This window comes from Microbacterium trichothecenolyticum, from assembly GCF_030818955.1.
Taxonomy (GTDB): Bacteria; Actinomycetota; Actinomycetes; order Actinomycetales; family Microbacteriaceae; genus Microbacterium; species Microbacterium trichothecenolyticum_B.
The window spans coordinates 2,338,909-2,395,339 of the sequence record NZ_JAUTBF010000001.1; the positions used below are offsets into that span (position 1 = coordinate 2,338,909).

55 protein-coding genes (2 of these 55 running past the window's edge) are annotated in these 56,431 nt (G+C 70.0%); 32 read left to right on the forward strand and 23 right to left on the reverse strand.

From position 1 onward, the window contains the following. The 6 genes from QE412_RS11045 to nhaA all read left to right on the forward strand — a co-directional run. Nucleotides 1-1,054: the 3' portion of a sugar ABC transporter substrate-binding protein gene (locus QE412_RS11045; protein ID WP_307483490.1), read on the forward strand. 239 nt of this gene lie to the left of the window's left edge; only the last 1,054 of its 1,293 coding nucleotides appear in the window; the start codon falls outside the window, past its left edge; its stop codon occupies nt 1,052-1,054. Nucleotides 1,055-1,117: 63 nt separating this feature from the next. Continuing rightward, complete coding sequence (locus QE412_RS11050) at nt 1,118-2,059, forward strand: carbohydrate ABC transporter permease (protein ID WP_307483493.1); 942 nt, start codon at nt 1,118-1,120, stop codon at nt 2,057-2,059. Between the two features lies 1 nt (nt 2,060). Further along, nucleotides 2,061-3,014 (forward strand): carbohydrate ABC transporter permease, encoded by a 954-nt coding sequence (locus QE412_RS11055; protein ID WP_307483496.1) that lies wholly within the window; start codon nt 2,061-2,063, stop codon nt 3,012-3,014. Then, entirely contained in the window at nt 3,011-3,949 is a 939-nt protein-coding gene (locus QE412_RS11060) for a PfkB family carbohydrate kinase (RefSeq protein WP_307483498.1), read from the forward strand. The genes QE412_RS11055 and QE412_RS11060 overlap by 4 nt, the downstream gene beginning before the upstream one ends. A 1-nt stretch (nt 3,950) precedes the next feature. Further along, nucleotides 3,951-4,922, forward strand: a complete 972-nt coding sequence (locus tag QE412_RS11065; protein ID WP_307483500.1) for a glycoside hydrolase family 68 protein — start codon at nt 3,951-3,953, stop codon at nt 4,920-4,922. Nucleotides 4,923-5,085: 163 nt separating this feature from the next. Further along, nucleotides 5,086-6,417: a Na+/H+ antiporter NhaA gene (gene nhaA / locus QE412_RS11070; protein WP_307483503.1), complete on the forward strand. Its 1,332-nt coding sequence runs from the start codon at nt 5,086-5,088 to the stop codon at nt 6,415-6,417. A 51-nt stretch (nt 6,418-6,468) separates the two neighbouring features. Here the strand turns inward: nhaA and QE412_RS11075 are convergent, their stop codons facing one another. Both QE412_RS11075 and QE412_RS11080 read right to left on the reverse strand, forming a co-directional pair. Beyond that, nucleotides 6,469-6,810: a DUF7882 family protein gene (locus tag QE412_RS11075; RefSeq protein ID WP_307483506.1), complete on the reverse strand. Its 342-nt coding sequence runs from the start codon at nt 6,808-6,810 to the stop codon at nt 6,469-6,471. A 24-nt stretch (nt 6,811-6,834) separates the two neighbouring features. Next, nucleotides 6,835-7,002 (reverse strand): hypothetical protein, encoded by a 168-nt coding sequence (locus QE412_RS11080; protein WP_307483508.1) that lies wholly within the window; start codon nt 7,000-7,002, stop codon nt 6,835-6,837. Between the two features lie 193 nt (nt 7,003-7,195). Here QE412_RS11080 and QE412_RS11085 point away from each other — a divergent pair, with 193 nt between their 5' ends. Beyond that, nucleotides 7,196-7,678, forward strand: coding sequence for a MarR family winged helix-turn-helix transcriptional regulator (locus tag QE412_RS11085; protein ID WP_307483511.1), 483 nt, complete (start codon nt 7,196-7,198; stop codon nt 7,676-7,678). Here QE412_RS11085 and QE412_RS11090 read toward each other — a convergent pair whose 3' ends face one another. From QE412_RS11090 to QE412_RS11115, 6 genes are all read right to left on the reverse strand, one after another. Continuing rightward, nucleotides 7,679-8,038 carry a hypothetical protein gene (locus QE412_RS11090; RefSeq protein WP_307483514.1) on the reverse strand — a complete coding sequence of 120 codons (360 nt, stop codon included), beginning with the start codon at nt 8,036-8,038 and terminating at the stop codon, nt 7,679-7,681. 126 nt (nt 8,039-8,164) lie between these two features. Next, the gene (locus QE412_RS11095; RefSeq protein ID WP_307483515.1) at nt 8,165-9,178 is read right to left on the reverse strand and encodes a LacI family DNA-binding transcriptional regulator; all 1,014 of its coding nucleotides are present in this window, start codon (nt 9,176-9,178) and stop codon (nt 8,165-8,167) included. Nucleotides 9,179-9,209: 31 nt separating this feature from the next. Then, entirely contained in the window at nt 9,210-10,664 is a 1,455-nt protein-coding gene (locus QE412_RS11100; protein WP_307483518.1) for a glycoside hydrolase family 1 protein, read from the reverse strand. Between the two features lie 29 nt (nt 10,665-10,693). Further along, on the reverse strand, nt 10,694-11,593 hold the full coding sequence (locus QE412_RS11105; protein WP_307483520.1) for a carbohydrate ABC transporter permease: 900 nt from the start codon (nt 11,591-11,593) through the stop codon (nt 10,694-10,696). Beyond that, entirely contained in the window at nt 11,590-12,666 is a 1,077-nt protein-coding gene (locus tag QE412_RS11110) for a carbohydrate ABC transporter permease (protein WP_373426547.1), read from the reverse strand. The genes QE412_RS11105 and QE412_RS11110 overlap by 4 nt, the downstream gene beginning before the upstream one ends. A 60-nt stretch (nt 12,667-12,726) precedes the next feature. Continuing rightward, on the reverse strand, nt 12,727-14,004 hold the full coding sequence (locus tag QE412_RS11115; RefSeq protein WP_307483523.1) for an ABC transporter substrate-binding protein: 1,278 nt from the start codon (nt 14,002-14,004) through the stop codon (nt 12,727-12,729). A gap of 207 nt (nt 14,005-14,211) precedes the next feature. Here QE412_RS11115 and purS point away from each other — a divergent pair, with 207 nt between their 5' ends. Genes purS through QE412_RS11130 form a run of 3 tightly spaced genes read left to right on the forward strand, consistent with a single transcriptional unit; the run spans nt 14,212 to nt 15,889 of the window. Then, nucleotides 14,212-14,460 carry a phosphoribosylformylglycinamidine synthase subunit PurS gene (purS, locus tag QE412_RS11120; protein WP_307483526.1) on the forward strand — a complete coding sequence of 83 codons (249 nt, stop codon included), beginning with the start codon at nt 14,212-14,214 and terminating at the stop codon, nt 14,458-14,460. Then, the gene (purQ, locus tag QE412_RS11125) at nt 14,457-15,164 is read left to right on the forward strand and encodes a phosphoribosylformylglycinamidine synthase subunit PurQ (RefSeq protein ID WP_307483528.1); all 708 of its coding nucleotides are present in this window, start codon (nt 14,457-14,459) and stop codon (nt 15,162-15,164) included. The genes purS and purQ overlap by 4 nt, the downstream gene beginning before the upstream one ends. 11 nt (nt 15,165-15,175) lie before the next feature. Next, nucleotides 15,176-15,889, forward strand: a complete 714-nt coding sequence (locus QE412_RS11130; protein WP_307483530.1) for a GntR family transcriptional regulator — start codon at nt 15,176-15,178, stop codon at nt 15,887-15,889. Nucleotides 15,890-15,951: 62 nt separating this feature from the next. Here QE412_RS11130 and QE412_RS11135 read toward each other — a convergent pair whose 3' ends face one another. Next, nucleotides 15,952-17,136, reverse strand: coding sequence for a helix-turn-helix transcriptional regulator (locus tag QE412_RS11135; protein WP_307483532.1), 1,185 nt, complete (start codon nt 17,134-17,136; stop codon nt 15,952-15,954). 972 nt (nt 17,137-18,108) lie between these two features. On the opposite strand from QE412_RS11135, the gene QE412_RS11140 reads away from it, so the two are divergent. From QE412_RS11140 to QE412_RS11150, 3 genes are read left to right on the forward strand one after another with little or no spacing between them, the layout of a single operon-like run. After that, nucleotides 18,109-18,261: a hypothetical protein gene (locus tag QE412_RS11140; protein WP_307483535.1), complete on the forward strand. Its 153-nt coding sequence runs from the start codon at nt 18,109-18,111 to the stop codon at nt 18,259-18,261. Beyond that, nucleotides 18,261-19,736, forward strand: a complete 1,476-nt coding sequence (locus QE412_RS11145) for an NAD(P)-binding domain-containing protein (protein ID WP_307483538.1) — start codon at nt 18,261-18,263, stop codon at nt 19,734-19,736. The genes QE412_RS11140 and QE412_RS11145 overlap by 1 nt, the downstream gene beginning before the upstream one ends. After that, entirely contained in the window at nt 19,733-20,662 is a 930-nt protein-coding gene (locus QE412_RS11150) for a 2-hydroxyacid dehydrogenase (protein ID WP_307483539.1), read from the forward strand. The genes QE412_RS11145 and QE412_RS11150 overlap by 4 nt, the downstream gene beginning before the upstream one ends. A gap of 7 nt (nt 20,663-20,669) precedes the next feature. Here the strand turns inward: QE412_RS11150 and QE412_RS11155 are convergent, their stop codons facing one another. Continuing rightward, nucleotides 20,670-22,157 carry a lipopolysaccharide biosynthesis protein gene (locus QE412_RS11155; protein ID WP_307483540.1) on the reverse strand — a complete coding sequence of 496 codons (1,488 nt, stop codon included), beginning with the start codon at nt 22,155-22,157 and terminating at the stop codon, nt 20,670-20,672. A 180-nt stretch (nt 22,158-22,337) separates the two neighbouring features. On the opposite strand from QE412_RS11155, the gene QE412_RS11160 reads away from it, so the two are divergent. After that, a complete protein-coding gene (locus QE412_RS11160; RefSeq protein WP_307483541.1) occupies nt 22,338-23,690 on the forward strand; it encodes an O-antigen ligase family protein in 1,353 nt (450 codons plus the stop codon). Here QE412_RS11160 and QE412_RS11165 read toward each other — a convergent pair. Then, nucleotides 23,653-24,732, reverse strand: a complete 1,080-nt coding sequence (locus tag QE412_RS11165; RefSeq protein WP_307483543.1) for a glycosyltransferase family 2 protein — start codon at nt 24,730-24,732, stop codon at nt 23,653-23,655. The two genes, QE412_RS11160 and QE412_RS11165, sit on opposite strands and share 38 nt — an antisense overlap. Then, nucleotides 24,729-25,955, reverse strand: coding sequence for a glycosyltransferase family 4 protein (locus QE412_RS11170; protein WP_307483547.1), 1,227 nt, complete (start codon nt 25,953-25,955; stop codon nt 24,729-24,731). Before QE412_RS11170 ends, QE412_RS11165 begins: the two co-directional genes overlap by 4 nt. A 283-nt stretch (nt 25,956-26,238) precedes the next feature. On the opposite strand from QE412_RS11170, the gene QE412_RS11175 reads away from it, so the two are divergent. Then, the gene (locus QE412_RS11175; protein WP_307483551.1) at nt 26,239-27,342 is read left to right on the forward strand and encodes a glycosyltransferase family 4 protein; all 1,104 of its coding nucleotides are present in this window, start codon (nt 26,239-26,241) and stop codon (nt 27,340-27,342) included. A gap of 220 nt (nt 27,343-27,562) precedes the next feature. Continuing rightward, on the forward strand, nt 27,563-28,675 hold the full coding sequence (locus tag QE412_RS11180) for an acyltransferase family protein (RefSeq protein ID WP_307483554.1): 1,113 nt from the start codon (nt 27,563-27,565) through the stop codon (nt 28,673-28,675). Between the two features lie 10 nt (nt 28,676-28,685). Here the strand turns inward: QE412_RS11180 and QE412_RS11185 are convergent, their stop codons facing one another. From QE412_RS11185 to QE412_RS11205, 5 genes are all read right to left on the reverse strand, one after another. Further along, nucleotides 28,686-29,897, reverse strand: coding sequence for an ROK family protein (locus QE412_RS11185; RefSeq protein ID WP_307483556.1), 1,212 nt, complete (start codon nt 29,895-29,897; stop codon nt 28,686-28,688). Between the two features lie 111 nt (nt 29,898-30,008). Then, on the reverse strand, nt 30,009-31,229 hold the full coding sequence (mmsB, locus tag QE412_RS11190; RefSeq protein WP_307483558.1) for a multiple monosaccharide ABC transporter permease: 1,221 nt from the start codon (nt 31,227-31,229) through the stop codon (nt 30,009-30,011). Nucleotides 31,230-31,234: 5 nt separating this feature from the next. Then, entirely contained in the window at nt 31,235-32,764 is a 1,530-nt protein-coding gene (gene mmsA / locus QE412_RS11195) for a multiple monosaccharide ABC transporter ATP-binding protein (RefSeq protein ID WP_307483561.1), read from the reverse strand. A 67-nt stretch (nt 32,765-32,831) separates the two neighbouring features. Beyond that, nucleotides 32,832-33,950 (reverse strand): multiple monosaccharide ABC transporter substrate-binding protein, encoded by a 1,119-nt coding sequence (chvE, locus tag QE412_RS11200; protein ID WP_307483563.1) that lies wholly within the window; start codon nt 33,948-33,950, stop codon nt 32,832-32,834. 216 nt (nt 33,951-34,166) lie between these two features. After that, nucleotides 34,167-34,736 carry a nucleotidyltransferase family protein gene (locus QE412_RS11205; protein ID WP_307483566.1) on the reverse strand — a complete coding sequence of 190 codons (570 nt, stop codon included), beginning with the start codon at nt 34,734-34,736 and terminating at the stop codon, nt 34,167-34,169. A gap of 51 nt (nt 34,737-34,787) precedes the next feature. On the opposite strand from QE412_RS11205, the gene QE412_RS11210 reads away from it, so the two are divergent. The 4 genes from QE412_RS11210 to QE412_RS11225 are packed head-to-tail and all read left to right on the forward strand — an operon-like array spanning nt 34,788 to nt 38,621. Beyond that, complete coding sequence (locus QE412_RS11210) at nt 34,788-35,753, forward strand: XdhC family protein (protein ID WP_307483569.1); 966 nt, start codon at nt 34,788-34,790, stop codon at nt 35,751-35,753. After that, nucleotides 35,750-37,048: an amidohydrolase family protein gene (locus QE412_RS11215; protein ID WP_307483572.1), complete on the forward strand. Its 1,299-nt coding sequence runs from the start codon at nt 35,750-35,752 to the stop codon at nt 37,046-37,048. The genes QE412_RS11210 and QE412_RS11215 overlap by 4 nt, the downstream gene beginning before the upstream one ends. After that, nucleotides 37,045-37,677 carry an XRE family transcriptional regulator gene (locus QE412_RS11220; protein ID WP_307483574.1) on the forward strand — a complete coding sequence of 211 codons (633 nt, stop codon included), beginning with the start codon at nt 37,045-37,047 and terminating at the stop codon, nt 37,675-37,677. Before QE412_RS11215 ends, QE412_RS11220 begins: the two co-directional genes overlap by 4 nt. Next, nucleotides 37,674-38,621: a PDR/VanB family oxidoreductase gene (locus QE412_RS11225; protein ID WP_307483575.1), complete on the forward strand. Its 948-nt coding sequence runs from the start codon at nt 37,674-37,676 to the stop codon at nt 38,619-38,621. Before QE412_RS11220 ends, QE412_RS11225 begins: the two co-directional genes overlap by 4 nt. 29 nt (nt 38,622-38,650) lie before the next feature. Here QE412_RS11225 and QE412_RS11230 read toward each other — a convergent pair whose 3' ends face one another. Beyond that, the gene (locus QE412_RS11230) at nt 38,651-39,925 is read right to left on the reverse strand and encodes an MFS transporter (protein ID WP_307483578.1); all 1,275 of its coding nucleotides are present in this window, start codon (nt 39,923-39,925) and stop codon (nt 38,651-38,653) included. Between the two features lie 258 nt (nt 39,926-40,183). Here QE412_RS11230 and QE412_RS11235 point away from each other — a divergent pair, with 258 nt between their 5' ends. From QE412_RS11235 to QE412_RS11260, 6 genes are all read left to right on the forward strand, one after another. Continuing rightward, on the forward strand, nt 40,184-41,434 hold the full coding sequence (locus QE412_RS11235) for an amidohydrolase family protein (protein ID WP_307483580.1): 1,251 nt from the start codon (nt 40,184-40,186) through the stop codon (nt 41,432-41,434). Between the two features lie 24 nt (nt 41,435-41,458). Further along, nucleotides 41,459-42,235 (forward strand): ABC transporter ATP-binding protein, encoded by a 777-nt coding sequence (locus QE412_RS11240; protein WP_307483583.1) that lies wholly within the window; start codon nt 41,459-41,461, stop codon nt 42,233-42,235. Then, complete coding sequence (locus QE412_RS11245) at nt 42,232-43,119, forward strand: ABC transporter permease (RefSeq protein ID WP_307483586.1); 888 nt, start codon at nt 42,232-42,234, stop codon at nt 43,117-43,119. The genes QE412_RS11240 and QE412_RS11245 overlap by 4 nt, the downstream gene beginning before the upstream one ends. Nucleotides 43,120-43,240: 121 nt before the next feature. Beyond that, nucleotides 43,241-44,419, forward strand: coding sequence for an ABC transporter substrate-binding protein (locus QE412_RS11250; protein ID WP_307483589.1), 1,179 nt, complete (start codon nt 43,241-43,243; stop codon nt 44,417-44,419). A 140-nt stretch (nt 44,420-44,559) separates the two neighbouring features. Continuing rightward, nucleotides 44,560-45,888 (forward strand): FAD-binding oxidoreductase, encoded by a 1,329-nt coding sequence (locus tag QE412_RS11255; protein WP_307483591.1) that lies wholly within the window; start codon nt 44,560-44,562, stop codon nt 45,886-45,888. Further along, complete coding sequence (locus QE412_RS11260) at nt 45,885-46,664, forward strand: creatininase family protein (protein WP_307483594.1); 780 nt, start codon at nt 45,885-45,887, stop codon at nt 46,662-46,664. The genes QE412_RS11255 and QE412_RS11260 overlap by 4 nt, the downstream gene beginning before the upstream one ends. Nucleotides 46,665-47,205: 541 nt before the next feature. Here the strand turns inward: QE412_RS11260 and QE412_RS11265 are convergent. Then, a complete protein-coding gene (locus QE412_RS11265) occupies nt 47,206-48,582 on the reverse strand; it encodes an amidohydrolase family protein (protein WP_307483597.1) in 1,377 nt (458 codons plus the stop codon). Between the two features lie 124 nt (nt 48,583-48,706). Beyond that, a complete protein-coding gene (locus tag QE412_RS11270) occupies nt 48,707-49,705 on the reverse strand; it encodes an alpha/beta hydrolase (protein ID WP_307483600.1) in 999 nt (332 codons plus the stop codon). Between the two features lie 161 nt (nt 49,706-49,866). Here QE412_RS11270 and QE412_RS11275 point away from each other — a divergent pair, with 161 nt between their 5' ends. Further along, a complete protein-coding gene (locus tag QE412_RS11275; protein ID WP_307483602.1) occupies nt 49,867-50,364 on the forward strand; it encodes a pyridoxamine 5'-phosphate oxidase family protein in 498 nt (165 codons plus the stop codon). A gap of 199 nt (nt 50,365-50,563) precedes the next feature. Further along, nucleotides 50,564-51,271, forward strand: a complete 708-nt coding sequence (locus tag QE412_RS11280; protein WP_307483604.1) for an SDR family NAD(P)-dependent oxidoreductase — start codon at nt 50,564-50,566, stop codon at nt 51,269-51,271. Nucleotides 51,272-51,306: 35 nt separating this feature from the next. Here the strand turns inward: QE412_RS11280 and QE412_RS11285 are convergent, their stop codons facing one another. From QE412_RS11285 to cynS, 3 genes are all read right to left on the reverse strand, one after another. Continuing rightward, a complete protein-coding gene (locus QE412_RS11285; protein WP_307483606.1) occupies nt 51,307-51,546 on the reverse strand; it encodes a hypothetical protein in 240 nt (79 codons plus the stop codon). Nucleotides 51,547-51,691: 145 nt separating this feature from the next. Then, nucleotides 51,692-52,519, reverse strand: a complete 828-nt coding sequence (locus tag QE412_RS11290; protein WP_307483609.1) for a formate/nitrite transporter family protein — start codon at nt 52,517-52,519, stop codon at nt 51,692-51,694. A 19-nt stretch (nt 52,520-52,538) separates the two neighbouring features. Then, nucleotides 52,539-52,991 carry a cyanase gene (gene cynS, locus QE412_RS11295; protein WP_307483613.1) on the reverse strand — a complete coding sequence of 151 codons (453 nt, stop codon included), beginning with the start codon at nt 52,989-52,991 and terminating at the stop codon, nt 52,539-52,541. A gap of 194 nt (nt 52,992-53,185) precedes the next feature. Between cynS and QE412_RS11300 the strand changes: the two genes are divergently transcribed. The 4 genes from QE412_RS11300 to QE412_RS11315 form a co-directional block, all read left to right on the forward strand. Next, a complete protein-coding gene (locus QE412_RS11300) occupies nt 53,186-53,929 on the forward strand; it encodes an AraC family transcriptional regulator (RefSeq protein ID WP_307483616.1) in 744 nt (247 codons plus the stop codon). 170 nt (nt 53,930-54,099) lie between these two features. After that, nucleotides 54,100-55,173, forward strand: a complete 1,074-nt coding sequence (locus QE412_RS11305) for an amino acid ABC transporter permease (RefSeq protein WP_307483618.1) — start codon at nt 54,100-54,102, stop codon at nt 55,171-55,173. Continuing rightward, nucleotides 55,170-55,952 carry an amino acid ABC transporter ATP-binding protein gene (locus tag QE412_RS11310; protein WP_307483620.1) on the forward strand — a complete coding sequence of 261 codons (783 nt, stop codon included), beginning with the start codon at nt 55,170-55,172 and terminating at the stop codon, nt 55,950-55,952. The genes QE412_RS11305 and QE412_RS11310 overlap by 4 nt, the downstream gene beginning before the upstream one ends. 115 nt (nt 55,953-56,067) lie before the next feature. Next, a protein-coding gene (locus QE412_RS11315) for an ABC transporter substrate-binding protein (protein WP_307483622.1) crosses the window boundary here: on the forward strand, nt 56,068-56,431 show its 5' end (the start). 617 nt of this gene lie beyond the right edge of the window; only the first 364 of its 981 coding nucleotides appear in the window; it begins with the start codon at nt 56,068-56,070; its stop codon lies off the right edge, out of view.

Here is a 56,431-nt window from a genome sequence, read left to right on the forward strand (position 1 = left end):
GTACAACGACGCGATCGTCGCGGCGGCGGCCTCGGGCGACCTGCCGTGCCTGCTCGACCTCGACGGTCCGATCATGCCCAACTGGGCGTGGGCGAACTACCTGCAGCCGCTGAACATCTCCAGCGACATCACCGACAAGCTGCTTCCCACGGCGGTCGGAAAGTACAACGGTGAGATCTACTCGGCCGGGTACTGGGATGCCGCTCTCGGCATCTTCGCGCGCAAGTCGGTGCTCGATGCCAATGGCATCCGCATCCCCTCCATCGAGCAGCCGTGGACCGAGACCGAGTTCGACCAGGCGCTGGCCACCCTGAAGGCCGCCGGGTACGAGACGCCGATCGACATCGGCGCCGAAGACAAGGGTGAGTGGTGGCCCTACGCCTACTCGCCGTTCCTGCAGAGCTTCGGCGGCGACCTCATCGACCGCGACACCATGCTGTCTGCCGACGGCGCGCTGAACGGCCCGGATGCCGTGAAGTGGGGCACCTGGTTCCAGGACCTCTTCAAGAAGGGTTACGCCAACAGCGGCGGCACCGTGGGCAACCAGGAGTTCGTCGACGGCGATGTCGCCCTCAGCTACACGGGTGTGTGGAACGGTCTCGCCGCGGTGGATGCCGTGGGCGACGACCTGCTGATCCTGCCGCCGCCGGACCTCGGCAACGGCCCCAAGATCGGTGGCGGTTCGTGGCAGTGGGGCATCTCGTCGTCGTGCGCCGACGCCGACGGCGCTCGCCAGTACCTGGAGTTCAGCTTCGACGACAAGTACATCACCCAGTTCGCCGACGAGCAGCTCGTGATCCCGGCCACCGAGGCCGCGACCGAGGCGTCGAAGTACTTCAACTCCACCGACGGCGCCCTGGCCCCCTTCGCGGAGTTCTCGAAGGAGTACGCGGTGCTGCGCCCCGAGACCCCCGCCTACGCGGTGATCTCGACCACGTTCGAGACGGCGGCCAAAGACATCATGAACGGCGCCGACGTGCAGTCGGCTCTGGATGCCGCGGTCACCGAGATCGACACCAACATCTCCTCCAACGACGGCTACGGCGCGAACTGACGCCCGCGCCCAGCGGTGGGGGTCCAGCCGGACCCCCACCGCGCCCCGCGAAAGAAGAACCTGATGACCGTGTCACCTCCGGTCGCCGCGGCGAAGCAGCCGCGCCGATCCCTCAGCCGCTTCCGCTCCGCACGCGGACGCGAGACGTGGGCGGGCCTGGCGATGATGGCCCCCGCAGCCCTCCTGCTCCTGCTCTTCCTCATCGTCCCCGTGCTGCTGGCCTTCACGCTGTCGTTCACGAACGCCCGCCTGATCTCGCCCAACCCGCCGCGCTTCGTCGGACTCGACAACTTCCTGCGTGCCTTCACCGCCGACCCGGTCTTCCTGCAGTCGGCGCTGAACACCTTCCTCTTCGCCCTCGTCGTCGTTCCCGTGCAGGCCGGTCTCGGCCTGTTCCTGGCGGTGCTGGTCAACCAGCGCCTGCGCGGGACGACGTTCTTCCGCGTCGTCTTCTTCATCCCCGTCGTCACCTCGATCGTCGTGGTGTCGATCCTGTGGCGCTTCATGTACCAGAGCGACGGCCTCATCAACTCGATGATCGACACGCTCACCTTCGGGGCCCTGCAGGGCGCCGACTGGCTGAACGACCCGAGCACGGCGCTGCCCGCCATCATCGTGCTCTCGATCTGGCAGGCCGTCGGCTTCCACATGATCATCTGGCTCGCGGGACTGCAGACCATCCCCGAAGAGCTCTACGAAGCCGCCCGCATGGACGGCGCCAGCCGCTGGCGCCAGTTCACCAACGTCACCTGGCCCGGCCTTCGCCCCACCATGGTGTTCGTCCTCGTCACGATCACCATCGCCGCGCTCGGCCTGTTCGTGCAGGTCGACGTGATGACGCAGGGCGGTCCCCTCAACTCGACGTCGACCGTCGTGTTCCACGCGGTGCGCAAGGGCTACGAGCAGCAGGAGATCGGCTATGCCGCCTCGATCTCGCTGCTGTTCTTCGTGGCCGTGCTCATCATCGCGCTCATCCAGCGTCGGTTGACCCGAGAGAAGAACTGACATGACCAGCACCCTCGAGCGCCCCGAGCGCGCGACGCGTTCCTCGCGTCCCTCCTCGCCCGCCCGTCAGCGCACCCGCTCATCGGAGGGCCGCAGGGGCCGCATCCTCACGTACGTGTCGATGTCGATCCTCGCCGTGTTCTTCCTCTTCCCGCTCGTGTTCATGTTCGTCTCGAGCCTGAAGCCCGACGCCCAGATCCTGCGCGACATCAACTCCCCCGCCGCGTTCCTGCCAACCGGCGAGATCAGCCTCGACAACTACTTCGGGGTGTTCGACCGCGTCCCGGTCGCGCAGTTCCTGTTCAACTCGATCCTGGTGACGGTGCTCACCGTCGGACTCGGCCTGATCGTCAACTCCCTCGCCGGGTTCGCCCTGTCGCGGCTGCGCTGGAAGGGTCGCGTGGTGGTGCTGGCGCTCATCATCGCGACGCTCATCGTGCCGTTCGAGACGATCGCGGTGCCGATGGTCTACTGGGTCAATCAGCTCCCCACCCTCGTCATGGAGGGCGGCGTGCTGAAGTACGACTTCGGCTGGCTGAACACCTATCAGGTGCAGATCGTGCCGTTCATCGCGAACGCCTTCTCGATCTTCCTGTTCGCGCAGTACTTCTCCACCATCCCGGCGTCGCTCGACGAGGCCGCACGCATCGACGGCGCGAGCTGGTTCACCATCTACCGCCGCATCATCGTGCCGCTGTCGGGTCCCGCGTTCGCGACGGTGGCGATCCTGACCTTCCTGCCGGCGTGGAACCAGTACCTGTGGCCTCTCATGGTGGTGCAGAAAGAGGAGCTGCGCCCCGTCATGGTCGGCATGCAGTACTTCTTCCAGCTCAACACCGCGTGGGGCGAGGTGATGGCCTACACCTCGCTCATCACCCTTCCCGTGCTCATCGTCTTCCTCATCTTCCAGCGGGCGTTCGTCAGCAGCATCGCCGCATCGGGGGTCAAGGGATGAGTCCAGAACTCGATGTCGTCGTGCTCGGCGAAGCACTCATCGACATCGTCACCACTTCCGCCGGGGCGGCCGAGCGCCCCGGCGGAAGCCCGGCCAACGTCACGGTCGCCCTCGGGCGGCTGGGGCGGCGGACGGCCCTCGTGGCCCGCGTCGCCGACGACGAGCGCGGCCGCGTGCTGAACGACTGGCTCTCGGCATCCGGAGTCACCCTTCACCCGGCGGGATCGCCGGAGCACACGGCCACGGCGAACGCGATGATCGACGCCGTCGGCAACGCCACGTACGAGTTCGACATCGACTGGGTGCTGCCCGTCCCGGTCGAGGTGCCGGCCGCGCGCGTCTTCCACACCGGATCGGTCGCCGCGACCCTGGCCCCCGGCGCCGACGAGGTGCGTGCGACCGCCGAGCGCGCCCGGGCGACGGCCCTGGTGAGCTACGACCCGAACATCCGGCCGGCCCTCACCGGCGGCGTCGATGACGCGCGCCAGCGCGTCGAGGCCCTCGTCGCCCTGAGCGACGTGGTCAAGGCCAGCGCCGAAGACGCCGAGTGGCTCTACCCCGGCGTGCCGGCCCTCGAGGTGGCGCGCGCCTGGGTCGCCCTCGGCGCGGGACTCGCCGTCATCACCGACGGGGATGCCGGTTCGCTCGGCGTCACCGCCCACGGCAGCGTCGAGATCCCCGCGGTCCCGACGCGCGTGGTCGACACGGTCGGGGCGGGCGACACCTTCATGGGGACGCTGCTCGACGGCATCCTGAACCTTCCCGGCGACGTCGATGAGCTGCGCACCGCCGTGCGCGCCCTCGACGACGCCGCCCTTGCTCCCCTGCTCCGCCGCGCCGCGGCCGCCGCCGCCATCACGGTCGGACGCGAGGGCATGGACCCCCCGACCCGAGAAGACCTGCAGCACACCGCTGCGCTGAAAGAGAGTGCCTGACGTGTTCGACCTCGCCGATTCCTACGTGTGGGATTTCTGGTTCGCCGACGACGGCGACGCCTATCACCTGTTCTTCCTGTACGCCTCGCGCGCACTGCACGATCCGGAAGACCGCCACTACCGCGCCTCGGTGGGCCACGCCGTCTCGACCGACCTGGTGTCGTGGGAGCGCGTCGCCGACGCCCTCGTTCGCGGCGGGGCCGACGACTTCGACGCCCTCGCCACCTGGACCGGCTCGACCGTGCGCCGCGAAGACGGCACCTGGTTTCTCTTCTACACGGGCTCCCGCCTGGGCGACGACGGCCGCAACGTACAGCGCGTCGGCTACGGGACCAGCGACGACCTCTCCACCTGGCACAAGAACCCGGCGGGTGCGGTGCTCGAAGCAGACGGCACGATCTACGAGCGTCTCGACACCAGCGACTGGCACGACGAGGCCTTCCGCGACCCGTGGGTGTTCGCCGACCCCGCGGGCGACGGCTGGCACATGTACGTCACGGCGCGCGCGACGGAGGGTCCGTTCAACGGCCGCGGCGTCGTCGCGCACGCGACCTCGCGCGACCTCGAGACCTGGGAGCTGCAGGCCCCGGTCAGCGAGCCCACCGACGAGGGCTTCGGTCAGCTCGAGGTGACGCAGGTCGAGGAGGTCGACGGCCGCCCGGTTCTGCTGTTCTCGTGCATGCCCGCCCAGGCGATGGATGCCGTGCGCGCACGCCACCCGCGCGGGGCGGTGTGGGCGGTGGCCGCCGACAGCGTGCTCGGGCCGTTCGACATCGCGGCCGCCACACCGATCACCGACGACGACCTGTATGTCGGTCGCCTCATCCGCGACCGCGCGGGCGCGTGGCAGCTCCTGGCCTTCCGCAACGTCGGCCCCGACGGCCGCTTCGTGGGCGGTGTCACCGACCCGATGCCGGTCGGCTGGGACGGTGACCGCCTCGTCGTGAAGCAGTCGGCGGCACTGTCGGCCTGAACCGGCTCCACGTGGAACGCGCGCGTCCTCCCCGGGGCGTGCGCGTTCCACGTGGCACGCACGGCCCTCCCCTCGACGGCCGCACGGCCCGCCCGGTAAGATCGGCAGCGGTGTGTCGGGAAGCCTGGTCGACGATCCGTCGATCGATCACCCAGGAGCCGTCATGACTCACGACATCGTCCGCACACCGAGCTGGCCCGGCTCCGCCGAGGTGCAGCGCGTCACCGCCCTGCTGCGCCGTGAGTCCGTCGGGGGCCTGCTGCTCGTCGTGGCGGCCATCGCCGCGATCGTCTGGGCGAACTCGCCGGCGTCGGCGGCCTACTTCGCCCTACGCGATCTGCGCTTCGGCTACGAACCGTGGCATCTCGAACTCAGCGTGGGCGCGTGGGCGGCCGACGGCCTGCTCGCCGTGTTCTTCTTCCTCGTGGGCCTCGAACTCAAACGCGAGATCGTCGCCGGGAGCCTGCGTCGACGGAGCACGGCCGTCGTGCCCGTCACGGCGGCGTTCGCCGGTGTGGCCGTGCCGGCACTCGTCTATGTCGCCGTCGTGCACGCGCAGCCGAGCCTGCTCGCCGGCTGGGCCATCCCCACCGCGACCGACATCGCGTTCGCCGTCGCGGTGCTCGCGCTGGTCGGCTCGCACCTGCCCGGCCCGCTGCGTATCTTCCTGCTCACCCTCGCCGTCGTCGACGACCTCATCGCCATCGCGATCATCGCGATCTTCTACACCAGCGACATCTCGGTTCTGCCCCTGGCCGTCTTCGCGGTCCTCGTGGCGATCTACGGCGCGATCGCGCACCGGGGGCGAGCATGGTTCGCGCGCCACGCCTGCGGTGCCTGGGTCGTCCTCCTGCCGATCGGCTTCGCCGCGTGGGCGTTCCTGCACGCGTCGGGCGTGCACGCCACCATCGCGGGCGTCGCCCTGGCGTTCACCGTGCCCGTCGCCGCCTCACGCCGGCAGCCGCAAGCTCGCGGGATGGATCTCGCGGAGCAGTTCGAGCACCGCTTCCGCCCCCTTTCGGCGGGCGTCGCCGTGCCGATCTTCGCCTTCTTCGCCGCGGGCGTCTCGGTGGGCGGGGGCGACGGACTCCTGCGGGCTGCGACCGACCCCGTGACCATCGGCATCGTCGCGGGACTCGTGCTCGGCAAGCCCCTCGGCATCCTGCTCGGCGTTCGCCTGCTGACGCTGGTCACGCGGGTGCGACTCGACCCCGCGCTGCGATGGATCGATCTGGCGGGAGTGGGACTTCTCGCCGGTATCGGCTTCACGGTGTCGCTCCTGATCGCCGAGCTCAGCTTCCCCGGGGGCTCGGCGCACACCGACGACGCGAAGATCGCCATCATGGCGGCGTCGCTGCTGGCATCCGTGCTGGCGTCGTGCGTGCTTCTCGTGCGCAATCGCCGGTATAAGCGGCTCGCCCTCGACGAAGAGGTGGATGCCGACGGCGACGACGTTCCGGACGTCTACCAGCAGCCCCCCGGGCCGGGACTGTGACGACGAGTGCCCCGCACCGGGAGAGGTACGGGGCACTCGCGAACGTGCGGGTCAGGCGGCGGCGGCGAGCTGCACGCGGTGCCCGGCTTCCTGCTGTTGCCAAGTGGCCGCGTTGAGCGTCAGACCCGACGACAGCGCGGCCTGGTCGGCCAGCTGCCGCAGGTAGCCCCCCGACAGCCGCTCGGCCTCTGCGCTCGCGTAGTGGAAACGCAGCGAGATCGAGGGCTGGATCCACAGCGTCGTACGGGCGTGTTCGGCCTCGGTGTCGGTCCAGGTGATGGTGAACGATTCGCTGCGGCGGAGCTTGGTCGACAGAACCACCTGCAGGTACTGCAGCAGGCGGTCGTCGATGTCGATCGGCTTCGGGTCGGAACCGTAGAAGAGCTTGCCCATGAGGAGTCCTGTGCGGGGTGAGGGTCAGAAGACGAGGGGGCCGACGAGACCGACGCCGGCGGCCGAGACGACGACAGCGGCGGCAACGACGATGTGGCGCACCCGGCGCACGGCGACATCGGCGGGCGACGGCACGAAGGTCGAGCGGCGGGCAGATGCGATGGGCGTGCCTGTGAACATGATGCTGGTCATGACGTTCTTCCTTCCGTCGGATTCCCGCGACGCTCAGTCCCGGTGATCATCAACATAGCATGTAATCAACACCGTTAGGTAATCTTGTTGAGAGTCACGTACGCTGATATTCACGGTGGGTGATGATCAGTCTGGCAACTTTAGGAGGTTAGGTATAGTGATCCGGGACATACGGAATGTGGGGAGCAGGTCGATGACCGCAGAACCGGGCGACACCTCGCCTCTGATGACAGCGCTGATGCTGTACTCCCGGGAGCGCGAAGCGGCTGCGGCGCAGGCGCGCAAGCAGCTCGGCGTGAACGAGCTCGACGCGAGGGCCCTCGCCTTCGTCGGAGCCCACCCCGGCGTGCGCCCCTCAGCGCTGGCCGCGCACCTCGGCGTCACCTCCGCCGGCGTCACGACCATGGTGGAGCGCCTCGTGCGGCGCGGCATCCTGCGTCGCGAAGCGGACGAGACCGACCGACGCGTCAACCACATCTACGTCGCTGTCGACCTCGAGAACGAACCCTGGTCGCAGCTCGCGCACTTCGACAACACCTGCCGCCGGATCATCGCCACGCTCGATCCGAGGGTCGAGGCCGACCTCGCGTCGTTCCTGACCCACACGGCCCTCGCCGCACGCGAGCAGGCCGGACTCGCCGACCGGGCGACGACCGGAGACGCCTCGGCGGCCTGATCAGTCCTCGGCGTCGGCCGCGAGTCGCGCCACGTGCTCGACGGACTTGCGCTGCAAGAACGCGCACAGATCCGCCGCCTGCGTGATCTCACGGCACAGATCGTAGACGGCGTCGGGAGAGAGTTCCGTCACCTCCGGCTGCGCCTCGAACGTCACACGCCAATCCGGCTCGCCCACCGCGACCGGAGCCAGATACACCGACGTCGTCGCATTGGCCAACGGGAAGATGACGAGGCCGCCGTCGACGCCATCGACCGGCTCCTGGTCGGCGACGTACGCGCTCGCGCCCCCGCCGGTGACACCGGTGGCGGCGAACTCCGCGAGCCATGCCTGCAACGTGTCTTTACTGCGAAACGGCACCGTGCGCACCCCTTGGTATCTTGGTGGCCCCTGTTCCCACCAGGAAGATCGTACGACAGGTTGGACGCAGGCCATCAATAGGGTGCCGCAGCGTCCGCCGCCCTCGATCGCCGCGCTCGGGCTGTCTCATGCCGAGCGGCGTTCCACCACTTCTGTGGGCAGGATCGTCGCGTGAACGGCCGGTCGGCCGGCAAGGATGTCCAGCAGAACGGATGCCATGTGTCGCCCCTGCGACAGCGAGGGCTGCCGAACGGTGGTCAACGCCGGGTGCAGGGCCGTCGAGACCGCGGAGTCGTCGAAGCCGATGATGGCGATGTCGCGTCCCGCCTCGAGCCCGCGCTCGCGCAGCGCGGTGTAGGCGCCGCGAGCCATGAGGTCGCTCGCGACGAAGAGCGCATCGGGCAGCGGACCCGCCGCGAGGATTCGATTCATCGCCAGCGCCCCGCCCATCTCGGTGAAATCGCCGTCTTCGACCGCCGCCGGCTCGAGCCCCGCGTCGGCGAGCGCTTCGCGGAAACCCCGCAGACGGTCGATGGCCGCCGGCATGTCGAGCGGACCCGAGATCGTGCCGATCCGACGGTGGCCGCGCCCGAGCAGATAGCCGGTGGCGACCCGCCCGCCCTCGACGTTGTCGACATCGACGTAGTAGTCGTCGGGCCGCACACGAGACGGGCGGCCGCCGTAGACGACGGGCACGACGTCGGCGAGGCGTTCGAGAAAGGTGTCGCTGGTGTGGTGCGAGGCCACGATCGCACCGTCGACACTGCCGCCGCGCAGGTAGGCGAGCGCCTTGGCGCTGGCGTCGTCGCTGGCGATCAGCATGTTCATGACGTAGTCCGACGCGCTGATGACCTCGCCGATGCCCGCCACGATGGAGGCGAAGAACGGGTCGCCGAAGAAGCGGTCGGTCTGCTCCGGGATGACGAGGGCGATCGACCGCGTCTGTCGGCTGGCGAGGGAGCGCGCCGCGCGATTGGGAACGTACTGCAGTTCATCGATCGCGCGGCGCACGGCCTCGAGGGCGGAGGGCGAGACGGCGGTGGAGCCGTTGACGACGCGCGACACCGTCGAGCGCGACACCCCGGCTCGCGCCGCGACCTCTTCGATGGTGGCGGTGCCCCGCACGGGTGCGAGTTCCATCGCGCTCCCTCCTCCGGGCCCTCGCGCGAATTCACACCGCGGGTGCGGTGGCCAGAGAGCGCTCGGCGATGATGCGAGCGTACTGCCGGCCGGAGTCCTTCACGGTCCGTTCCTGGGTCTGGTAGTCGACGTAGACGATGCCGAAGCGCTTGGCATAGCCCCAGGCCCACTCGAAGTTGTCCATGAGCGACCAGTAGAAATAGCCGCGCACGTCGACGCCTCGATCGACCGCGTCCAGGACGGCGGCCAGGTGGGCCTCGACGAACTCGACCCGGTCGATGTCGTGCACGCGGGACTCTCCGGCATCCTCGACCAGCTCATCGTCGTACGCAGCCCCGTTCTCGGTCACGTAGAGGGCGACGTCGTCTTGCGCCGCATACTCCTCGCTGACCCGCTCGAGCAGGCGGGTGAGTCCCTCGGGCTGCACCTCCCACCCCATGTTGGTGCGCGCGAGGCCGCGGTCGTGCCAGTAGAGGTTCTCGTGGGCCGGGAACGGCTTGCCGATGGGTCGGGGCGTCGGGGCGTCGCCGGCGGGCGGGGCGACCTGCGGCGGTGTGCCGCCGACGAACTCGCCGTGGTAGTAGTTCACACCGAGCGAGTCGATGGGCGTCGAGATGATCTCGAGGTCGCCCGGCTGCACGGCCGCCTGCCACCGCGCGACGGCCTCGGTGTCGGTATCGCGGAAGTCCTTGATGATGTCGGCCGGGTACGCGCCTCGGAACACCGGGTCGAGGAACCAGCGGTTGAACTGCCCGTCGATACGGCGTGCGGCATCGAGGTCGGCGGGGGCGGCCGGGTCGACGGGGTCGGCGACCGTCAGATTGAGCGTGAGCCCGAGGGTGAGCGACGAGTCACGAGCGCGCAGTTCGCGCACGGCCTGACCGTGACCGAGCAGCAGGTGGTGAGCGGCGAGCATGCCCTCGGCCTGCGAGTAATGGCCGGGGGCATGGGCGCCGGCGGTGTAGCTGAGGAACGACGAGCACCATGGCTCGTTGAGGGTGGTCCAGACGTTCACACGGTCGCCCAGCGCGTCGTGCATGTCGAGGGCGTACTCGGTGAAGAGGTCGCTGGTCTCGCGCACGGTCCAGCCGCCGCGCTCCTGCAGCGCCTGCGGCAGATCCCAGTGATAGAGCGTGAGCCAGGGCAGGATGCCGGCATCCAAGAGCTCATCGACGAGACGCTTGTAGAAGTCGACGCCTCTCGGGTTGAGGGCGCCGCCGTCGGGGCGCACGCGCGACCACGAGGTCGAGAATCGGTAGGTCTGCAGTCCGAGACTCTTCATCAGCTGCACGTCGCCGGCGTAGCGGTGATAGTGATCGCACGCGACATCGCCGTTGTCGGCGTTGATCACGGCGTCGGGCACACGGCTGAACGCGTCCCAGATCGAGGCGGTGCGCCCGTCTTCGAACGCGGCGCCCTCGATCTGGTACGCCGCGGTCGCGGCCCCGAAGAGGAAGCCCTCGGGAAAGGCTCGAGTATCGGACATGGTTCGGGTTCCTTCCGTGGGCGCGAGGGTCATCCCTTGACCGCCCCTTGCATGATGCCACTGACCAGCTGTCTGCCCGCGAAGACGAACAGCAGCAGCAGCGGGATCGTCGACAGCAGCACGCCCGCGAGCACGACCGAGTAGTCGACGAAGTAGTTCGACTGCAACAGCGACAGCGCGACCGGCAGCGTGGGGTTCTGCCGGTCGAGCACGATGAACGGCCAGAAGAAGTTGTTCCATGCCGTCACGAACGTGAACAGACCGAGCATCGCCGCGGCGGGTCGTGCGGCCGGGACGCCGACCGTCAGGAACGTGCGGAACGAGCTCGCACCGTCGACCCGCGCGGCCTCGATGAGCTCATCGGGCACGGCCTGCCGCAGATACTGCGTCATCCAGAAGACGCCGAACGCGCTCGTCAGCGCGGGGACGATGATCGCCCCGATCTCCCCCGTCCAACCGAGCTCGCTGAACAGGATGTACAGCGGCACGACGCCCAGCTGGGTGGGCACGGCCATCGTCGCCACGACGAACAGCAACAGCCACGGGCCGCCGCGGAACCGCAGCTTCGCGAACGCCCAGCCCGCCAGCGTGGAGAAGAAGACGACGGATGCCGCGATGATCGCCGAACTGAAGATCGAGTTCCACAGTCCCGCCCAGAAGTTCACGGCGGGGTTGCCGAGCACGGCGGCGGCGTTGGCGAAGAAGTTGCCGCCCGGGATCCAGGACAACTCGGGGTTGCGGATCGTCGCGGAGTCGCCGGAGCCGATCAGCAGCGCCCAGTAGTAAGGGACGAGAGCGGCCAGCAGGACGACGCCGAGGCTGGCGTAGACGAACCAGCCGGGCCGCGAGCCGCGGACCGCCCGGGGGCGTCGGCGGGCGGGGCGAGGGTCGGCCGCCCCGGTGACGGGCGAGGTGTCGATGACGCTCACGGACGGACGTCCTTTCCTGTCGATGCGGCGAGCCGCTGCCGCGCGGCGCGGGCGGCGGCCCGGCGCTGGGCTCGGGTGAGGCCGTCGCGCGAGCCCTCGTCGCGCACGAGCGACCGGCTCACGAAGAGGTTGACCGCCCCGATCACGAGGATGATGAGGAACAGGATCCACGCGAGCGCCGCTGCGCGACCGAAGTTCCACTCGCCCCAGCCGAGGTTGTAGAGGTACAGCGAGATGGTCAGCCACTGGTTGTCGGACCCGCCGGTGCCGGACTGATCGAACATGCGGGGCTCGTCGAAGATCTGCAAGCCGCCGATGGTCGAGGTGATGATGACGAAGATGAGCGTCGGCTTCAGGCTCGGCAGCGTGATCGAGAAGAACTGGCGCACCTTGCCGGCGCCGTCGACGGTGGCCGCCTCGTAGTACTCCCGCGGCACGGCTTGCATCGCGGCCAGCAGGATGAGGGTGTTGTACCCCGTCCACCGGAAGTTGACCATCGTCGCGATGGCGATGTGGCTGGCGAACGCGTCGGAGTGCCAGCCGACCCCGGGCAGGCCGAAGCGGGCGAGCAGGGTGTTGATGATGCCGTACTGGTCGCCGAACATGTTGCTGAAGATCAGCGCGACCGCGACAGGGGCCATGACGTACGGCACGAGTACGCCCATGCGCCAGAGGGTCTTCGCGCGGATGTTCTGGTCGAGCATCGCCGCGATGAAGACCGCGAGGATGAGCTGCGGCACCGTCGAGAGCACGAAGATGCTGAAGGTGTTGCGCAGCGCGTCCCAGAATGCGGGCTGCGACAGCACGTAGGCGTACTGGTCGAAGCCGACGAACGTCCCCGAGCCGCGGATCTGATCCCAGTCCATGAACGAGATGACGCCCGTGTAGAGGATCGGGAAGAGCCCCGTGACGAGGAAGAGCACGAAGAACGGGGAGATGTAGAGGTACGGGGAGAGCTTGAGATCCCAGGCGCTGAGCGTCGAGCCGAACCCGACGCGACGAGGCGTGCGGGCGGAGAGACCGTCGGGGGCGGATGCCGCGGGGGTTGCGGGCGGCTGCAGTGTCGTGGTCACGAGATTCCTTCCGGGGGTGCGGGCCGGGCGCACACGGCGCCCGGCCCGCGGGGTCCGGCGTCAGCCGATGGCATCCACCTGCGAGACCCACTGGTCCCACGAGGCCTGGGCGTCCTGCGTGTTGCTCTCGACGCGGGTGAGCGCCTTCTGCATCGCGTCGTTGACCTGGAAGTAGTACTCGCCCTTGAACGGGGTCACACTGACCGCTTCGGCGCGCGCGCTGAAGATCTCGCCGATGGCGGCGTCGCCGAAGTAGGCGTTGGTGGCTTCGAGCAGCTCGGGCGCCTTGAGGGCGTCGACCTGGCTCGGGAAGGTGCCCGCCTGCTGGAAGAACTTCACCTGCTGCTCGGGCGAGGTCAGCCAGTCGGCCAGCGCCTGGGCCTCGGCAACGTGGGCCCCGTTGGCGGGAACGGTCAGATACGAACCGCCCCAGTTACCGCCGCCGTTGGGGAAGACGTCGGCGATCTTCCAGCCCGCGACCTCGGGGGCGTTGCCCTCGATCTGCGTCAGCATCCAGCCCGGGCACATGAGCGTCGCGAAAGCGCCGTTGGCCATGCCCGCGTACCAGTCGGTCGACCACTGCTCGAAATGCGCGGACTGGGTCTTCGCGGCGTCGAGCGTCTGCGTGTAGATCTTCTTGACCTCGGGGTTGGTCGTGGCCGTGATCTCCCCGGAGTCGGGGTTCTCGTAGGCGGCCTCGACCTGGTTGATCATGCCCTGGTACACGCTGCCGGCGGAGTCGAAGAACGGCTTGCCCGTGGCGGCGACGTACGTGTCGCCCATGGCGAAGTAGGCGGACCAGTCGCCCTGGAGGGCGGAGGCGACCTCGGCCGGGTCGGACGGCAGACCCGCGGCCTCGAACAGGTCGGCCCGGTAGCAGACGGCCTCGGGGCCGATGTCGGTGCCGTAGCCGATGAGGTTGCCGGCCGAATCCGTCGCCGCCTTCTCCTTCCAGTCGAGCCACCGGCCCTGCAGATCGGTGGGAACGGGAGCGAGGAGGTCGGAGTACTTCATGACCTCGGGCAGCCAATCGACCTCGATGGCTTCGATGTCGGCCAGGCCCGACTTGCCCAGCTTCTGGAAGTAGTTGGCGCGGGCGTCGTTCGACTTGGCGGCGCGGTTGTGGACGATCTTCACGTTCGGGTGCTCCGCGGTGTACGCGGCGAGCAGTTCGTCGGTGTAACCGAAGTCGTTGAACGTGGCGACGGTGAGGGTGACCTCCTCGTCGCCGCCGCCCGCGGCGGCACCGCCGCCACCGGAGCACCCGGCGAGCACGAGGGCGGATGTGGAAGCGACGGCCGCCGTGAGGGCGATGCGGCGCAGGGCACGTGATTTCACAGAACACTCCTTTGTGGTGGATGCGAATCGGCGAGGTGCGCGGCTCTCGCTGCCTCGAACGTGGGAGCGCTCTCACCGATGGGGACGACAGTATGGGATCGCTCCCACGTCGTCAAGAGAGCGCTCCCACACAGCAACGGCGTGCCGCGGCGCCAGGCGAGCCTCGCGTAGAATGGCGGGACAACCCCACCGACTTCTGGAGCTGCTGTGCCCACCATCGTCGTCGACGTCATGCCCAAGGCCGAGCTTCTCGACCCGCAGGGGAAGGCCGTCGCCGGCGCCCTCTCGCGGCTCGGCGAGAACCGTTTCTCCGATGTGCGCATCGGCAAGCGCTTCGAGCTCACCGTCGAGGGAGAGGTCGACGAAGCCACCCTGGCCCGCGCGCGCGAGCTCGCCGACGACATGCTGTCGAACGCGGTCATCGAGGATGTCGTGAACATCGAGGTCGTCGAGTGACGGCTCGCATCGGGGTCATCACCTTCCCCGGCTCGCTCGACGACCGCGACGCGCAGCGCGCGATCCGTCTCGCCGGTGGCGAGCCCGTCGCCCTGTGGCACGGTGAACACGACCTGAAGGGCGTCGACGCCCTCGTCCTGCCCGGCGGGTTCAGCTACGGCGACTACCTGCGCGCCGGCGCCATCGCGGCGTTCGCGCCGATCATGGCCGAGGTCAAAGACGCCGCCGCCAAGGGTATGCCCGTGCTCGGCATCTGCAACGGCTTCCAGATGCTCGTCGAGGCGCACCTGCTGCCGGGCGGTCTGATCCGCAACGCGCACCAGCAGTTCATCCGTCGCGACCAGCGCCTGCGCGTCGAGAACGCCTCCACCGCGTGGACGAGCGACTTCACCGAAGGCGACGAGATCGTCATCCCGCTCAAGAACGCCGACGGCGGATACATCGCCGACACCGAGACCCTCGCGCGGGTCAACGGCGAGGGCCTCGTGGCCTTCCGCTACCTGGGCGTCAACCCCAACGGCTCGCTCGATGACATCGCCGGCCTCACCAACGAGCGCGGGAACGTCGTCGGTCTCATGCCGCACCCCGAGCACGCGGTCGAGCCGGGCTTCGGCCCCGGTACCTCCGCCGCGATGCGTTCGGGCGTCGACGGCCTGGGCTTCTTCACCTCGGCGATCGCCGCCGTGGTGGGCGCCGCGGCCTGACCACGCACGCCGTGACCGACAAGCGCGCTCCCGACCAGGACGCGCTGATCGATCGCATCTTGCACCTCTGGCGAGCGGATGCCGACACCCTGCCGTCGGAACCGCGTCTCGCCGAACTGACCGGCGCGAGCCGCAACTCGGTGCGCGAGGCCCTCATCCGCCTCGAGGAGCGGGGCTACGTGCACCGCACCCAGGGAGCCCGCACGTCGCCGAACCGCCGCCTGCCCGGCGTCGGCCGGCGTATCGATGAGCAGTTCGACCACTCGCTGTCGATTCGCGCAGCGGGGTACGAGCCGACGCTCGAGGTCGTCTCCGCCGACCGCATGACCCTCGCCGCGGGGACGCAACGGTACGACGACCTCCCCGACGGGGCCGACGTGCTGCGCACGACGAAGATGTGGCGCGTCGACGGCGCCCCCTACGCCCTGGCCGAAGACCTCGTCCCCGTGACCCGGGTGGTCGACCTCGACCCGCAACGACCCGTGTTCGACCTCGCCGAGGCGGCCAACGGCATCCGCGTCGCCTGGGAGACCATGTGGATCGACGCGATCGCCCTGGATGCCGCGCGTGCCGCGATCCTGGATGCCGAGCCCGGCACGCCCGTGATCGAGATGACCTACTGCGGCTACGGGGCCGACGACGCGATCGGTTACTGGTCGCGCGAGGTGCAGCTGACCGCGCCCGCGGGCTTGCGCAACGCCCTCATCCGCCGCGTGCGCTCCTGATCGTCGCGCTGCTCTGAGCGTTCGACGACCCTTCTCGACCGAGGAACACGTGCGGGCTGTGTCTACTCGCCGTCGAGGAAGAAGTCGCGCGCGTCCAGATACTCCACCGCGCCTTTCCGGTCCGTCACGTTCAGCTTCTTGTAGAGGGTCCGCAATTGCGCTTTCACCGTATTCACGCTCGACCCCGCCGATGATGCGAGTTCCGAATTGGAGAGTGCGCGATAAAGACCCCATGCCAACTCACGCTCCCGGCCGGTGAGGCGCGGAAGTGAGACGGATTCGGATCTTCCACCTTTTCTTTCAATGAATTCGATGATCGCAGCCACCATCGAGGTGAGTTCCGGCGAGATGTTATCGAGCGATAACAGAGCGGATTTCAGATCCCCGGCGTCGAGGCCGATGAACGAGGTGAAAGAGACCTCCGCACGCAGAGCCAATTGCAAGCCGTCGATGAAATGCTGTCGCGCACGAGCACGTTGACCGAGACGGAAGCAGGAAAGACCCCGCACCATGGCCAGCGGCACCATGACGCGGATGCTGTGGCCGGTCAACCGCGACATGCACATCGACGTCTCGCGGAGAACCCTCCGGTCGTCGCGCATGAGCGAGTACGCGTAGGCACGCTGCACGTTCCCGCACGTCACCGACCCGGGAGGTTCCGGCTGCGCCTCGAGCACGGACAACGCCCGCCGAGGTTCTCCGCGGATGAGGTACGCGTCGAAGATCACGCTCGCCAGGAGGGCGCGAACCATGGCCTGTCCTGCGCGAGCGCCCAGCGATAGCAGAGCCATCCCCGACGCGATCCCCTCGTCCACCGAGCCCTCGAGAATCTGCGCCTGGACGAGCGCCGCCTCCGCCGCCATGCGTCGGTAGTCCAAGCCCGCGCCCACGAACCGCAGGTCGGACGCGACATTGCGGAGTTCTCGCGCATCGGCGCTGGCGGAGGCGATGAGAACACGCGCCAGCGCCCGCGGGTAGATGCCCCGCACCGAGGAGTCGAGCTCGCTCCCGTCCGGGAGGTCGCTCTCGCCCAAGAGCGTGACCGCCCGGCCGATGTCGCCATGCAATGCGATGCACAGGGCTGACAACGCCTTGCTCTTCGCCTGCTGGAAGGGCCCGCTCGCGAAGCTCAGCGAGCGATTCGCATGGACGCGTGCGTGCGAGGGCTCACCCAGGGCGCACCACGCCTCGGCCGCGCTGGTCTCGAGGACGAATGTCGAGGCGTCGCGCAGGGTTCCCGCGAACACGAACAGGCTGTCACGCCAGTAGCGCGCGAGGATCGCGCGACACCGAGCCAGATCGTCGAGACGGGCGGAGGCGAGAAGACACGCACCGACGTGAATGGCGTCGTCGTCGCCGGTAACGACGGGCGGAAGATCGGGATAGATCGACCACGCGGTCGTCAAGGCCATATCGGTAACGAGATCCGGATCACCGAGGACGGCCTGCGCAACGGCATCTCCCCCACATCGAGCGCGACGATCACTCATCGTCGATAGTGAGACATTCATCCGGGCGGGCTCCTTCATGTATTCACATCGCACGAAACATCTATCGCATCGATACGGAACCATCGTTCCGCGGACTCAGTTATACACCGGACCCATAAGCACCAACGGCCGAATATCTATGGACCGACTTCTCGATGGCATACTCACTGAACAGGTAGTAACCGGGTACTAATGATTCGCGCCGCTCTCCAGAATTCGAGTATGCAGGACCAGATCGAAGAAAATCCCCCCGGAGCGAGTAAGCGCGTCTCGACGACTCCTCGCGTATTTCTGCGACGTAACCGGTGGATGACGTTGTCGACACTGCGCGCAGTAAACTTGTTGGACAAGTGTACGCTCGGGCTACCCGATGAAAGCGAGTCGCCGTGTCCGACACCCTCACCCCCCACGTCCTGACATCCGAGATCGTCACCCCCGCCGGCTTCGACCCGTTCGGTGTGGTGCTCACCCCCATGGAGGACGGCACCCCGTTCACGGCCGAGGAGGCCGTGCTCGACGTGTCCAACGGCATCCCCCGCTTCTACCTCATGCACCTCGAAGACAAGCCCGCGGAGTTCGTGCGAGTGACCCGGCACCTCGAAACCACGCAGACGCTGATGTCGGTGGGCGACGTCGAATGGACCATCGCCGTCGCCGCGCCCGGGTATCGACGCGCCCACGCTCGACGATCTGCGTGCTTTCCGCATCCCGCCGCGTACGGCGATCACGATGCGCAAGGGCACCTGGCACGCGGGGCCTTTCTTCGCCGAACCGAGCATGGACTTCGTCAACCTCGAACTCGACGACACCAACGTCACCGATCACCACAATCATCGCCTCGACGACGCCTTCGGCGTACGTGTCGTGATCGACGAGCGCTGATGATGCTCACGCCCCTGCCCGACGCTCCCGCCCGACTGGCCGGCCTCGAGCGCGAGGCGACACACCAAGCCGCCCTCAGCACGGGCGAGGAGCGTCCCTGGGTGCGGACCCGACAGGGCATCCGCCCCGTCGTCATCGTCGGTGCCGGCCAGGCGGGGCTCGTGCTCGCGCGTGGTCTGCGTCGGCGCGGCGTGTCCGACGTCGTCGTGCTCGACGCCGCACCCGCGGGCGCGGCGGGCCCGTGGACGACCTACGCCCGCATGCACACGCTGCGAACCCCCAAAGACATCGCCTGGCCCACGTGGGGCACCCCCGCGGTGACCCCGCGCGCCTGGTTCGAGGCGGTCTACGGCGACGCCGCATGGGAGGCGCTGGAATACTTCCCCACGACGGCGTGGCAGGGCTTTCTACGGTGGTACCGCGAGGTCTCCGACATCACGGTGGTGACCGACACCCGGGTACGCGCGATCACTCCGACCACCGACGACGGCCCCCTCGACCTCTTCCTCGACGGGCCCGACGGGCAGTGGATCCTGCCGGCACACCACGTCGTGCTCGCCACCGGCATCGAAGGAGCCGGCGGCCGGTACATCCCGCCCCTGCTCGCCGACCTCCCCGCCGACCGCGTGCACCACACGCACGACGACATCGATTTCACCGCCCTCGCCGGCCTGCGGGTCGGCATCCTCGGCGCGGGCACCGGGGCCTTCGACAACGCCGCGACCGCATTGGAGCACGGTGCCGCACGCGTCGACGTGCACATGCGCCGCCCGGCCATGCCCCAGGTGAGCCCGTACCGGTGGATGGAGTTCATCGGCCTGATCGAGAATTACGGCTCGTTCACCGACGCGCAGAAGTGGGCGTTCAACGTGCACCTGTCGGCCGTGGACCAGCCTGCGACGCAGAACGCCCTCTGGCGTGCGCACGCCTTCGACGACTTCCGCTTCCTCACCGCGTCGCCCTGGCGGAGCGTCGAGTGGACCGGCACCGACATCGCCGTGACCACGCCTCACGGCATCCATCACTACGACGTGGTGCTGGCCGCCACGGGCATCGCCGCCGACCTCGCTCGTCGCCCCGAGCTCGCCGCCGTCGCAGCCGACGCCCTGCTGTGGCGCGACCGCCTGACCCCCGAGGCCGCGGCCCAGAACCCGGGCCTGTCGACCTTCCCGTATCTCGCCGACGATTTCGGCCTCGTCAGCCGCGACGGGGATCGGGATGCCGTGCTCTCGCGCATCCACATGTTCAACCACGGCGCCCGTATCAGCCAGGGCATGTTGAGCCACCAGATCCCGGGCCTCGTCGGCGGCGCCACCAAGCTCGCCGCGGCCCTGTCGCGTCGACTTTTCATTCGCGACTCCGACGCCCTGCTCACCGAGTTCCTGGCCTACGACACCCCCGTCGGTGTGCACATCGGCCGGCGCGCGCAAACGCCCCCCGCACCCACGAGGACGACGGTAGCGTCGAGAGGGTGACGACCGAGAGAACCCTCACCGTGTCCGTTCCCACCGAGCAGCTGCGCCACGATCTCCAGCCGCTTCCCGAGGGCGTCGAGGTCGTGGTGTGGGACGTGAAGAGCGCGGCTCCACGCCGTCGTTTCGACATGGTCGTGCTCCCGTACATGTCGATGAGCCGCGTGCTGAAGAGCCTTTCCACGGTGGAAGCCGGCCTCCTGCAGAGCCAATCCATCGGCTACGACAACGTCGAGGGGCGCCTGCCGGCCGGCATCGTTTTCGCGAACGCCTCGAGCGTGCACGAAACCGCGACGGCCGAGCTCGCCGTCGCCCTGGTCCTCGCCGCGCAGCGGCGGCTGCCCGACTTCGTGCGCGCCCAGGAGCGCGGCGAGTGGGCCGCGGGCGGTTCCGCCGGCCTCGCCGACCGGCGCGTGAGCCTGCTCGGCTTCGGTGGCGTCGGGCGTGCGATCGCGGCCCGCCTGAAACCCTTCGACGTCGAGCTGCGCGCCGTGGCCTCGCACGGCCGTCTGCAGGACGACGTCGAGGTCTTCCCCCTCGGCGTGCTGCACGACGTGCTCGCCGAGACCGACATCCTCGTGGCCTCGCTCCCCGGAGGCGACGCGACGCGTCACCTCATCGACGACGCCGCACTCTCTGCGCTGCCCGATGGGGCACTCGTGGTGAACGTCGGTCGTGGTCCGCTCATCGACACCGACGCCCTGGTGGACCACGTGCGCCGCGGCCGCATCCGTGCGGCACTCGACGTCACCGATCCCGAACCTCTTCCGCCGGGCCACCCCCTCTGGGGCCTCGAGGGAGTGCTCATCGCTCCGCACGTCGGAGGAGCGACGGATGCCATGCGCCCGCGCATCGCGCGCCTGGTGCGCCGTCAGATCGAACGCCTCCGGGTCGGCGAGGAGCCGCTGAACGTCGTCATCGGCGGCTGAGCCCGGCTCACCCCGGCTCGGCGCGAGGGCGGCGATCCGCCCCGCGCTGCGGGAGCATCGTGCGCAGCGTGCGGACGATCAATCGAGCATCGCGCCGCCCGATCGCGGCCAGCGCCGTCGCCGCCACCGCCATCCACGTCAGCACGATCACGGCGAGCCGCGCCAGCGGTGGCAGCGCGGTGAGCACCGCCGCGTCGAGTGCCCAGGCACCGAGGGTGGCCGCACCGCTGACCGCGAGGGGCACGACGGCCGTCGTCACGAGCGCGCGCACCGGCAGCCCCGCACGGGGCGCGAACACGAACGTCCCCGACGCCCAGATGAGAAGCTGGCCCAGCGCCACACCCCACGCGACCCCCGTCGGCACCACCGGTGCCAGCACGAGGATCAGAGCGACCATCGGCACACGACCGACGACCTCCGATACGAAGAGAGCCCCGGAGCGACCTTTCGCGGCGAACCCCCAGTAGTAGGCGTACGCGATGGTCTGGAACACCGCGCCCGCCGCGAGGATCGGGAGGAACTGGGTCGCGGGCAGCCACACGGAACCGAGGACGACCTCGATCAGAGGCCCCGCACACACCACGATGAGCCCGGTGACCCCGAGCAGCGCGTGACTGACGAGTCTCTGCGCGCGCACGAGTGCGTCGTTCAGCGCCGGCGCGTCGTCGGCGACATCGGCCAGGCGCGGCAGCACCACGCGGGTCAACGGCGCGGCCACCTGCTGCAGGGGCAGCATGACGAGCTGGAACGCGCGCGTGTAGAACCCCACGATCGCCGGTTGGTACCAGGCGCCCATCGCGACCGTGTCGACGTTGGTGGTCACGTAGTGCGCGGCGTGCGTCGCCAGTGTGGACACACCGAACACGAGCAGGTGCCGCATCGGCGCGCGGCGCGGCAGGCCCGGCATCCAGCCCGCCGCGAGACAGGCCCACACGAGCGAGACCAGAGCGGCCACGCTTCCCTGCACCGCGAGAGCCACGACGCCCGAGCCGAAGAGAGCGAGGACGATGGCGGTGGCGACCCCCGCGGCATCCCCGCCGAGCTCTGACGCGGCCAGCCGCGAGAACCGCTCCCGGCGGTTCAGCTCCACCTGAAACTGGGCGGTCGCCGCACGGAGGAGGAATGCGGGGGCGGCGATGAGAACGACCGCCACCAGACGGTCGTCGTCGAACGCGGCGGCGATGGGCCCCGCGGCGGACGCCACCAGCAGGGCGAGCACGGCACCGATGGCGGAGTTGATCCAGAACAGGTTGCTCTTCTGGGCCGCGGAGAGGTCCTTCTCACGGAGAGCAGCGAGACTCAGGCCGAAATCGCCGATGACCGCGGCAATGCCCACGATCGCGAGTCCCAGGCTCACGAGGCCGAAGTCGGCCGGCCCGATCAGTCGGGCCAGGACGACGATGTTGACGATCTGCAGCGCGTATCGCAGCCACTGCGTCGACAGCAGCACCGTCGCCCCACGGGCGCGGGCACCCGTGGATGCGGGGGGCTTCACGTGATGGTCCTCCTCGCGCCTGGCCACAGGAGCGGCGGGGTCGCCGGGCAAGGCTACGTTCGCGAACCGCCCGGGTCCGCGAGAGAGCCATATAGCGGGGCGTAATTCACCCGGTCGGTCCCCTGGATACCCGCACACGCCCCCGACAGGTGCGCCGCGGCACGCGCCTAGCCTGACCGGGTGACTCTCACCGCCCCCGTCGATCGGCGGCCACCGGCTCGCACCAGGCTCGACGCCCGCGTCGTTGCACCGGAGCGAACCGCGATGGCCCGCGCCGCCTCGTACGCGTTGCTCCTTCTGTTCTGGGGCGCGTCGGCCTCGCTCTCCATCGCGCAGACGCTCACGATGAGCAGACGGGTCGCCGTCGAGGGCGTGAAGACGGCGATCTCCCAGCCGGTGGTCGAAGCCTGGTACGTGGGATTCCTGGTCCCCGCGATCATCGCGCTGCTCGTCCTGCTCTTCCGCGTGGTCTTCGTGCGCAACGACCTCGTCCCGCTCCTGGTGGCCCTGACGCCGTGGATCTGGATCAACCTCAACGAGTTCATGCGCGGGAACGTCGTCCCCGAGCAGACCATCCTCCCCATGGGCGTCGCCCTGACCTTCTGGGCGATCCAGCCTCGGGTGACGGACCTCAAGATCTACGCCGTGCTGGGAGCGATCCTCGCCGCCGTATCGATGGCGCTGACCTCGTCAGCCCCGACGTTGATGTACATGCCGCAGAGCTTCGACGAGGCGACCGAGAAATCGATCACGGGTCTGCCGCTGCTCGCCGGATTCTTCAGCCACCCCAACGCCAACGGTCTCTTCCTCGCTCTCGCTCTCCCCCTGACGTGCTTGTTCTCGCACTGGTACCTCCGCTGGGCCACCGCCGGGGTGATCCTCACCGCCATCGTGTGGTCGGCGTCGCGCACGGCGCTCTTCGGCGCCGCGGTCTGGGTCGTCGTCATGCTCCTGACCGTCGTGGTGCGCCGTCACCTGACCCGCGTTCTCGGGGTCGTGCTCGCCGCCCTCATCGTGGCGGTCGTGCTGGTTCCTTCCACCACGACCGACCCCGAGGCGTACACGGAACGCGGATCCATCTGGCAGTTCAACCTCGCGCAGCTCGGGGGTCTCCACTGGCTGTACGGGCTCGGTCACAGCTGGTACACCGACAACTACCCGATGCTGAAGTCCGCGTTGTCGAGCGCGGCCGGCCACGGTCACAATGTCTTCGTGACCTACACCGTCACGGGGGGCCTGATCCTGGTGGCTCTCATCGGACTCGTGGTGGTGTTCTCCGCACGGATAGCGAGCCGCCTGCCCGACCGGGAGCGGGTGGGAGCATTCGCATTCCTGTGCGTGCTGGTGAGCGTCTCGATCACCGAGTCGGCGTGGCGCGTCGAGGCCCCCGACACCCTGTTCGCGGCGATGCTGGTACCGATGTTCGTCATCGCCACGCAGAGCCCGAGAGTGGCGCCAGACGGCACTCGCGTCCCGGGTGGGTCTACGGGTGAATTCAGTGCCGCCTCGGAGCTGCGCCGCCACCGTCGATAGGCGCAGCGCCCTCGGCGTCTCGCGCCCGACCGCGCTCGCGCCACGGCATGACGCGTCGAGCCATCGACCGCACACGGCGCAGGTTGGTCGAGCCCGGAGGCAGGTCCCAGGTGAGCAGGGGACGCAGCACGTCGTCGCCGGCACGACGACCCGCCTGGACGACGCGACGCTCTCGAAGCTTCTTGGGCATCTTCACTGCGGCGACGGCCAAAGCCCTCACCGCGGTCACCCCCTGACCGCGCAGCACCGCACGCGCGAACGTCAGGGAGTAGGCGAAGGCGAGGCGCGGAGCGATCGTCGGCAGGAGACGCAGCGGCACGTTCTTCGTCGCCAGCCACAACAGGTTCTTCAGCGTCTGATATGTCGTGAACCCCGGGATACGCCCGCTCGTCGCACCGATGCGGTGGTAGGCGATGGCATCCGGGGCGAGGCGCACCCGCCATCCTCGCAGCTGCGCCCGCCAACTCAGGTCGACGTCTTCGAAGTAGGCGAAGAAGTCCTCGTCGAACAGGCCCACGTCGCGCAACATGTCCGCACGGTACAGCGTCGATCCGCCGCTGGCTCCGAACAACTCGGTCGCCTCGTCATAGGCGTCCAATCGTTCCTCGCCACGGCCGCGGGGGAACGGCAGACCCCACGTCGAGTAGCACTCGCCCGTACTGTCCAGGCGCGCACCGTCCATGGTGACGAACTTGCTCGCGACCATCCCGACACGATCATCGCGGGACATCTCGGCGACGAGCGCCCGCATCCATTCGGCGTCGGCGACGGCGTCGTTGTTCAGCAGCGCGATGGCGTCGTGCCCGCGGTGCAGCGCGTAGCGGATCCCCGCGTTCACACCGCCGGCGAAGCCGAGGTTCACCGCTTGCACCAGCACGGTGACGTCGGGGTAGCTCTCGCGGAGCATCTCCACCGAGCCGTCGGTGGAGCCGTTCTCGACCACGATGACCTCGACCGGAAGCGTCTGACGCCGCAGGGAGTCCAGGCACGCGGGGAGATCCTCCCGTCCGTTCCAGTTCGGGATGACCACTGCTGCGCTCATCGACGCTCTCCTCGTGCGAACAGGGCGTCTTCCAGACGCGCCGGGTAGGTCTCGAGCGAGAACGCCGACCGCGCCCACTCACGCGAGCGCTGGGCTTCCCGCCAGGCCCGCTGCGGGTCGTCGAGGATGCGCAGGAGCGCCGCCGCGATGGCATCGGGCTCATCGGCGACGACGAGGCCGCCGGTCTCGCCCTCACCGGTGAGCCCCTCCGCTCCTACCGTCGTCGACACCACAGGGATACCGCGCATCAGCGCCTCCACCGTCTTGAACTTCAGGCCCGCCCCCATGAGCAGCGGGACGACCACCGCGGTCGCCGACGCGTACGACGGCTCTAGCGAGGGCACCTCTCCGGTCACGGTCAGCAGCGGATCGGCCGCCGCCGCCGCGACCATCGCCGGAGTCGGGCCCGCGCCGGCCATGATGAAGCGCACGTCCGGGCGCCGCGCGCGCACGAGCGGGACGATGCCGTCGATGAGCCACTGCGCCGCCTGGGCGTTCACGTCGCGGAAGAAGGCCCCGACGAAGACGACGGTGGGCGGACCATCGGGCGGAGCGCACTCCGCCGCCCCCGCATCGCCCCCGAAGGGCGGGCGCACGACGACGGCTCGGTCGGCGCGGACGCCCAGACCGCGCACGAAACGGGCGTCTTTCTCGCTGAAGACGACGACCGCGTCCATTCCTCGGTACAGCCGTCCCTCGTCGCGGACCACCGCCCGGTTGCGCCACAGGCCGAGCACCCACGCGAGCGACCACCTCCGCGTGGTGGCGAAGATGCGCTCGTACGTCTGCACGATCACGTCGTGCGCGACGACGACGCGCCTGATGTCGCGACGCCGCGTGCGCAACGCGCGGCTGATCCAGCCCATCTCCGTCCAGTGGGCCTCGATGAGCTCGCCGCTCGCCACGGCCTCGCGTACCGGACGGGAGCGGAGGACGGCGCGGGCGAACCGCCGCGGCGGGCGGACGGGGAACAGCCGGATCTGCTGGGTGTCCAGCCACTCGTCCCACGGTCGCGGCAGGCCCGGTGAGCAGACGACGACGTCGACGTCGAGTTCGGCTCGCAGGCGGCGGGCGGCCTCGTCGTTGCCCCTCCAGTCGGGGGCGACCACCGTCACGTCGTGCCCGAGCGTGCGCAATGCCCTGAGGTGCGCGAGCACGTACTGCCCCCCGGCGTGGGGGATGCCGGTGTAGGGGACGTGCGCGACCACACTGACGATCCGCATGGCTTCTCCTCACCGTGTTCCCGCGACGGGCAACGTCGTTCTGCCGCGAACACCGCGGGATCTCGGGGAAGGTATCAATCCAGCGGGCGGGGACCGGACGGCGTCGCCGGCGCCGGATCGAGGTGCGCGGGGCGACCGCCGCGATCCCGGCGATCCTTTCCGCATCCAACTTCACCCCGCTGATCACCCCATTCGCGCGGGGCGGGAATCCGCCGCGGCCGTGAACGCGCCGCCACGGCGACGGTCATACTCGGCGCAGCCCCGCCCGAGAAGAGACGAGACCGTGACCCCTCCCCCCGCCCACATCGTGATCGATGCCCGATCGATGTTCACGTCCACCGGCCGGTACACGCGCAAGCTCATCGAGAATCTCGAGAGCATCGACACCGACCACCGCTACACGGTCGTGCTCCCCCGCACGCAGCTCGCCGCGTGGGAGCCGACGAACCCACGCTTTTCGAAAGTCGGCACCGACACCCCCTACTTCTCCATCCGGGAGCAGACGGGCTTCTCCCGCGAACTGCGGCGCCTGCGTCCTGACCTGGTGCACTTCGCCATGCCGCAGCAGCCGCTGTACGTGGGAGCGCCCCGGGTCACGACCTTCCACGACATGACCCTGCTGAAGATCCGCAACCACAAGAAGCATCGCGTGGTGTCACTGCTCAAACGCCTCATCGGCGCCGGCGCCTTCGCCGTCTTCGCGCACCGCTCGCGGGCCAATCTCGTCGTCAGCCGCTACTCGGGACGGGATCTGATCTCGTACACGCGAGCCGTTCCCGGCCGAGTGACGGTAACCTACCCGGCGGCCGATCCGATCACCGATGCCGCCCGGCCGGTTCCGGTGCCCTTCCCACGGTTCGTGCTCTACGTGGGCACCCAGGTGCCGTACAAGAATCTCCGCCGCCTGATCGATGCCGTCCTCCGTCTGCGCGCCGACGGCGACACCGTCGGGCTCGTCGTCGCCGGCAGGATCGACGCCGACGGTGCACAGCTGGTCGAGTCCCTCGACGCGCGCACGCGGGCAAGCGTGCACTTCACCGGCTTCGTGTCGGACGGGCAGCTGCGATGGTTGTACGAGAACGCGGCGGTGTACGCCTTCCCGTCTCTCTACGAGGGATTCGGGCTCCCCGGGCTCGAGGCGATGCGGCACGGCTGTCCCGTGGTCAGCAGCGACGCGACCTGCCTGCCCGAGGTCTACGGCGACGCCGCGGAGTACTTCGACCCTCGACGGGTTCCCGCCATCCAGGCCGCACTCTCACGCGTGCTCACCGACGACGATCTCGCCGACCGGCTCCGCGAACGCGGGCGTCGGCGCGCGGAGATGTACTCCTGGCGGTGGATGGCACTGCGGACCCTCGACGCGTATCGCAACGCCCTCCAGCCCTGACGGGATGCACGGCCCTCTCGGCCGAGGGTTCCGCGGAGCGACAAGTGATGAAGGCACGGGTGAATCGTTGGCCCCGAAAGCTCGCCAGGACACCGTTCGCCCCGGGTCGGGGCGAAGGGCGCCGGCTCCGCGCGGCATCCTGGCGGGGCACGCGCGCCCCTCCCCGCTTCCGCTGGAACGGGTGCATGCACCGGCACCGACCCCAGCCCTGGAAGGCGAGATGAGAAACACCGTCGAGAGGTCGTACGACTCTTTCCGCAGCACGAAGCGACTCCTTCCGCTGGACGGGCTGCGCGCGATCGCGATCCTGTTGGTGTTCACCGGGCATGTGAAAGCCCCCGGGCCGTGGAACGCGATCCAGGGCGGCGTGGGCGTGACGCTGTTCTTCGTCATCTCCGGCTTCATCATCACGACACTGCTGCTGAGAGAGAGCGACACCGGTCCGGTCGACTCCGGCGCCTTCTACATCCGCCGCGCCTTCCGCATCCTGCCGGTGTATCTGTTCGTACTGGCGGTGTACTGCGTGCTCATCTTCGTGGTGGGTGCTCAGCCCGACCGCCGGGAGGAGTTCGTCCACGCTCTCCCGGGCTACCTGCTGGGGTTCCCCGAGATCGTGCAGCTCACCAACACCCTCGACAACCCCGCTCCCTTCTCGGGCGCCTGGTCGATCGGCATCGAGGACAAGTTCTACCTCGTGTGGCCGGTGGTGGGCTTCCTGCTGCTGCGCCGTCGGTGGAGTGTGCTCGTCCCCCTCCTCCTCGTCGCCGGCGGCGTGCTCACGGTCGTCGGGTTCGGTACCCCCCTCGCGCGCGTGACCCAGCCCTACGTGCACATCATCCTGGGCGTGCTCGTGGCCGCGGGGCTGCACTACCGCGGCTCGTTCACCGTGCTCGCTCGCCTTCTCGGGCGGCGATGGATGACATGGGTGCTGCTCGGAACGAGCCTGGCGATGGTGCTGTCGCCCGCCATCCCGATCGGCGCGGCCTGGTACGTGCCCTACGGCCTTCTCTGGGCGCTCACGATCGTCTCCCTGTTCACGGCGCCCGCCGGCGCCGCTGCCGCGCTGCTCAGCGTGCGCCCGCTGCTGTTCATCGGCATGGTGAGCTACTCGTTCTATCTGACGCACGCCTTCGTGCTGAACGCGCTCGAGAAGCTGCCTGCCGCCGTGCCGCCGTGGGTGCAGTACCCGCTCGGGCTGGCCGGGGCGCTCGTGCTGGCCTGGATCTCGTACCGCCTCGTCGAAGCACCCCTCAACCGATGGGGTCATCGGCTCGCCGGGCGCCGGGCGGAACGCACCCGACGAGCCGTCGCCGCGACGGCCACGCGCGACTGACGAACCACGTTCAGCCGCGGAAGCCCGCCGGGTTGGAGAGCAGATCGGCGAATGCGAGTTCGGCGGGGCCGATCAGCATGAGGCGGGAACGCAGGTGCGCACGCTCGAGACGGATCGTGCGTCCCTCGGCGCCCAGCGGGTGAACCCGCACCGCGTCGGCGAGGCGCTCGCGGCTGACCGAGAGCAGGGCGCCCAGGTAGCCGGAGAGCACCACGGTCTCGGGGGCGAAGGCGTTGACGAAGTTGGTCAACGCCAGCGACAGCATCTCGACCTGCCGGGTGACCTCGGCCATGACGCGCGGGTTGCGGGCGACACCGAGTTCGACGTCGAGTTCGTCTTCGTCGAGCTTGCGGCGACCCAGCAGCGGCTCGAGGATGTCGAGGCTGACCTCGGCCTCGAGGCATCCACGGCGACCGCACACGCAGGCGCGACCGCGCGGGTCGACCACCGTGTGACCCAGCTCGCCGGCGTACCCCGAGGTGCCGCGCAGCAGCGTGCCGTCGATGATGAGGCCGCCGCCGATGCTGTGCATGGCGCCGCCGAGGTAGAGCAGGTTGTTCACGCCGACTCCCACACCGAATCGCGACTCGGCGAGAGCGCCGATGCTCGCGTCGTTGCCGGCGGCCACGGGCATGCCCAGCTCGTCACTCAGGCGCGCCGATACGGGATCGCGCTTCCAACCGAGGGTGGGCGAGACGAGCACCGAACCGTTGGCGTTGACCAGTCCGGGCACGGCGAGCCCCGCCCCCACGACCCGATAGTGCCGGTCGATGTCGGCGCGCATGGCCTCGACCGACGACGCGACGATCTGCACGAAGCGGCGCGGCGACGGCGGGCTGGCGGTGTCATGACGCAGTCGCGCGTGCACCACGCCACCGAGCCCTACCAGGGCCACGGTCACGGCGTGCGGCTCGGCGCGCACGCTGAGGGCCGCGACATGGTCCTCGGGCTCGAGGTCGAGGGTGGGGCGGCCCACCTTGCCGGTGCGTTCGCTGCTCGCGGCCTCGCGCACGAGACCCAGTTCGGTGAGCTCCATGACCAGGCCGGTGACGGTCGAGCGGTTGAGCCCGGTCGTCGCGCCCAGCTGCGCCCGTGAGAGCGCTCCCCGGGAGTGCAGCAACGACAGGACGGACGCGAGGTTCTGCTGCCGGATCAGGTCGTTGGTCGTACGACCAGCCGGGGGCGCGAGCGGCGTCGCTGGCTCGAACACGGCAGGGGTCATGAGGAGGGCACCTCCCCCATCATCCCATCGTCGGGCCGGAACACGCAGTCGAGCGCGCGAAGGGAACGGTACGGATGGGGAGCCGGGCCCGCGGCCCCGCTCCCCATCCGGTCAGACACCGCCGTTGCGCCGCTTGTTGAAGATGTCGAACGCCACCGCCAGGAGCAGCACGATGCCCTTGATGGCCATCTGCCACGCGGCATCCACGCTCAGGATCGACAGGCCCATGTTGAGCACGCCCATCACGAGACCGCCGACGACGGCACCGACCACGGTGCCGATACCGCCCTGCACGGCGGCGCCGCCGATGAACACCGCCGCGATGGCATCCAATTCGTAGTTCTGACCGGCCGCGGCGACGGCGCTTCCGGCGCGGGCCGTGCTGACCACCGCGGCGAGGCCGGCGAGCACACCCATGTTGACGAAGATGAAGAAGTTCACCCACTTGGTCTTCACCCCGCTCATCACGGCCGCGAAGAGGTTGCCGCCCATGGCGTAGACGTGGCGGCCGAAGGTCGTGCGGTTGAGCACGAACGTGTAGGCGAGCACGAGCACGGCCAGGATGATGAGCACGATCGGGGTGCCGTTGTAGGCGGCGAGCGTGAAGGCGACGGCCATGATGGCCACGGCGGCGATCGCGTTCTTGAGCCAGAACGACCAGGCCGCCTCGCGCGGCAGCTCGAGACGGCGCAGCGTCGCGCGGGTGCGCAGCTGCTGGGCGACGAGCGCGACGACCGAGACGAGCCCCAGCACGAGGGTCAGGGCGTCCCAGTTGCCGAGGTAGCCGAGCGCGGGCGGGAGCCAGCCGGCGCCGATGGCGGTGAAGCCATCGGGAAGACCCGAGATCGTGCCGCCGGTGAGCAGCACCAGGGTGAGTCCGCGGAACAGCAGCATGCCCGCGAGGGTGACGATGAAGGCCGGGATGCCGACGAACGCGACCCAGAAGCCTTGCCAGGCGCCGACGACGGCGCCGACGACGAGCGAGAGGACGACCGCGGCCCACCACGGCAGGCCCCACGAGTTCATCGCGATCGCCGCGATGGCGCCGACCATGGCGACGACCGAGCCGACCGAGAGGTCGATGTGACCGGCGATGATCACCATCACCATGCCGATCGCGAGGATCAACACGTAGGCGTTCTGCTGGATGAGGTTGTTGACGTTTCCGGGTAGCAGCAGGCGACCGCCCGTGAGCACCTGGAAGAGCACGATGATGATGATGAGAGCCGCGAGGATGCCGAACTGGCGGAAGTTGATGCGCGACAGGATGCCGCGGCGTCGCGGTCCCGGCTGGGTCGGCGCTTCGACCGTCTGAGTGGATGCGGTGGCCATTGCTGTCAGTTCCTTCCGGCGGTCATGTGCCGCATGAGCGTCTCCTGGGTGGCGTCGTCACGGCTGACCTCGGCGGTGATGCGTCCCTCGGAGATGGTGTAGATGCGGTCGGAGAGGCCGATGACCTCGGGCAGCTCCGACGAGATGACGATGACGGCCTTGCCCTGGGCCGCGAGTTCGTTGATGATTCCGTAGATCTCGTACTTCGCCCCGACGTCGATGCCGCGGGTGGGCTCGTCGAGGATCAGCACGTCGGGTCCGGTGAACATCCACTTCGACAGGACCACCTTCTGCTGGTTGCCACCCGAGAGGCGTCCGGTGATCGCGGCGACGCTGGGCGCCTTGATGTTCATCTTGTAGCGGTACGAGTCGGCCACCTTGTACTCGCGGTAGCGGTCGACGACGCCGAGGCGCGCGAGGCGCGCGAGGGCGGATGCCGAGACGTTGACCTGGATGTCGCCGATGAGGTTGAGACCGTACTTCTTGCGGTCTTCGGTGGCGTACGCGATGCCGTGCTTGATGGCGGCATCCACCGTCCGCACGTCGATCTGCTGCCCGTTCTTGTAGACCTCGCCCGAGATCCCGGTGCCGTACATCCGACCGAAGATGCTCATGGCCAGCTCCGTGCGCCCGGCCCCCATGAGCCCGGCGAAACCGACGATCTCGCCCGCCCGGACCATGAACGACGCGTCGTCGATGACGACGCGCTCGGTGTCGACGGGGTGGTGCACGGTCCAGTTCTCGACGCGGAACAGCTCGTCGCCGATGTCGGGTTCGCGCGGCGGGAAGAGGCTGTTGAGATCGCGACCGACCATGGCGCGGATGATGCGCCCCTCGTCGGTGTCGGCGTCGTCGCGGTGCATCGTCTCGATGGTGCGACCATCGCGGATGATCGTGATGCGGTCCGCGATGCGGAGCACCTCCTTCAGCTTGTGGCTGATGATGATGCAGGTGATGCCCTGGTCGCGCAGTTGGTCGATGAGGTCGAGCAAGTGGGCGGAGTCGTCGTCGTTGAGGGCGGCAGTGGGCTCGTCGAGGATGAGGAGCTTGACCTCCTTGGCCAATGCCTTCGCGATCTCGACGAGCTGCTGCTTGCCGACGCCGATCTCGTAGATCTTCGTCGCGGGGTTCTCGCGCAGTCCTACGCGCTTGAGCAACTCCGCTGCGGCGGTGTTGGTGGCGTTCCAGTCGATGACGCCGCGTCGGGACTTCTCGTTGCCGAGGAAGATGTTCTCGGCGATCGACAGGTAGGGGCTGAGCGCCAGCTCCTGGTGGATGATGACGATGCCGGCGGCCTCGCTGTCGTTGATGGAGCGGAAGGCGACCGGCTCGCCCTCCAGGGTGATCGTGCCCGCGAAGCTACCGGCCGGGTACACCCCGCTCAGCACCTTCATCAGGGTGGACTTGCCGGCGCCGTTCTCGCCGCAGATCGCGTGCACCTCGCCCCGGTGCACGTCGATCGAGACATCGGCGAGAGCCGGCACGCCGTTGAACGACTTCGAGATCCCCGCCATGCGCAGGATCGGTTCGGTCATGGGTTGTTCCTTCGTCAGGGATCGAGCGGCGGGGCGGACCGAAGCCCGCCCCGCCGCGAGGAGGGGATCAGAGTCCGACGTCGGACGCCTTGAGGAAGCCGGAGTCGATGAGCTTCGACTGCACGTCGTCCTTGACGACGACCTCGGGGGTCAGCAGGTACGACGGCACGACCTTCTTGCCGTTGTCGTAGGTCTTCTCATCGTTGACCTCGACGGTCTGGCCGTCCTTGATCTCCTGGATCATCGTGAACACGCGGTCGCCGAGCGCGCGGGTGTCCTTCCAGACCGTCATGGCCTGCGTGCCCTCGAGGATCGCCTTGACGTTGGCCTTGTCGGCATCCTGACCCGTGATGATCGGGTAGTCGGCACCGGCGGTGTAGCCGGCGGACTTCAGGGATGCCTCGATGCCGATCGCGAGGCTGTCGTTGGGCGAGAGCACCACGTCGACCTTCTTGCCGTCGCCGTAGAACGACGACAGGCGGTTGTCCATCTCGGCCTGCGCCTTGTCGGACGCCCAGCCCTGGATGCCGATCGACGCCCACGCGTCGTCATTGGCGGGCGACTTGCCACTGGGCACGACCAGCTGCCCCTTCTCGACGTAGGGCTGCAGAACGTCCCAGGCGCCGGCGAAGAAGAACTTGGCGTTGTTGTCGTCGGGGCTGCCGGCGAAGGGCTCGAGGTTGAAGGGTCCCGCGCCGGTCTTGAGGCCCAGCTGCTCCTCGATGAACTGCCCCTGCAGGGTGCCGACCTTGTAGTTGTCGAACGTGGCGTAGTAGTCGACGTTCTCGCTGCCGTTGATGAGGCGGTCGTACGCGATGACGGTGGCGTTCTGCGCCTTCGCCTCCTGCAGCACCGGGCCCAGGGTCGAACCGTCGATCGCGGCGATGACGAGGATCTTCGCGCCGCCCGAAATCTGGTTCTGGATCTGGCTGATCTGCTGGTCGGTCTTGTTGTCGGCGTACTGCAGGTCGACCGTGCACCCCGCGTCGGTGAGCTTCTGCTGCAGCTGCTCGCCGTCGTTGATCCATCGCTCGAGGCTGCGGGTCGGCATGGCGATACCGACGTTGCACTCGCCGCTGCCACCCGCGGCGGCGCCGCCCCCGTCGGCCGGACGCGTGGAGCTGCAGGCCCCGAGACCCACGGCGAGTGCGGCGATGGCCGCACCGGTCAGGATTTTCTTCAGCATGTGATCTGCGTTCCTCTCTGAACAGCAGGGACCTCTTGGTCCGCACCCGTCGCCCTCCCCGGCGTCGGATCGGGTACGTCGTCGTCCCGGCACTCTGGTCCGTCGAATTATGACGGCTCCGAAAAATTATCCCCCGTACGGGATTTTGTCCATAGGGGCGGCAAAATTCCTCGCCGCCGTGATCGAGTCGTGATCCGCCCGCCGGGCAGAGGCCTCTCAGCGCTCGTCGCGGTCGGCCCCCGACCACAGGTCGCCGCACTCGACGGCGTCGGCACCCTGCGCGACGAGGTACGGGCGGGCTCCGATGTCACCGCGCACCGCCGCGGCCACGGCGCTCCAGTGGGCGCGCCCGATCAGCACCGGGTGCCCGGGTTCACCCGCGTACACCGCCTGGGCGAGCGCATCCGGCGCCGCCCGGCGAACGAGCCGCGCAACCGCCGCGGGCGCAACGTCGGGGGTGTCGACGGGCAGGATCACTGCTGCCGGGGCCGATCCGGCCCCGGCAGCGTGCAAGCCCGCGCGCACCGACGCCGCGACACCCGACTCCCAGCCGTCGACACGGACGATGCTCGCCCCCGAGGGCACCAGAAGGGCCGCATCGTCGGCCGCCGCACCGAGCGCGACGACGATCTCGCCGCACCCGCCCGCCTGGAGCGCGCGCACCGCCAGAACGAGCCACGGTGTGCCGCCCGGCGTACGAGCGAGCGCTTTGGGCCCGCCGAAACGGCGACCCGCCCCCGCCGCGAGCACCAGTCCGCAGGGGTGTGCGGGGGAAGCGGCGGGCATGGTCACGACAGCGTAGCGTGCCCGAAACACGCCCCGACTACCGTCGCCTGCATGCTCGATCTGGCCGCCGACCTGGTGCCACTGCTCGACCAGGGGGTCCCGGTCGCGGCTGTCACGGTCACCGCCGTGATGCGCAGCGCCCCCCGCGGTGTCGGTGCCACTCTCGCCGTCACCCGCGACGCGCGCGTGATCGGGTCGATCTCCGGCGGCTGCGTCGAAAACGACGCGGTCATGCTCGGTCTCGACGCACTTCGCACCGGATCCGTCCGCCGCGCGCGTTTCGGCTTCACCGACGACGGTACCGTCACCCCCATCACCGCAGGCTTGGCCTGTGGCGGAGCCGTGGACGTGGTGGCCTACCCCGTGGACCCGGTGCACGTGCGCCCGGCCCTCGACGCCGTGCTGTCGGGGCAGGAGGCGTCCCTGCGCCTCGACCTCGAGGGAACGCCCCTCGAACTGCACCGTCCCGCACCGCCGCACCTCATCGTGCTCGGGGCGGGCGAACACGCCGCAGCGCTCTGCCGTCTGGGAGCGGCCGCCGGCTTCGCCGTGACCGTGTGCGACGACTGGGCCCTGCTGGTGACCCGTGAGCGCTTCCCCGATGCGACCCGGTTGGTCGTCGGCCCCCCGCACGAGTTGCTCGAGCAGCTCCCGACGCCCGATGCGCGCACCGCGGTCTGCGTGCTCACCCACGACGAGCGGCTCGACGTGCCCGCCCTCGCCACCGCCCTGCGCATGCCCGTCGGTTTCGTCGGCGCGATGGGGGCGCGGGCCACGGTCGCGCGCCGCGCGAAGCTCCTGCGTGCGGCCGGAGTGACGGATGCCGAGCTCGCCCGGCTGCACTCTCCCCTGGGCCTCGACCTCGGCGGCGCCACGGCCGAGGAGACGGCTCTCGCGGTGATCGCCGAGATCGTGGCATCCCGCAACGCTGCGAGCGCGCGCCCGTTGCGGGAGACGCGCGGGGCGAGTCTGCACGCAACCCCCTCGGCCGAGTCGTGCGCGGTGAAGACCGCATGAGCGTCGTGATCGTCCGCGGCGCCGTCGCCGTGGTGGAGCACAGCCGGTGCGTCCGCACCGGAGACGTCGTGATCGTGGACGGCGTGATCGCCGAGGCGGCCGATCCCGAGGGCGCCACCGTGATCGACGCGACAGGGTGCGTGGTGACCGCGGGTCTCGTCAACGCCCACCACCACCTGCTGCAGACGGCGTTCCGCACCCTGCCGGGCACCCGCGGCATCGCGATGCGCGACTGGCTGCCAGCGATGGCTGCCGCCTACGCCGAGGCGGGTATCGACACGGAGCTGACCGGTCTGGCCGCCCGTGCCGGCCTCGCGGAGGCGGTGCTGAGCGGGGTGACCACGGTCGCCGACCACCACTTGACGTGGCCGAGCGGTGCCGACACCGTCGGTATGGCGCGCGCCGCCGCGGAGGCTGCGGCCGACCTCGGCGCACGCCTGGTCTTCGTCCGCGGCGCGGCCCGCGACGACCCTGAAGAAGCCGCCGCCTCGGCCGACGCCATCGTGCGCGCACTGCTGCCGGGAACCCACGGCGGCGTGTCGAGCGATGGAATGCTGCAGATCGCCGTCGGACCGGCGGGAGTACACAGCGACCCGCGGGAGACCTTCGATCTGCTGGGCGAAGTCGCCCGCACCCATGGCCTGCGCCGACGCACCCAGGCGAACGAGGTGGTCGACGTCGAGATCGCCGTCGAGCGCTACGGCGCCCGCCCCCTCGACCTGCTCGAGGAGTGGGGCTGGCTCGGACCCGACGTCACGCTCGCGCACCTGTGCGACGTGACCGACGACGAGATCGCCCGCGTGGCGGCATCGGGTGCCACCGCCACTCACGCGCCCGGGTGCGACGTGCCGATGGGATGGGGCGTCGCGCCCGTGCGGCGCCTGCGCGACGCGGGTATCGCCGTCGGACTCGGCACCAGCGGCGGCGGCAGCAACGACGCCGGGCATCTGCTCGCCGATGCCCGCCTCGCCATGCAGGTCTCGGCCCTCGTGGGCCCGCAGCTTGCGGCATCCGAGGTGCTCTCGATGGCCACCGCCGGGTCTGCCGACGGCCTCGGCCGCGCGGAGCTCGGGCGCCTGACCCCCGGCTCGGCCGGCGACCTGTGCCTCTGGGACGTGTCGGGCGTCGCCGACGCCGGCGTCGCCGATCCCGTCTCGGGCCTGCTGTGGGCCGCGCCCGGGCGCCGCCCCCGGACGGTCGTCGTGGCGGGTCGGATCGTCGTCGACGACGGAAGGCTCACCACCGCCGACGAAGGAGAGATCGTGGCCCAGTTGTTCGAGAGGGTGCGACGATGACCACCATGGCTCCTGCGATCCCCGCCGAGGACACCCCGACCGGTGACGAGCGCCTCGGCGCGCACCTGCGGGGACTGCGCAAGGCGCGCGGACTCACGTTGACCCAGCTCGCGGAGGCGGCGACACTGTCGCATCCGTTCCTCAGCCAGCTCGAGCGCGGCCTCGCCCGGCCCAGCATGGCCAGTCTCGAGCGGCTGGCGCGGGCCCTGGGCACGAGCCGCGTCGAGCTGATCGCGGCATCGGAGCAGCCGCGCACCGACCAGGACGCGCGCCCGTCGTTCGTGGGCGCTGACGAGGGATTCGTCGGCCCGTACGCGGAGGGGACCGCGCGCCTTCTCGCCGAGGGGCCCCGGCGCTTCGAGCCCCTGGAGTTCTCGGGCGCGAACGCCGTGCCCGGCGACCACTACGTGCACGAGGAAGACGAGTTCCTCACCGTTCTCGAGGGATCGGTGGTGATCTCGTTCGGGCCCTACGGCGAGCGCACTCTGCGCGTGGGCGACTCGGTCTACTGCCGCTCGGGCACACCCCACCGGTGGCACTCGCCCGGCGGTGTGCCGTACCGCCTGCTCATCGTCAAGGAGCGGGTGCACGGCGGCGCTGTCGACGATGCCGCGGAGGGAGAGTCATGACCGGGGGTCTCACGTTCGAGGTGGTCGTGCGGGCTCGTCGGGAGGCGGCGCACGGGATCGTGCTGCTCGACGTGGAGCGTTCGACGGGAACGCTGCCGCACTGGTCGCCCGGCGCGCACATCGACGTCGTCCTCCCCGGCGGTGTGGAGCGGCAGTACTCGCTCTGCGGGTCGCCGACCGAGCGCGGCACCTGGCGCATCGGCGTGCTGCGCGAGCGTGAGGGTTCGGTGTGGCTGCACGAGAACGCCCACGAAGGCACGACGCTGCGCGTGCGCGGGCCGGCCAACCACTTCCTCTTCGCCCCCACCGCCGGTCGCTCGTACGTCTTCGTCGCCGGCGGCATCGGCATCACGCCGATCGTGCCGATGATCGAAGCGGCCGAGGCGGCGGGCGCGGCGTGGACGCTGTTGTACGCCGGGCGCTCGCGCCGCACCATGGCCTTCGTCGAGGAGCTGGTCGAGCGCTACGGCGAGCGGGTGGAGGTGTACGCCGCCGACGAGGGGCGCCGCCTCGCTCTCGCCGAGCGCTTCGCGACGCCGGTGACCCGCACCGTCGTCTACTCGTGCGGACCCGCCCGTCTGCTGGAGGCGCTCGAGGAGGCGATGTCGGCGTGGCCCGGGGGCAGTCTGCACGTCGAGCGTTTCGAGGCCAAGGTCCTCGGCCCGCCCGTGTGGTCGGAGCCCTTCGACGTCGACCTCATGCTCTCGGGGCTGACCGTCACCGTCCCGCCCGCCCGCTCGGTACTGGACGTCGTCGAGGAGTACGGCATCGTCGTCCCCTCCAGCTGCCGCGTCGGCACGTGCGGGACGTGCGAGGTCGCGATCGTCGACGGCGAGGTCGAGCACCGCGACTCGGTGCTCTCGCCCGAGGAGCAGGCGGCGAACCGCACGATGATGGTGTGCGTCTCACGCGCAGCGTGCGACCGCATCACGCTCGAGCTCTGACGCAGCAGCGTCGGCGACTGCGGTAGCCCTCACCGAACGGTCGTCGATGCCCGGCCGGCACCCGCAGCCAGCGAAGGCGCCAGGACCGCGGCGACGACGAGGGGGGCCGCGAGCACGAGCCAGGCCACCGCGGGGACGGCGGTCCAGCCGAGCAGCGCGCCGACCACCACGTTGCCGACGAGCACGGCGACACCGCCGCAGGTCGACAACAGCCCGAAGAACGACCCGGTGGGCAGCGTGCCCGCGAACAGGGGCACCAGTGCCTGCGCGGTGGGGTTCGTCGTGAGATGACCGACGATCACGAGTCCCGCCGCCACGAACACCGCGGCGATCCGGACGGTGTCGTCGAGGGGGAGCACGGTGGTCGACGCGACGACGGCGAAGCCGGCGCCCGAGAGCCCGTAGCCGACGCGCAGTGCGCGCGCCGCGCCGACGCGATGACACCATCGCGACATCGGCAACTGCAGGACGAGGGTGAGGATGGAGACCCAGGCGAACATCAGCGCCACGACGCCCGCGCCCGCATCGGTGCGGGCGAGCTGCAGGGGCAACGCGAGATACAGCTGGTTGAAGGCGAGCAGGTCGGCGGCGTGCAACGCCGAGAAGGCCAGGAACCGCCGGTCGCGCAGCGACCACCAGCGCCCGTGGATGCCCTGCTCGCGCGCCGACGATGTGCGCCGGGGCAGCGCCACGGCCAGGAACACCCCGATGAGTACGAAGAGCGCGGCCCCCGCGAACGCCACGACGACGAAGCCCCAGCCCAACAGCGCCGCGCCGACGAGCGGACCGACCACCGCCCCCAGCTCACCGCTCACGCTGAGCCAGGCGAACAGCGAGGCGCGGGAACGCGAGCTCGCCGGCGCGCGACGCGCCTCGGCATCGGCGACGAGCACGTTCAGCCCGGGCGAGAAGAGCGCGCCGCCCAGACCCGTGAGCACGGTGCCGGCCACGAACGCCGCGAGCTGCGGCGTGGGAGGGAGCAGGGAGATCGCCAGGGTCGCGAAGCCGAGCACGCGCACCGCGCACCCGGTGAGGATCGTGCGGCGTGCCCCGAAGCGATCGGCCAGCACCCCGCCGACGAGGAACATACCCTGCTGCGCGAACGTGCGCACCCCCAGGATCAGTCCGACGGCCGCCGCCGTGAGCCCGAAGTCGCCGGTGAGCACGAGCGCGAGGAAGGGGACCACGGCGAAGAAGCCGATGTTGAACAGCATCTGCGTCCCGAGCAGCACCGGCGTCGGGGCGACCCGGGGCGCGGCGACGTGCGACGGCTCGTCGGCGGACGGGTCGGGGGTGAGGGGCACGGTGTCTCCGAGGAAGTCTGCGCCCGGATCGGGGCACCCGGACGATCCTGCCACCGCTCCACCGGCCGCGCATCTCGCGCCCGGGCGAACTTTGTCACGAGGGTCATGCGTGAGAAATACAGCGGAAACGCACGGTTCCTAGCATCGGAACATCACCCGATGTTGGTCACACCAACACTCTGGAAGCCGCTCCGGCGGCCCGCCCCGATGCCGTGGCCCCGCCTCGCCACCCGACTACCCGACTCTTCGGAGGCCCCCGTGTCTGCCGTTCCACCGGTCTCGATCGCCGCCCTGCGCGGCGTGCGCCTGCCCTCGGGCGCGGTCGTCGACATCGCTCTCGACGGCGACGAGGTGCTCGCGGTGGTGCCGGTAGGCACGCCCCTGCCCGAGACCGTCGGTGAGACGCTCGACCTCGACGGCTACGTCGTCACCGCAGCGGGCGCCGAGCCGCACGCGCACCTCGACAAGTCCCAGTCCTGGGATGCCATCCAGCCGCCGTTCGGAGACCTCGAGCGCGCGATCGAGAGCTGGCACGCCTTCGCCGTGACGCTCGACGAAGACGACACGTTCGAGCGCGCCCGTTCCACGGCGCTGCGGATGCTGGCATCCGGGATCACCGCGGTGCGCACGCACGTCGACCTGCTCCGCGGCGAAGACGCCCTCGCGGGGGTTCGTGCACTCGTCCGCCTGCGCGACGAGCTCAGCGCCCTGATGGATATCGAGCTCGTCGCCCTTGGCGGGCCCACGGTTGCAGACGACGTCTTCGAGGCCGCTCTCGACCTCGGCGTCGACCTCGTCGGAGGCGCCCCCCACCTCGCCGACGACCCCCTCGCCGACCTCGAGCGCCTGGTCGCGCTCGCCCGCCGCCGCGACGTCGGCCTCGACCTGCACACCGACGAGAGCCTGGCCGGTGCCGACACTCTCGCCGCCTACGCCCGCGCCGTCACCGGCTGGCACCGCTCGCGCAGCGCGGGGCACTGCGTGCGCCTGAGCATGATGCCCGCCGCCGACCTCGCCGCCCTCGCCGCCGACATCCGCGCCGCCGACATCGGGGTCATCGCCCTGCCCATCACCAACCTCTACCTGCAGGGGTGGGGCACCGATCACGCGACACCGCGCGGGATCGCACCGATCGGCCGGCTCAAGGCCGCCGGAGTGCGCGTCGCCGCCGGTGCCGACAACGTGCGCGACCCCTTCAATCCCGTCGGGCGCTGCGATCACCTCGAGACCGCGTCGCTGCTCGTCAGCGCGGGACACCTTGCCCCCGACGACGCCGTGGATGCCGTGACCTCGGGCGCGCGCGAGGTGATGGGCCTGCCGTTCGCCGGCCCCGTCGCCGGTGCACGCGCCGATCTCGTCGCCGTGCGCGCCGCCTCGCTCGGCGAGACGGTCGCCTTCGCCTCGGCCGACCGCGTCGTGATCCACCGCGGCCGCCTCGTCAGCCGCACAACCGTCTCGACCCGTACCGCCTCCCCCGTCCGCGCCGCCGCACCCGCGACGACACCGTAACCCGACCGGAAAGTGAGCGCCCCCGTGACCTTGGCCTCTCCCGCTCCGACAGACGTCGCGACCTCGTCGACGACCCTGTTGGACTTCCGCAACGTCGCCATGACGTTCCCCAACGGCACCACCGCCCTCTCGGGCGTCGACCTCACCGTCGAGCGCGGCGAGTTCGTCAGCGTCGTCGGCCCCTCGGGCTGCGGCAAGTCGACGCTGCTGCGTATCGCCTCCGGTCTCGAGACCGCCAGCGAGGGCACTGCCACCGTCAACACCGACCGCATCGGCTACGTCTTCCAGGATGCCACTCTCCTGCCGTGGCGCGACGTGCAGTCCAACGTCGAACTGCTGGCCGAGCTCAACTGGCAGCCCAAGCGCGTGCGCACACCGAAGGCGCAATGGGCGATCGACCTCGTCGGCCTCACGGGTTTCGAGAAGCACCTGCCCAAGCAGATGTCGGGAGGCATGAAGATGCGCGCCTCGCTCGCGCGCTCGCTGACCCTCGACCCCGAGCTGTTCCTCTTCGACGAGCCCTTCGGCGCTCTCGACGAGATCACCCGCGAGCGTCTGAACGACGAGCTGCTGAAGATCTTCGTCGAGCAGAAGTTCGGTGGGCTCTTCATCACCCACTCGGTCTCCGAAGCCATCTACCTCTCCACCAAGGTCGTCGTGATGTCGGGACGACCCGGCCACCTCGTCGACACCTTCGAGGTCCCCTTCGACATGCCCCGCGACCCCGAGATCCGCTACACGGCGGAGTTCGGCAAGCTCGTCGGCGAGGTCTCCCACGCCCTCCGGGAAGGACACTCATGAGCACCACCTCCGCAGAGGCCGTCGTCGACGAGACGGCCAGGCCCACGGCATCCACGCCCGACGTCCCCGCTCCCGCGGTACCGCAGGCGGCACGCGGTCGGTTCTCGCGCGCCCTGCTGCTCGCGGGCCCACCGCTCGCCGTGCTCGTGGTGCTCGTGGGCGGCTGGTACGCCGTCTCCGTCGGGCTGGCGGCATCCGGTAAGGGCTTCCTGCTGCCCATGCCCCACGAGATGTTCACGCTCGGCTTCTTCGACCCGCAGGTGGGCGCCGACATCTGGATCGCGCTGTTCCGCACCACGGGCGTCGCCCTCACCGGTCTGCTCATCGCCATGGTCATCGGCATCGGCTGGGCCATCGCCATGTCGCTCGCCCGCTGGGTCGAGCGCTCCACGTACGCGTACGCCGTGATGCTCCAGTGCATCCCGATCCTCGCCCTCGTGCCGCTGGTCGGCTTCTGGTTCGGCTACGAGTTCCTCGCCCGCGTGATCGTCTGCGTGCTCATCGCCCTGTTCCCGATGGTGTCGAACACGCTGTTCGGCCTGCAGTCGGTCGACAAGTCCCAGCGCGAGCTCTTCCGCCTGCAGAAGGCGAACAAGTGGACGGTGCTGACCAAGCTGACCCTTCCCGCGGCCCTGCCCTCGATCTTCGTCGGTATGCGCACCTCCGCCGGACTCGCGGTCATCGGCGCGATCGTCGGCGACTACTTCTTCCGCCGCGGTGAGCCGGGTATCGGCTCGCTCATCTCGAACTACCAGTCGCGCCTGCAAAGCGCCGAGCTCTTCGCCGCCATCCTCGCGGCCTGCCTGCTGGGCGTGGCGATCTTCGCCTTCTTCGGCTGGCTGTCGAAGGTGGCTGTGGGCCGCTGGTACGACAGCACCATCTGACCCGCACCACCGAATCCCGGATGCCACGGCCTCCCTCGCGCACGCGCGCGAGGGACAGCATCCGGCGTACCCGAAAACACCCGCACCCGAGAGCTCCACCCGTCACAGAAAGCGAACCAGCATGCAGCGCTCCACCCTTCTTCGCGCAACCGCCGTCACCGGCGCGATCGCGATCGCCCTCACCCTCACCTCCTGCGCCGGCAGCGCGGCAGAGCAGAGCGCCCCGGCCACCGACATGCCCATCGGCTCCGTCGACCTCTCGGCCGACTGCCCCTCGACCGTGGTGATCCAGACCGACTGGAACCCCGAGGCCGAGCACGGTCACCTCTACGAGATGATCAAGGACGGCTACACCATCGACGCCAACACCAAGGCCGTCACGGGCCCACTCATCTCGGACGGCGAGTACACCGGTGTGAACCTCGAGATCCGCGCCGGCGGCCCGGCCATCGGCTTCCAGACCGTTTCGGCGCAGATGTACCAGGACGACGCGATCACGCTCGGCTACGTCAGCACCGACGAGGCGATCCAGCTCTCGGGCACCACCCCGACGAAGGCCGTCTTCGCTCCGCTGGACATCAGCCCCACGATGGTCATGTGGGACCCGGCCACCTACCCCGACGTCAAGACGATCCAGGACGTCAAGCCGGCGCTGGAGAAGAACGGCGGCGTCTGGCGCTACTTCGACGGCTCCGCGTACATCGAGTACCTCAAGAGCGCGGGCCTGGCTTCGCCCTCGATCCTCGACGGCTCCTACGACGGCACGCCCTCGAACTTCGTCGCCGCCGGGGGCAAGGACATGCAGCAGGGCTTCGCGTCGGCTGAGCCGTACGTGTACCAGAACGAGGTCTCGGCCTGGGGCAAGCCCGTCAAGTTCGCCCTCATCCACGACGCCGGATGGCAGACCTACCAGTCGTCGATGTCGGTCAAGGCGGCCGACTTCGACAAGCTGACCCCCTGCCTCTCGAAGCTCGTGCCCGTGCTGCAGAAGGCCGGCGTCGCCTACTTCAAGGACCCGAAGGCCGCGAACGACCTCATCCTGAAGCTCGTCGACGAGTACGCCACCGGCTGGACCTACACGCAGGGCGTGGCCGACTACTCCGACAAGACCCAGGTCGAGCTCGGCCTCGTCGGAAACGGCCCCGACTCCACCTACGGCAACTTCGACGACAGCCGCTTCGCGGACTTCTTCACCAAGGCGAGCAAGGTCTACACCGACCTCGGCACACCGCCGGCGTCGGGCTACACCCCCGCCGACCTGTACACGAACGAGTTCATCGACAAGAGCATCTCGTTCTGATCGGCCCGGCCCGGTCCGCCTCGCGCGGGCCGGGCCGTCCGGTGCGCGAGGGGCGACGGCGGCCTCGATCCACCCGGCCGCCCGCTCCCGCCACGCCCCCTCACCGGCATCCACCACCCGTTCCACCCGGAGACACACCCATGAGCGACACCGCCACCCGCATCCTCTCCCTCGAGGACGACCTGCTCGACCTGCTCGGCCCCGCCGCCGTCAGCACCGAACCGCGCGTGCGCGAACGCGCCAGCGTCGACGGTGCGCCCATGTCGCCGATCCTCGCCGCCCAGCTCCCGCTCGGCCTGGCCGACCTCGTCGTGTTCGCCGCCAGCGCCGAGCAGATCGCGATCGCGGTCGCCGCGGCCGCGCGTCACGGTGTTCCGATCACCGTCCGCGGCAAGGGCACCGGCAATTACGGCCAGGGCATCCCCATGCAGGGCGGGCTCGTCATCGACACCACGCGCGCCAAGGCCATCGTCGAGGTCGGCGACGGCTACATCACCGCCGAGGCCGGCACCCCCATGGTGCTGCTCGAACAGGCCGCGTGGGCCGCGGGACAGGCGCTGTGGATGTACCCCTCCACCGCCCAGTCCACGCTCGGCGGGTTCCTCTCCGGCGGCTCCGGCGGCACCGGCTCGATCGAGCACGGCTCCAACGACCGCGGCTTCGTCGCCGCTCTCGACGTCGTGCACGCCGACGGCAGCGCCGAGATCCACCACGTCGAGGGCGACGAGGCCCAGAAGTACGTGCACAACTACGGCACCGCGGGAGTCATCGTCCGCGCGACCGTGCGCCTCGAGCCGCTGCGCGACTGGCGCGGGCTCTGGGCCAGTTTCCCCGACTACGCCGGCACCCTGTCGGTGCTGCAGACCATCGGCAACCTCGACCCCGCCCCGCGCCTCGTGTCGGGCGACGGCCCCGAGATCTCGGCATCCCTGCCCGCCGATGAGGCCATCCCCGAGGGCCGGTCGAGCCTGCGCGCGATCATCGACGCATCGATCGTCGACGAGGTCACCGCGATCGTCGAAGGCGCCGGCGGCCGCGTCGAGGCCGTGCGCGAGGGTCCGCAGGCCAGCATCCGCCTGTCGATGCTGAGCTACAACCACCCCATCGAGTGGTACCAGAAGAGCCAGCCGCACGAGGTGTTCCACCTGGAGGTGGCCGGGATGCCGCTGAGCGAGGACGTCGAGGCCGTCGAGGCCGTGTTCCCCGGCGGGAAGCTGCACATCGAGTCGACGAAGCAGCACCCGATCGGCATGCTCGCCGCCCCCTACGTCAGCGAGGAAGACGTCTACCGTGGCATCGCCGAGCTCAACGCGATCGGCGTCGGCGTACACAACCCGCACCAGTGGAACGTCGACTTCGAGGTCGAGCGGACGCTCGACACCGCCCGCGTCACCGACCCGCAGGGGCTGCTGAACCCCGGCAAGCTCAACCCCGAGTACAACGGCGCACGCAAGGGCGCCATCCGATGAGCCGCCTGCTCGCCGAGCTCAGCGGCCCCGCCGCCGCAGAGGCGCTCACCGAGGACTCGATCCTGGTCCTTCCCACCGGGGCGATCGAGCACCATGGTCCGCACCTGCCGCTGGCGACGGATGCCATCGTGGCCGAGGCGTCGGCGACGGCCGCCGTCGCGCGGGCCGCAGCGCAGGGCCTCGACGTGTGGCAGCTGCCGACGCTGTCGATCACGAAGTCGGACGAGCACTCCTGGGCACCGGGCACGCTGTGGCTGACCCCCGAGACGATGATGCAGACGATCGTCGACATCGGCCGCTCGATCCTCACCACCCGCGCCCGCACCCTCGTGTTCCTCAACGGCCACGGCGGCAACGTCGCGCTGTTGAACGTGGCGAACCGCGAGCTGCGGCGCCGGTTCGGCCTGCGCACGTTCTTCATGCCCGCAGCCCGCGTGCCCTCGTTCGACGGCACCGACGGCACCCCCGACGAGCACGGCACGGGCATCCACGCCGGCTACGGCGAGACGAGCATGATCATGCACCTGCGTCCCGAGCTCGTCGACCCCGCGAAATTCCACGCCACGGTGCCCGCGCACATCGGCGACTTCCGGCACATCGGCTTCAACGGCAAGCCCGTGACCTTCGGGTGGCTGTCGAACGACTTCGGCCCCACGGGCGTGCTGGGCGACCCGACCGGCTCGAACGCCGAGGCCGGCGCTCAGCTGTTCGAGGACAGCGTGTCGTTCGTCGTCGAGGCACTCGAGGAGATCAGCCGATTCGACTACACCGTGTGAGTTGCCCGCGGCGGGGCGCACAGCTCCTGCAGATCGAGCCCGTGGACCCGCGCGCGCGGTGTGACGCGGCGTTTTGCAGGAGTTGTGCGTGCCGCGCGGGTGGGGCCGGGACGCGCTCGCCTCGCGGCGACAGCAGCGTCGCGCGCGCCGAGCACCCGGCCCCGCGTGCACACCTCCTGCACGGGCCGTCCCTCCTGAGGCACGGGCGGAGCCGGCGCCGGTTCTGCAGGAGTTGTGCAAGGCCTTGCTGCGGGTCCGGCGGGATTGAGCGTTCCCCTGGCGCGAACGGGCCTGCGCGCGACCGGCCGGTGTTGGGCCTGCCCCCGACCGCGGATCCTGCGCCGGGGCCTGGCTCTTGCGGGACCCGCGCGGCCGGCGGTGTACCCCACCGCGGATGCCAGCGGCGACACGCCGTAACAAGGCGGCCGCCACCGGCATGTCAGAACCGAACTCCGCCGCACGGCCCCGCCCGCGGGCGGGCAGCCAGGCGGGCAGGCGGGCGGGCAGCCAGGCGGGCAGCTGCGGGCGCGGCCTCGGCGGCTCAGAGGATGATGCCGAACTCATCCGCCAGCGCCGGCAGCTCCTCGTGCAGCACGCGCGAGGCCTCGACGGCGAGCGGGTTGGTCGAGACGCCACTGTCATTGGCGAGCTTGCCGCCGACGTACACCCGCTCGAGGTTGCGCAGGCCGCAGGCCAGCACGTAGCTGCGGACGGGGTTCCACAGCGGTCCGACGTCGGGCTTGCGCGGGTCGACGACCACGAAGTCGGCGAACTTGCCCACCTCGAGGCTGCCGACGCGGTCGTCGACGCCCATGATCTCCGCTCCCCCGAGGGTGTGCAGGCGCAGCACGCGCTCGGGCATCATCGACAGCGGGTCGTGGGTGCGGGCGCGCTGCATGAACATGCCCATGCGCATGTTCTGCCACGGGTCGGCGACGTCGGTGCAGGCCTGGTCATCGAGGCCCATGCCGACCTTCATGCCGAGATCGAGCATCTCGGGCACGTGGGCGATGCCCGACGCGAGACGCCCGTTGGACGCCGGCTGCCACGACATGCTGGCGCCGCCGGCGGCGGCATCCTGAATGATCTCGGGCGTCGTCTGGATGAAGTGGCCGAACATCATGCCCGGGCGAAGGGCCCCGGCGTTCTTGTACAGCTGGAACTTCGTCTGCTGGTGCTCGATCGCCTCGTACGTCTCGAGGAAGTGCGCCTGGTTGGTCACGCCGAAGCGGTCCATGACCGCGACCTCGATCTCGGCGGCGTCGGGCCGCGTCGACCACTGCACCTGGCCCATGATCGAGGCGCCGAGGGCGATGTCGGGGTCCATCGCGAGCACGTGATCGAGGGAGGCCTCGAAGCGGGCGAAGATCTCCTCGTCGGTGCCGACGGTGGCGTCCAGGGCGATCGAGTCGACGAAGCGGAGGCCCGCGTCGTAGCATCCGTCGGCCTGGCGGGTGTGCCAGGCGTGGTCGCGCAGGGTGCCGCCGCCGTCGGCGCGCTTGCCCTCGACCATCGGCTCCCAGGGCAGGAGCGGGTCGGTGAAGTTGTAGGCCGTGGTCACGCCGTTGGCGAGGAAGTCGAGCGAGCCGTGCAGCGTCGCCCAGTAGATCTGGTCGGGCGAGGCGTTGTTGAGCACGCTGAACATCGAGGTGCACCAGCCGTAGAGCGTCTGGTCGACGCCGAGGCCGCGCGAGCCGCTCGTGAAGAGGTGGCTGTGCGACGAGACGAAGCCGGGGGCGACGAACTTGCCGTCGACGTCGAGGATCTCGTCGGCGGTGACGCCCGGGTCGGGGTCGCCCGCGCCGATCGCGGCGATGCGGCCGTCGCGCACGAGCAGGTACCCGCGCTCGATGTAGCCGGGGTCGTCGGTCCCGGCGGGGACGGTGATCAGACGGGCGTTGGTGACCAGGAGCGACATGTTGATGACGGTAACAATTCGGTGTTTCGGCGGTGTTCCAAGCGTGCGGCAAGCTTTTTGCCTCGTCGCTGCCGGCGCTCAGGCGGCGTTGATTGTCCAGGAAACGCCGTAACGCGGTGAAGCTCTACGGCGTTTCTTGGACACTCGACGGGGTGACGAGGCGACGGGGCTCCCGCGGCTCGGTGAATGCGCGCCGCACGGCGGGGGCGATCGCGGCGAGCACCTCGTCGCGGGCGGGCGTCGAGGGGAACACCAGGAACAGGTGCGGCACGCCCTCGCGCCGCACGAACTCGACGGGAACACCCACCGCCGAGAGCCGCCCGGCGTACTCCTGCGCCTCGTCGGACAGGGGGTCGACGGCCGCCGCGACGATCACCGCCGGGGCGGAGCCGGCCAGGTCGGGGGCGCGCAGCGGCGCGGCATCGACGGGCGCCGGGCCCTCGGCATCCTGCACGTACAGCCCCCAGTACCACTGCATGCCCTTCGCGGTCAGCGGCAGGTTCTCGGTGTGGGCGCGATAGCTCGAGCGGTCCGGGTCGGGCGCGTCGAGAACGGGACACAACAGCACCTGGACCCGGATGCCGGGAGCCCGGCCGTCACGGGCGCGCAGCGCGAGCGCCGCGGCGAGGTTGCCCCCGGCGCTGTGCCCGGCGACCCCGAGCAGCGCCGGATCGACGAGGCCGTCCGCGCCGTCGGCGGCGAAATGCAGCGCGCGCTCCAGGTCGTCGAGGCCCGCCGGGAAGGGATGCTCGGGCGCGAGCCGGTAGTCCACGCTCAGCACCTGGCTGCCCGTCGCCGCGGCGAGCGCGCGGCACAGGGCATCGTTGTTGTCGAGGTCGCCGGCCACCCACCCTCCCCCGTGCGCGAAGACGAGCGTTCCGCGGTGCCCCGCCCGGGGACGGTACAGGCGCAGGGCCAGGCCGCCGGCATCCAGGTCGATCGACGCGATCGCGTCGTCGTCGGGCAGACGCACCCATGACGGGTTGGCGCGCAGCTCGGCGATACGCGCAGCGTCGTCGCCGTCGGCATCCGTCGCCCCCGACGGGATCGTGCCCGCCCGGGTAGCGAGTCGTTCGAGGTGCGCGCGCACGTCGGGGTCGGTGATGGCGGGGTGGACGGTCACGGGCTCTCCTGCGGCTGGGGTGCCGTCAGCGCGGCTCGCGGGTGGCGGGCGCGACGGTGATGTCCCGAGCGTAGGACCACGGATGCCAGGGCCCCGGCGCCCGCGGACAAGCGTTACGGCGCAGAAACATCGGTGTCTCCCGCGCCCACGACGATGAGGGCATGCACTCCGCCGAGCAGCGCGCGGCGGCGATCCTCGCGGCCCAGCGATTCGTCGTGATCGGCACGGCCGATGCCGACGGCCCGTGGACGGCGGCCGCGCAGTACCGGCTCCTGCCCGGCAGCCTGTACGTCGAGTCCGACAGGGGGTCGCGGCACGCGCGGGCGATCGCGGCGTCGGGGGTGGCATCCGGGGTCGTGTACGACTCCTCTGCATCGGTGGCCGATGCGGACGGGGTGCAGCTGGCCTTCCGTGCGCGGGAGGTGGATGCCGACCCGTCGGCCGTGCGGGAGGTTCTCGCCGTGCGCCTTCCCCGCGACGCGGGGGTGGGGGATGCTCTCGAGGACGAAGTCGCCGCGACGCTGGCCATTCCGACCAAACGCCTCTACGTGCTCACGGTCGAGCGGGCGTTCGTCTTCGATCGCGACGCATGGCGCACGCGGGGCACGGACGCGCGGATCGAGATCGACGCCGCGGAGGTGTGGGCAGCGCTGGCGTGAGCGCGCACGGCGTCCGTCTCGCAGAGCGTCGTCGTCCGCGAGGGGCGTGAGCGAGGCCCGCGGTGGGGCTGGGTCGGGCCGATCTGCCGGTCGCCCCGTCGCTCGTTACCCCGCCGAAACAACGCTGTCGCGGGCGCGATCGGGTCGCCGCGTACCGTGACGCCGAGGGGCACGGGCGGCCCCTCACGAGAGGAGTCCCATGTCTCAGCGCGTCATCGTCACCGGCGGGTCCGGCGGCATCGGAGCCGCGATCGTCGACCGGTTCGCGACCGACGGTGCCCGTGTCGCGGTGCTCGACAGGCGCGCGCCGGCCGGGTCACCGGCATCCGTGTTCGTCGAGGTCGACCTGCGCGATCCCGCAGACACCCGCCGCGCGGTGGCGGAGGCGCGTGACGTCCTCGGCGGGGTCGACGTGCTCGTCAACTGCGCGGGCGTCTTCCAGCACGCCCCGCTCCTCGACATCACGGTCGAGGACTGGGACCTGGTGCTCGACATCAACGCCCGCGCGACCCTCGTGGCCATGCAGGCCGTCGCCCCGGCGATGCTCGAGGCCGGCCGCGGCTCGATCGTCAACATCGCCAGCATGGCCGCCAAGGTCGGCGGCGGGGGCGAGGGACACTACGCCGCGTCGAAGGCCGCGGTCGTGGCGCTGACGCGTGCGGGTGCGCAGGAATGGGGATGCCACGGCGTCACGGTCAATGCGGTGTGCCCGGGGTACGTGCTCACCGAGATGGGAGCCGACACCCGCTCGGAGGAGGACGTCGCCGCGTGGAGCGCGAAGTCGCCGCTCGGCCGACTCGGTATTCCGGAGGACGTCGCGGGTGTGACCCACTTCCTCGCCTCACCGGCCGGCGGATACCTCACCGGGCAGGCGATCAACGTCACCGGCGGCATGGTCATGCACTGACGTCCGGGGCGTCTGTCGCCCCGGACGTCCACGTCTCATGTCGACAGCAGCGACTCCACCTCGGCCAGCATCGCCCCGACGCGCGCCGCGAGCGCCGGCGGCACCATCGCCTCACGCAGCTGGTCGCCCCGCAGGACCCACCTCACCCGCATGAGAAGCTCGGTGCCCGTCGCACTCGTCGACACCGCGTCCGTCAGCTGCAGGGCGAGGTCGTCGTAGCCATCGTGCCTCAGCTGCACCGCGAGCCGGCGCAATCGCGCGAACACGTCATCCATTACCCCATCCTGCCCCCGGCGAGCGCGGGAACGCCGGCTCCGGGCACTCCGCTGGTCGCCGACGTGGCGGTGCACCGGCGTCGAGCCTGCGCGCACGGGTGCGGCCCCGCGCTTCGCACGCGGGCCGCACCCGTGGGTCGCCGCCTTACGCCCGCGCCTTCGACCGCAGCGCGCGAGCGGGCGCGGTCTTGGCGTGGGTGGCGTAGATGACGAACCCGACGAAGGTGAGCCCCCCGACGAGGTTTCCGAGCACGGTCGGCAGTTCGTTCCACACCAGGTAGTCGCCGAGGGTGAAGTCACCGCCCAGCATCAGGCCGATCGGGAACAGGAACATGTTCACCACCGAGTGCTCGAAGCCCATGTAGAAGAACAGCATGATCGGCATCCACATCGCGATGACCTTGCCGGGGAGGCTGGTCGACATCATCGCGCCGACGACGCCCGTCGAGACCATCCAGTTGCAGAGGACTCCACGGACGAACAGGGTGAGCATGCCCGCGAAACCGTGCTCCGCGTAGCCGACGGTGCGGCCCTCGCCGATGTGACCGATCGCCTGCCCGACCTGGCTGACTTCGGACGAGAAGCCGTATGTGAACACGATCGCCATGAGGAGGGCGACGGTCAGCGCGCCGGCGAAGTTGCCGAGGAAGACGAGTCCCCAGTTGCGCAGGACGCTGCCCAGCGTCACGCCCGGGCGCTTGTCGATCCATGCGAGGGGGACGAGGGTGAAGACACCGGTCAGCAGGTCGAAGCCGAGCAGATACAGCATGACGAACCCGACCGGGAACAGGAGGGCGCCGATCAACGGAGAACCCGTCTGGACACTGACGGTGACGGCGAACGCGGCGGCGAGGGCGAGGATCGCTCCGGCCATGTACGCGCGGATCAGGGTGTCACGGGTGGACAGCGACACCTTCGACTGCCCGGCGTCGATCATGCGGACGGCGAAGTCCTTGGGGGTCACGTAGCTCATCAGTGCGTCCTCTTCCCCGTCACCACTGGTACTTCAGGAACTTGCCGTCGATGACGATCCGCACGCGGTCGCCGTCGGGGTCGGCGCGGCGGTCGATCTCGATGTTGCAGTTGATCGCGCTCATGATGCCGTCGCCGAACTCCTCGTGAATGGCTTCCTTCACAGCAGGGCCGTACACCCCGAGCAGTTCGTAGAAGCGATAGATCGTCGGATCGGCGCGCAGCTCGTCGCCGCGCACGCGGTACGGCTGCTCCTGCAGCGTGGCGACGGTCTCGGCATCCAGGTCGAGCAGCTGCCCCGCCCGGGCGGCGAGCTCCGCCGGGAGCGCGTGCGAGCCGAGCAGCGCCGCGATGGTCCACAGCAGCGGGCGGTCGAGCGCCTCGGCCAGGTCTGCCCACGAGCGCTCGGACCGGGCCACGGCCCTGCGGACGGTGTCGGTCGCGTGGTCGCGCCGTGCGTTCCAGTCGGTCATGTCTGGTCTCCTCGAAGTCGTGCGATCGGACGGGTCACCGATCGGCGTGAAGCCCACTGTCGGGGCGAGGGCGCCCCCGCCCACAGGCTTTGCGCGCACGTCACCCGACGATTCGCGCACGATGAGGCAGGGTTCACACGCGCGAAACGACGGTGCAACAGGGGCGCGCCGCAACGGCGCCTACCGTCGTTGCCATGGACGCGCTCACCGACGGGATGCCGCACGACGCGACGTTGCTGTCGACCGTGCTGCGCGACGCGCCGCTCCCGCTCTGGGTGATCGACGAGCACGGTCGCGTCGAGCTCGCGAACGATGCCGCCGTCCGCTTCCTCGGCCACCGACCGGGCACCGACCTGCGCGGTGGTGGGAGCCACGACCTGCTGCACCGGCATCGCCCCGACGGGACGCCGTACCCGAAGCACGAGTGCCCGATCATCCACGCGAAGCAGCCGCTGGCCGCCTCGGAGTGGTTCGTCACGCGGGCCGGCGACGTGCGGCCCGTGCGGTGGTCGACGCGGCCCCTCGCCGGTACCGACAGCGTGCTGCTGAGCTTCGCGGCGCTGGGCGGGAGCGCGAGCCGTGCGCACAGGGCGGCACCCGCAACGCGCGAGACACGGACCGAGACCCGCGCCCGCCTCCTGAGCGAGATGCAACACGCGATCGCCTCGCGCATGTGCGACCCGATGTTCTCCCCCGCGACGCTCGCCACCGACAACCACCTCTCGGTCCGATCCGTCCAGGCGATCTTCGCCGAGGCGGGCACCTCGCCCGCCGCCGAGATCCGCCGGCACCGGCTCGAGCACGCGCGCGTGCTGCTCGCACGAGGCGAGAGCGTGCAGTGGGCCTGCCACGCATCGGGATACCAGGACGCCGACAGCTTCGCGCGCGCCTACCGGCAGCACTTCGGCTACGCGCCCAGTCGCACCCGGCAGCCGTAGCCCACCGACCCACACGCGCCTGCCGTATGGCGCCGCGTGGCGTCGTGTTGCGGCCGGTGACCTGTCGTTTCGACGTGTGAAACGACGCCTCGCGGGCACGCCGGGAGCGGATCTAGCGTGTCGGTCACCCCCGGAGCCCCGCTCCGGCGAGGAGTTGCGAGGAGCACGCCATGACCACCACCGCGCCGGTATCCCCCGCCCGCACGGCCGATCCGCATCCCGCGGCGCAGGTCGACCTGGGCACCGTCACCGTCGTCCCCACCCGCCACTGGTGGCGCTGGATCCTCAGCGCCCTGCTGTTGTTCGTCGTCGCCCAATTCGCCTGGAGTCTCGTCACGAACGAGCAGTACATGTGGGGCACGTTCGCGCAGTACTTCTTCTCGGAGCCCGTGCTCATCGGCGTCGGCTACACGCTCGGGCTGACCGCCATCTCGTCGGTCGTCGGGTTCGTGCTCGGAACCCTGCTCGCCCTCGGCCGCCTTTCGCCGTCGCCGCTGGTGAGCTCGGTGGCGTGGGGCTACATCTGGTTCTTCCGATCGGTGCCGCTCATCGTGCAGATCATCGTCTGGTACAACCTCGGCTACCTCTACCCGACGCTGGGTCTCGGCACCCCCTTCACCACCGACTTCTGGATCGTGGAGTTCCCCACGGTGCAGATCATCAGCGCGTTCGCTGCGGCGATCCTCGGCCTGGGCCTGCACCAGGCGGCCTACTCGGCCGAGATCATCCGCGGGGGGCTCGTGTCGGTCGACCCCGGTCAGCACGAGGCGGCGGCTGCCCTCGGCATCCCGGCATCCCGGCGCCTGTTCCGCATCATCCTGCCGCAGGCGATGCGTTCGATCGTCCCGAACGCCACGAACGAGGTCATCGGGCTGGTCAAGGGCGCATCCGTCGTGTTCGTCATCGCGATCCCCGAGCTCTTCTACGCGGTGCAGGTCATCTACAACCGCAACAGCCGCGTCATCCCGCTGCTGCTCGTCGCGGTGGTCTGGTACACCCTCATCACCACGATCCTGAGCATCGCGCAGTACTACATCGAGCGGTACTACGCCCGGGGCTCCGCGCGGGCGCTGCCGCCGACGCCGGTGCAGCGGGCGCGACGGTGGGTGAGCACGCAGTGGGCGCGGCTCGGCGACACACCCCCGGGAGGGACGGATGCCAGGGGTCCGGCGCGCGCCGGATCGCTCGGCGCGGAGACAGCGGATGCCGGGACACCGGCCGTCGAGAAGGGAACCGGCGCATGAGCACGGTCACCGCCACCCGCGGACTCGTCGAGATCCACAACGTGCACAAGGCCTTCCACGGCGTCGAGGTGCTGAAGGGCATCGACCTGACCGTGCAGCCCGGCGAGGTCGTGGCGCTGCTCGGGCCCAGCGGGTCGGGCAAGTCGACGCTGCTGCGCACCATCAACCACCTCGAGCGCGTGGATGCCGGCTCTGTCACGGTCGACGGCGAGTTCATCGGCTACGAGTTGCGCCACGGCAAGCTCCACGAGCTGCGCGAGCGCGAGATCCTGCAGCGGCGGACCCGCGTGGGCATCGTGTTCCAGAACTTCCACCTGTTCCCGCATCTCACGGCGCTGGAGAACATCACCGAGGCGCCGCTCGCGCTCAAGCGCCTCAGCACGGACGACGCCCGTGAGCTCGCCCTCGGCCTGCTCGACCGGGTCGGACTCGCGGACAAGGCCGACGCCTACCCCCGCCAGCTCTCGGGCGGCCAGCAGCAGCGGGTCGCGATCGCCCGCGCGCTCGCGCTGAAGCCCCAGGTGCTGCTCTTCGACGAGCCGACGAGCGCGCTCGACCCCGAGCTCGTGGGCGAGGTGCTCGACGTCATCCGGGATCTCGCGAACCTCGGTACGACGCTCATCATCGTCACGCACGAGATCGGCTTCGCCCGCGAGGTCGCCGACCGGGTGGTCTTCCTCGACCAGGGCCGCATCGTCGAGCAGGGGGCTCCCGATGAGGTCCTGAGCCGCCCGCGGCATCCGCGCACGCGGGAGTTCCTCGCCAAGGTTCTCGGCTGACCCCGCCCCTCCCGCGACCCGCCACACTCGCGGGCCCGCTCCCACCCGTACCCGAAAGCCGCGGCGCGACCTCACCGCCGCGGCATCCCTTCCGCACCACCACAGGAGACACACCATGGCACTCAGCAAGAAACAGGGCATCGCGATCGGCGTGATCGCCGCGGCGGTCGTCGCCGTCGTGGGCGTCGGCACCGCGATCGGGCTCAACCGTCCGGCCGAGGCGGTCGCCGCGCCCGAGCCCTCGGCATCCGCGTCCGCCGGCGAGATCGAGTGGGTGCACACCGACGCCGTTCCCGAAGCCGTCGCGGCGCTGAAGGCCAGCGGCTTCCAGCCCATCGAGCCGGGCAAGCTGACCGTCGCGGTCGGCGCGTTCGTGCCGCCGCTGAGCTACGTGCCCGACGGCGAGACCCTGCCCGCCGGCACCGAGCCCAACTTCGGCTCGCTCATCGCCGAGAGCCTGGGCCTGGAGTACAACCCGG

What these genes read in the sequence shown, in the direction of transcription:
- QE412_RS11050 (WP_307483493.1), top strand. Translation starts at nt 1,118, where the DNA reads ATGACCGTGTCACCTCCGGTCGCCGCGGCGAAGCAGCCGCGCCGATCC.
- QE412_RS11055 (WP_307483496.1), top strand. Translation starts at nt 2,061, where the DNA reads ATGACCAGCACCCTCGAGCGCCCCGAGCGCGCGACGCGTTCCTCGCGT.
- QE412_RS11060 (WP_307483498.1), top strand. Translation starts at nt 3,011, where the DNA reads ATGAGTCCAGAACTCGATGTCGTCGTGCTCGGCGAAGCACTCATCGAC.
- nhaA (WP_307483503.1), top strand. Translation starts at nt 5,086, where the DNA reads ATGACTCACGACATCGTCCGCACACCGAGCTGGCCCGGCTCCGCCGAG.
- QE412_RS11075 (WP_307483506.1), bottom strand. Translation starts at nt 6,810, where the DNA reads ATGGGCAAGCTCTTCTACGGTTCCGACCCGAAGCCGATCGACATCGAC.
- QE412_RS11080 (WP_307483508.1), bottom strand. Translation starts at nt 7,002, where the DNA reads ATGACCAGCATCATGTTCACAGGCACGCCCATCGCATCTGCCCGCCGC.
- QE412_RS11085 (WP_307483511.1), top strand. Translation starts at nt 7,196, where the DNA reads ATGACCGCAGAACCGGGCGACACCTCGCCTCTGATGACAGCGCTGATG.
- QE412_RS11095 (WP_307483515.1), bottom strand. Translation starts at nt 9,178, where the DNA reads ATGGAACTCGCACCCGTGCGGGGCACCGCCACCATCGAAGAGGTCGCG.
- QE412_RS11100 (WP_307483518.1), bottom strand. Translation starts at nt 10,664, where the DNA reads ATGTCCGATACTCGAGCCTTTCCCGAGGGCTTCCTCTTCGGGGCCGCG.
- QE412_RS11140 (WP_307483535.1), top strand. Translation starts at nt 18,109, where the DNA reads ATGCGCAAGGGCACCTGGCACGCGGGGCCTTTCTTCGCCGAACCGAGC.
- QE412_RS11145 (WP_307483538.1), top strand. Translation starts at nt 18,261, where the DNA reads ATGATGCTCACGCCCCTGCCCGACGCTCCCGCCCGACTGGCCGGCCTC.
- QE412_RS11165 (WP_307483543.1), bottom strand. Translation starts at nt 24,732, where the DNA reads ATGAGCGCAGCAGTGGTCATCCCGAACTGGAACGGACGGGAGGATCTC.
- QE412_RS11170 (WP_307483547.1), bottom strand. Translation starts at nt 25,955, where the DNA reads ATGCGGATCGTCAGTGTGGTCGCGCACGTCCCCTACACCGGCATCCCC.
- QE412_RS11180 (WP_307483554.1), top strand. Translation starts at nt 27,563, where the DNA reads ATGAGAAACACCGTCGAGAGGTCGTACGACTCTTTCCGCAGCACGAAG.
- QE412_RS11185 (WP_307483556.1), bottom strand. Translation starts at nt 29,897, where the DNA reads ATGACCCCTGCCGTGTTCGAGCCAGCGACGCCGCTCGCGCCCCCGGCT.
- mmsB (WP_307483558.1), bottom strand. Translation starts at nt 31,229, where the DNA reads ATGGCCACCGCATCCACTCAGACGGTCGAAGCGCCGACCCAGCCGGGA.
- mmsA (WP_307483561.1), bottom strand. Translation starts at nt 32,764, where the DNA reads ATGACCGAACCGATCCTGCGCATGGCGGGGATCTCGAAGTCGTTCAAC.
- chvE (WP_307483563.1), bottom strand. Translation starts at nt 33,950, where the DNA reads ATGCTGAAGAAAATCCTGACCGGTGCGGCCATCGCCGCACTCGCCGTG.
- QE412_RS11205 (WP_307483566.1), bottom strand. Translation starts at nt 34,736, where the DNA reads ATGCCCGCCGCTTCCCCCGCACACCCCTGCGGACTGGTGCTCGCGGCG.
- QE412_RS11210 (WP_307483569.1), top strand. Translation starts at nt 34,788, where the DNA reads ATGCTCGATCTGGCCGCCGACCTGGTGCCACTGCTCGACCAGGGGGTC.
- QE412_RS11215 (WP_307483572.1), top strand. Translation starts at nt 35,750, where the DNA reads ATGAGCGTCGTGATCGTCCGCGGCGCCGTCGCCGTGGTGGAGCACAGC.
- QE412_RS11220 (WP_307483574.1), top strand. Translation starts at nt 37,045, where the DNA reads ATGACCACCATGGCTCCTGCGATCCCCGCCGAGGACACCCCGACCGGT.
- QE412_RS11225 (WP_307483575.1), top strand. Translation starts at nt 37,674, where the DNA reads ATGACCGGGGGTCTCACGTTCGAGGTGGTCGTGCGGGCTCGTCGGGAG.
- QE412_RS11245 (WP_307483586.1), top strand. Translation starts at nt 42,232, where the DNA reads ATGAGCACCACCTCCGCAGAGGCCGTCGTCGACGAGACGGCCAGGCCC.
- QE412_RS11250 (WP_307483589.1), top strand. Translation starts at nt 43,241, where the DNA reads ATGCAGCGCTCCACCCTTCTTCGCGCAACCGCCGTCACCGGCGCGATC.
- QE412_RS11255 (WP_307483591.1), top strand. Translation starts at nt 44,560, where the DNA reads ATGAGCGACACCGCCACCCGCATCCTCTCCCTCGAGGACGACCTGCTC.
- QE412_RS11260 (WP_307483594.1), top strand. Translation starts at nt 45,885, where the DNA reads ATGAGCCGCCTGCTCGCCGAGCTCAGCGGCCCCGCCGCCGCAGAGGCG.
- QE412_RS11265 (WP_307483597.1), bottom strand. Translation starts at nt 48,582, where the DNA reads ATGTCGCTCCTGGTCACCAACGCCCGTCTGATCACCGTCCCCGCCGGG.
- QE412_RS11275 (WP_307483602.1), top strand. Translation starts at nt 49,867, where the DNA reads ATGCACTCCGCCGAGCAGCGCGCGGCGGCGATCCTCGCGGCCCAGCGA.
- QE412_RS11280 (WP_307483604.1), top strand. Translation starts at nt 50,564, where the DNA reads ATGTCTCAGCGCGTCATCGTCACCGGCGGGTCCGGCGGCATCGGAGCC.
- QE412_RS11285 (WP_307483606.1), bottom strand. Translation starts at nt 51,546, where the DNA reads ATGGATGACGTGTTCGCGCGATTGCGCCGGCTCGCGGTGCAGCTGAGG.
- QE412_RS11290 (WP_307483609.1), bottom strand. Translation starts at nt 52,519, where the DNA reads ATGAGCTACGTGACCCCCAAGGACTTCGCCGTCCGCATGATCGACGCC.
- cynS (WP_307483613.1), bottom strand. Translation starts at nt 52,991, where the DNA reads ATGACCGACTGGAACGCACGGCGCGACCACGCGACCGACACCGTCCGC.
- QE412_RS11300 (WP_307483616.1), top strand. Translation starts at nt 53,186, where the DNA reads ATGGACGCGCTCACCGACGGGATGCCGCACGACGCGACGTTGCTGTCG.
- QE412_RS11305 (WP_307483618.1), top strand. Translation starts at nt 54,100, where the DNA reads ATGACCACCACCGCGCCGGTATCCCCCGCCCGCACGGCCGATCCGCAT.
- QE412_RS11310 (WP_307483620.1), top strand. Translation starts at nt 55,170, where the DNA reads ATGAGCACGGTCACCGCCACCCGCGGACTCGTCGAGATCCACAACGTG.